The organism is Labilibaculum filiforme (assembly GCF_002843315.1).
Classification (GTDB): Bacteria; Bacteroidota; Bacteroidia; order Bacteroidales; family Marinifilaceae; genus Labilibaculum; species Labilibaculum filiforme.
Genome location: NZ_MVDD01000011.1, coordinates 57672 through 115342 on the forward strand (window position 1 = coordinate 57672; position 57671 = coordinate 115342).

The window sequence follows — 57671 nt, forward strand, 5'->3', positions numbered from 1 at the left end:
AATAGTAATCAATAATTTTATTTTGCAGTAACACATTGTATTTTGCTTGTGTTAGTTTGTTTTCTGCACTTACTAAATTGTTTTTTGAAGTCAGAAAGTCCACCGAATTAATCATGCCTTGTGTAAACATTTCATTGGAGAGCTGATAGGATTCGTTTTCTGCATCATACTGCTCTTGTAATGCTAAATAGTTACTACTTGCTATTTGAGCATCAGTACAAGCTTGCTCGATATATTTTCGCAGGTCGGTTTTTAAATCGATTAAAGTGAGCGCTTCATTATGAGTTTGTATGTTGGCAATTTTTACATTGGTTTTTACTTTTTTTCGTTGAAAAATTGGAACGGATAACGAAAGTCCGATGGATGGATTAATTTGATTGGAAAACTGATCGCTAAAATTAACAGGATCCAAATCAGAAGAGTATCCGGTTCCAATACTGCCGCCTAATGATAGTTGAGGCATTGCATCGGCTTGTGCAAGCTTTATATTCATTTGCGCACTTTTCAGGTTTAATTCGGCAACCTTAATGCTTGGTTGTATTCCTAAAGCAACATTGTAAATAAAATTGGCATCGGTTACTGATACCGTTTTTAGTAAAGCATCAATATTCGGCTCTTGTATGGTAAATGAATCGTTAATGGGCATGTTCATTAACTGCATTAAAGCAACCATATTTACTCGAAGTGTATTTTTAGCATCAACAAATACGGCTTTATCCGAAGCATATTGCGATTTTATATTTAAGAAATCGGTAGTGGAAATAATTCCAGCAGCTTTTCTTGCTTCGGCCAATTCAAATTGTTTTGCTGTTGATGCAAGTTGAACATCGGAGTTGTTAACATTCTTTATTGCCAGCAAAGTAGTTATGTAGGACGAAAGTATGTTTAAGCTAATTAATTCTTTTTCAGTTTGAATATCGGTATCAGATGCTGCTAGTTTCGTTTTGTTTTGAGCAATGGTATTTTTGAGTTTTGCTCCATTGTATAAAGTAATTTCAGAGTTTAAAGAGACAGAAAGCTTAGAGCTTGAGTTTTGTTTCCAACTTTCATCCGTATCGCTATACTCGTAATTTTTTGTGGAGCTTATTGTTTGGCTGCCATTTAGAAATAAATTGGGTCCTCGTTCTGCTTTCGATTGAGACAAATAGGCTTTTTGAATCGCAGTGCTGTTATTTGCTCTGCTTATTTCGGTGCTATTTTCCCATGCGTAATTGATACAATCATTTAACGAGAAGGCCTGCTCTTGTGCTTGTATCAATTTAGGAATAATACCTAGTACAATAATCTGTATTAAAATGAAGTGCTTTATCATATAACCTTTGTTTAAATTTCAAAACAAAGATTCTTCTAATTAGAATGCCTATCAATTCGTTTAGACTATTACAGGCTTATTTTAGAAGTTTGATGGGTTTTTATCGATAAGTGTTTTTGGGAAAATCACAAAAAGCGTTAAAATAGGGAAGGAGTGTAGCTTGTTTGGTTGCAGTAATTGAGCTAAAATCTCCCTTGGTTCTATGGTTAATCAAAGAATTGATTTCAATTTTTTATTAGCAGGTTTGGTAGAAGAAATAGGATATATTTCGGTTGAAGGCTGGTAGTTTTTTAATTGTTTCGCAGAATATAGGTAGTAGTAGCTTATGTTTTAGATGCTTGTAATTTGCTTCAAGAATTTGTTAAATAATTTTATCATGTTAACTATGGATTTGTAAATTAATAATTGTAATTTCAGTGCTCATTGTAAAAAAAAGAGAATGACATCTTTTATTATTTAAAAACCTAATGCAATTTTAGTATGAATATTTTTAAACAAATTTTACTTGCTTTTTTAACTGTAGTTTGTCTGGTATCGTGTGATAAGGAAGATACTGATGAAAAAAGTGAGATTTTAGATCGCGTAAGTATTAATGCGAAATGGGTGGTTGAAGGTACCAGCGAATTTAAATCATTCGAATTCAATGAAAGTGGCAATTATATTGTGATAAAAGAAAGCACAACGAAGTCGTCTGAAAACAATTCAATATTATTTGGAACTTATGAATACGACGATGATAAAACACTTATTCTTTCTGATTTGGGGACAATAATTATCTCTGATTTTGGAACAGATAATATCACTTTTGTTGTTAATGGTACAAGTGGTGATATTACTTTGAATGCAAATAAACAGAAGGAAATGGATCGTTCTGAACAGACTGATTTATTTTGTAGAACTTGGAAAATGTCTAGTTTAAATGGTGTTGATGTTGCAGGTACAGATCTTGAGATGACTGTTGTATTCTCTAGATCGGGCACATATTTCGTTAAGTATGTAAAGCCTGTTAATGGTATTATTGGAGGCTTGGCGAAATGGTCATGGCTAAATACTAAGAAAACAGAATTCGTGTATTCTTGGGAACTTTCTATTGGAAATGAGGACGAAGGAACTGTTGAGATTATTGAAGTAACTAGTGATATGTTGAAAGTACTGGAGGTGTTTGAAGACGGGGAGGAGGAACTTTCGATTCTTGTTCCTGTTGCTAATTAATAGAATAGATATTTAAGAAATCTATTTAGAGAGCTGGTTTTATTCAATAATTATCATTTTGAATAAAATCAGCTTTCTTTATTTACGCTTTCATGCTCGATAAAAAAGCATATGTGCAGATTTATGAATAGGAGCGATGTCTTAAAAATACAAATTATTAAGAGGAGGTGTTGATTCTAAATGATCTCTTGTTTTACTATTCTAGCTTCTCAGGTGAGTGGTGATGGCTTGATATGTGAAAAAGTGTATCGTTTTTGTGTAAATTAGGTTTAACTTTTCATTCTATCTTTAAACAATTGGAATACGAATATTTAATCCATTGAAAAGATGAAAACTTATTGGCTTTTGTTATTGTTGTGTATTGGGTTACCAGCTCATTCTCAGCAAAAAGAAGCAGGAAAACAAACTTATTCTGCTAATTGGGAATCTTTAAAACAACACCAAACTCCGGAATGGTTCCGCGATGCTAAATTTGGGATCTATTTTCACTGGGGTGTTTATTCGTATATGGGCGAGGGAGAATGGTATTCGCACCACATGTATGAAGACAAAGACGAGGGTTGGAATCATGATTTAAGAGAGCATCATGTGGAGACATATGGGGATTCAACGCAGTATTATGATTTTATTTCAAAATTTACCGCCAAATATTTCGACGCCAACGATTGGGCAAAGTTGTTTAAAGATGCTGGCGTTCGTTTTGTTGGACCTGTAGCCGAACATTGCGATAATTTCTCGAACTGGGACAGCAAAGTAAATAAATACAACAGTGTTAATTATGGACCTAAACGCGACATTGTTGGCGAATTGGAAAAAGCTATTAAAGGACAAGATTTGAAATTTGTGACCACTTTCCATCACAGTTGGGAGTGGGGTTGGTATAATCTTTGGAATGGTTTGGCCGACACTACCAATACTGAATTTAGAGAAATGCTTGGTGAAGTAACGTCTCCGGAGACCTTCTATCGTTTGGGTAAGGATGCAAGTGGACAATCAAACTATAAAGTTCTTGCTGAAGATCAACCGAGTAAGGAATTTGTAGACCTGTGGAAAGCCAAGGTTTACGAGGTGGTTGACAAATACAAACCCGATTTATTGTGGTTCGATAGTCGTGTGTTCTTGCTTCCCGAAAAGGTGAGAAAAGAAATGGTAGCTTATTACTACAACAAAGGTTTGGAATGGAACAAAGAAGTAACACTAACCTATAAAAATGAAGATTTAGCGAAAGGTGCAGGCGTAATTGATATGGAAAGAGGGCGCTTTGATGAAACGACTGATTTCCCTTGGTTGACCGACGATTCGTATGCATGGAACACCTGGAGTTGGAGTGACAAGCTTCAACTAAAAACACCAGATATTATTGTTGATGAATTAGCCGATATCTCAAGTAAGAATGGTTGTTTGATCTTAAACATCACACCTTCAGCCGATGGGTTCATTCCTCAGGAACAGCGCGATGGATTGTTGGAAATTGGACAATGGTTAAAAGTAAATGGGGAGGCAATTTACGATACTCGTCCGTTTGTTACTTATGGCGAAGGAGTTACCAAGCTGAATAAAAACCATTTCGGAGGGGTTCAAGGACGAGGAGTTCAGTACACTGCAGAAGATTTTAGATTCACTCAAAACGGGAAAAACCTATATATTATTCAACTGGGAACACCAGAACCAGCGAAAGAATTTCTATTAAAATCTTTTGCGGAGGATGGAAAAGCTGCAGGAATGAAAATATCTAAGATCCAAGTATTGGGTAGTAAGGAAAAAATTGTTTGGTCGTTAGCGAAAGGTGGTTTAACACTTACTTCTCCGGCAACAATACCAAACGATAAAGCTGTTGTTTATAAAGTTATTTTGAAATAAATAATACGATCGCATTCGACAAATAAAGAAGACAAGTTTTATTCGTAAAGTTTAATATATTTCATAACAATGAAAAAAATCATTCAAATAATTGTATTGGCAGTAGTTGCAATGAGTTGCTCCAATACTCAACAGCCCAATATCATTTATATCATGAGCGACGATCATGCAGCTCATGCAATTGGTGCTTATGGTGGTCGTTTGGCTACATTAGATCCGACTCCAAATTTGGATAAATTGGCTAGTGAAGGAATGCTGTTCGAGAATTGTTTTGCCACTAATTCAATTTGTACGCCAAGTAGGGCAACAATACTTACTGGCCAATACAGTCAAACAAACGGTGTTCTCGATCTTGACGGCGTGTTGGATACGAGCAAACAGTATTTACCCGTAGAAATGAAAAAGTTGGGTTATGAAACAGCAATTATCGGGAAATGGCACTTGAAAATTGAACCTTCGGCATTCGATTATTACAGTGTTTTGGAAGGACAGGGAAAGTATTTTAATCCTGAATTTTACGAAAAAGGGAAAGGGAAATATCCCAATAATATCGTGAAAACAGAAGGTCATTCGTCGGATGTAATTACCAATAAGGTGATTAGCTGGATTACGGGTAGAAAAGACAAGAAAAAACCGTTCTTTTTAATGTATCACTTTAAAGCTCCTCACGATTGGTTTGAAAATGCTCCTCGTTACGATAGCTATCTTGCTGATGTTAAAGTGCCTGAGCCTGAAAATCTATATTCGCAACCCAACTGGGGATCGGAAGGTACACGTGGACGAAATGACAGTTTGATTCATGAAATTGGCACTTCGGTTTCTCGCAGACACCAATTTAATGGCTATGTTGATCATTTTAAAATTGATAAGAACATACCTGACCACGAGGCCACTTCAATGGCTTACCAAATGTATTTGAAAAAATATCTGCGTTGTGTAAAAGGAGTTGATGATAATCTTGGGAATTTTTTTCAATTTTTAAAAGACAATGATTTATACAAAAATACAGTGATTGTTTATTCGGCCGATCAGGGGATGATGCTGGGAGAGCACGATATGGTAGACAAACGCTGGATGTACGAAGAGGCTACGCGCATGCCTTTTATCATTCATTATCCGGAATTGGTAAAAGCTGGGCAACGTAGCCAAAGTATCATCAATAATACCGATTTTGCGCCAACATTAATCGATTTGGCAGGAGGAAAAGTTCCGGATAAGATGCAGGGGAAAAGCATTATTCCTTTGTTGAATGGAGAGGAACCGGCCGATTGGAGAACAGGGACTTATTATCGTTACTGGATGCATTTAACGCATCACGATATACCTGCACATTTTGGGATCCGAACCAAAGACTATAAGCTTATTTTCTTTTATGGTCGTCACTGGGATTTGAAACAGGAAGGTGATTTGTCAAGAAATTGGTTGACTCCGGATCGTTCGTTTAAAGTGCGACCAACTCCTGTTTCGTGGGAATTGTACGATTTGAATAAAGACCCGCATGAAGTAAATAATGTGTATAATAATCCGGCTTATTCGGAAGTGATAAAAGAGTTAAAAGTTGAACTGAAACGCCAACGCGAAGCGTACAATGAAACTGACAAAGCTTATCCTCATATTCAAAAAAATGTGGATGAAAATTGGAACTAATCTAGTTGTTAATACAATTTTATAACAAGCATAAAAGAACCGGTTGAGCATCTGCTTCAACCGGTTTTTGCATTTATGTTTTATCGTCGTGTAATAGTCTTATTTTTAAATTCTTAAGCCAAAACCAAAATCCCAACACCAAATACCCAATTCAATGCTAATAATATAGAAACTACACACTTTTCGTGATGAAGGGAGAGAAATGCATGTGAGATTGATTTTCATGGATGAACTATTTATATAAGTGAATTTTGAAAAGGGAATGCAAGCAGTTCGTTGCATTCGCTCCTTTGCTATTATTCTGATTTCATATTTAACTTGTACCAGTTGATGTTACGGGTAAAGTACATGGTGATTCCTAGAATTAAAGCCAAACCAATACTTCCCATTAACAGAGCATAATCGGCTAATTGCAGAGTGACAAATAAAAAGCCGTAAATACCCAAAATAGTGGCGCTTAGAACTCCAGTAAATTTGTTCGATTTAAAAACGCTTTTGGCATAAATGATTATCATGAGCGAGGTGAGTCCTGCAGAAATTAAATAGGCAATATTGAAATTGGAATGTTCCGATATGGATATCAGTAATATGTAGAAAAGACAAAGTGCCAAACCAACAAGGGTGTACTGAAAAGGGTGAATTTTTCGGCCATTCATAATTTCTACTAAGAAGAAAACCAAGAATATTAAAGCGATCGTCATCACTGCATATTTGGAGGAGCGCATGGACTTTTGATAATCATCCAAAGGCATAATCAGATCAACTCCTAATATTGAATACTGCATTTCTTCGCGCATGTTTTTGTCGACCCAAGATTGTGGATAGTTACGATTGAGTTGTAGAATCTTCCAATCGGCCGTAAACCCATCATCAGTTACTTCTCGGTTGTCGGGAAGAAAATTACCGTTAAAACTAGGCGAAGACCAAGGGGAACTTAGGTTTACTTTTGTGGTACTACCTAGCGGTATAAAGGAAAGGTTCTGACTTCCTTGCAAATTTAAGTTGAATGAGAAATCGATATTTGAATTTATTTGTTCGCTCAAATCTGGCAAATCGATACTAATGCCCGAACTAATCATCTCGCTTAGTTTAGAACCTGGTTGAACCTCAAGCTTTTGTGCTCCCCAGTTCAGCGTTACCTGATCTTTTATTCCTCGAAGATCGGATATTCCAACGGTTAAGAATGCTTCGTTGTATTTAATTTCTTTTAAATGATCTTCATCTACTTTCACTTTTAGTTTGTAGTGTCCCGAAACTTGTAAAGCGCTTCGGTATACCACCACCTCATAAATTCCTCTTTTCAACTTTTCGGGTTCTATTTTACCTGTTACTTCTAGTTGCTCGGGAAGTAGGTACAGGTATTTTGTTTTAGTGATGGTTTTTTCATCCTCAAGTTCGTACTCATAAATTAATGGGATGGTGAGTATTGGGCCATTAATTTGTTGACTGCCAGCCCATTTTTGGCTTACTTCGTTTAATACCGATTGATTGAGCACTTCTCTTTCGCTGATGATGGATTTAATCATGCTAGCAGGAATCAATAATAGAAGCATTAAAATGGCAATGGTTCCTAATTTTAGTCCAACCGAATTCTTAATCCAGCTGTTTACTTTGTCGAATGGTGATTGGGTATCGTTCATTTTATTTTTGTTTTAAAAGTACTTTGGATTTCAAAGTAGATGATGAAAAAAAATTATTTAAGCAATTGCTCTATGGCCTTTATGTGTTTGATAAAGGCCAACTTGCCTTCATCCGAAGCAGAATATTTGGTGTTTGGTTTTCGATCGAGAAACTCCTTTTGTACACGAATGTATTCGCTTTTTTCAAGCGACTTTAAATGGCTGGCTAAATTACCATCGGTAACGCCCAATAGGTTTTTAAGAGCATTAAAATCGAGGTAATCGTTTACCACCAAAGCCGACATAATTCCTAGTCGAATTCGGTTTTCGAAAGCTTTATTTAAATCTTTAAGTAGTTCCTTCACGACTTGTATTTTATCTCCATAATTATTCCATAAACGATATGAAGTACACCGAATCCAATGCACCAAAAAATTAAACCATATCCGATGAAATAAGTTGCAATCAAACCTAGTAATATTTCAAGTATTCCCAAACTACGAATTTCGCTTATTGTGTATTTACTGGCATTTACCAAGGCCAAACCGTAAAATAGTAAGGTAAGTGGTGCAATTAATCCAATGTATCCTTTTAGGAGTAGAAGCAGGCAAAATACACCACCGCTAATTAATGGAATTAACAAATTAATTAGAAGTGTTTTGGTTTGAGAATCCCACACTTTCTGTTTTAATTTTTTCGTTTTTAATCGTGTGAAGAAAATTCCAAAACCTAAAGCAAGTAGCAGAGTTACAAAACCAATCGTCAGCAATTCTACTAGCTGATCAAAACTTAAAAGCGTGCGGTTAAAATCCTGATAGCCAGTGTGGGAATAAATGCTTATCCATGCAAAGTAAGCACCTATCAGTGCAATAAAACCTGCGCCTATTCCTGATAAGCCACTTAAAGAAATAAACTTGGATGATTTGTTCATCATCTCTTTAATGTTCTTTAAGTCTTCGATGTATTTTTGTTGATTCATGGAAAGTACTTTGTAATTCAAAGTAAAAGTAAGCTAAAAATTTAAATAATAATTAATTTCTTGAAAAAAAATCGATTTATTTTATTGTCGTATTGCTTTTAGTTAAGCTTTATGGGAAAAATTTAAGCTTATACGTATAAAAACCTATTTTTAGGAATACGTTCATACACTGTTTTCTCTCATTAGAATACAAACTTACTTTGTTTCTTATCAATTTAAACAGAGTAGTTTATGAAAATACATCAAATTACCATACAGGCAGGTATCGATAAGTTAGGAAATTCGGAGCGTTTGCCCGATTTACAAATTAAAAAAGGAGAAATATTTGGGATTGTTGGACCTACTGGTAGTGGTAAAAGTCAGTTGATTGCAGATATTGAACAATTAGCGCAAGGGGATACGGCAAGTAAGCGCAAAATTTTAATTAATGGCGAAATTCCTACTCATGAACTTCGTACCGACCCTCGGAAAAAAATGGTGGCACAATTGTCTCAGAATATGAATTTTTTCGCCGATATGCCGGTTGCCGATTTTTTAAGACTTCACGCCAAGTGCAGGGGAAAGAATAATGTGGATATAAAACACGTAATCTCTATTGCCAACACGCTTACAGGAGAACCCATAAATGAAAGCGATAATTTAACTATTCTGAGTGGCGGACAAACTAGGGCTCTTATGGTGGCCGATGTTGCTATTATCAGCGAATCGCCAATTGTATTAATCGATGAAATTGAAAATGCAGGGATTAAAAAACACGAAGCTTTACAATTATTATCGGGCGAAGGAAAAATAATTTTGGTAGTTACACACGATCCGGTGTTGGCTTTAAGCGCTCAAAAGAGAATTATTATGAGGAATGGTGGTATGCGCGATATTATAACAAGTACTTATCGTGAGCAACAAATAGCTCTGCAATTAAACAATATCGATCAGTATATTCTAAGCTTGAGAGAGGAGGTTCGGGCAGGTAAAAAAATAGAACAAGTCAATTTTGAGGTATTGCAACAGGAATGGAGTACGTGTAGTACTTGTCTTTAAGGCGTGTGCTGTTTTCGTTAAAATACTAGCGCAAAGAAACAGATTAAGTGATGTTTATATTTTTATATCAAGTTAATTGTTAGTTGTTTAAGCTTACCTAGAAAAGGAAATTATATGAAATTTATTATTGTAGCCGGAACTCCTGGTGCAGGGAAAACTGCCGTGCTAATTCATACCATAAAAGTGTTATTACATCAAAATATAAAACCAGCAGTTGTTAAAATAGATTGCTTGTATTCTGATGATCCTAAGAGGTTTGCAAGCTTGGGAGTGCCCGTTCAGTTGGGTTTGTCTATGGATATGTGTCCCGATCATTTTTCTATTTATAATACCGATGCCATTTTAGAATTTGCGAGAGTGCAAAATTCTGAATTTCTGATTATGGAGACAGCTGGTTTGTGTCATCGATGTGCGCCTTACACTACCAATAGTTTAGGTGTATGTGTGATTGATGCTACTAGCGGACCAAATAATCCAATGAAAGTGGGGCCTTTTTTAAGCTGTGCAGATATAGTGGTGATTACAAAAGGCGATATGATATCGCAAGCCGAGCGAGAGATATTTCGGCAGTGTATTTTAGAAACGAATCCCAATTGTTCAATTATTGAGGCGAACGGACTCAGCGGACAGGGTGCTTCGGAATTGGCGATGCAAATTAAAAGTACCGAAAAGAATGTGTCTGAAAAGGAAAGTTTACGTCATAATGCGCCTTTTGCGGTGTGTACTCTTTGTGCGGGTGAAAAAAGGATTGGTGCATCCTATCATCGTGGTTTGTTGCGGAAAATGAATGGCATGCAAGAATATGTTGGCGAATAAATTGTTGTAATTAGAAATAAGAAGATGCATAAAAAAATAATGGAATTTCTCCCTGGCTATAATTGCGGTCGTTGTGGTTTTGGCTCTTGTACCGACTTTGCGATGGCGATGGAAACCAGTTCGTTAAGTAGTGACCTGTGCCCTTTTTTAATACAGGAACGGTTTAAAGCTGGTAAAAAAGAAATAGAGAGCTTAGTAGCTAGTGGTTTACCTATTTGTCATGAAAAAATACAGGGAGTAATTGATGCTTACGAAGCTGATATTATTTTGGAACCATTGCAAGGCGAAATTTCGTGTAGAGAAGTGTTAATGCCAATGGCTTTGGTTCACTTGCAGATTGGCGAAGTGATTGAATATCGCCCTTTGGGTTGTCCGATAGTGCATTACGGCAAAGTAATAAAGTTAGATCATTTGTTGGTTACGGTGCACTTAATTGGTCCGTGTCGTCGCAAACAAAATGAAATAAAGTTCACTTCTGTAGGATGTTGCATGGTAATTGCTTTCGAGGGACAATTTCAAGGTAAAAGCATTAAAGTTGGCGAAACCGTGCGATTTTTACCAAAACACTGCATGATGCAGAAGGTGCATTCAGGGGTTATCGTTAATCTGCAAGATAATAATGTTTTAATCGAAGGAATTGATTTGAAAGTATGGCAACCTCCAGTTGTATGTTGTTCTATTTAAGGCAAGAAGGTTTTTTTTAAAATGAGCAAACAGATTTTTAGAGAATGAATTCTGGTAGTTGACACCCAGTGTGCTATGCGGGTTACTAGCAAATTGATTCTAAATTTACACTTCAAAAATTCGATTCTTTATCGCGAAAATTACCAAGGCAGCGGTGTTTTTCGATTGTGTTTTTAGTAGAATATTTTCGCGGTGTTTGTCAACAGTACGTTTGCTGATAAAAAGCATTTCGGCAATTTCCTGATTCGAGCATCCTTTGCAAATATTGTATAGTATTTCTATCTCTCTGCTTGTAAGGTCTGTTTTGGGAGGATGATTCTTTTTTCGATTCAAATTTTTAATAATACTTTCAAGTATTTCTGGCGAAAAGAAGTTTTTTCCTTCTAGAACGGCTACAATTGCTTGTTGTACTTCTTCGAAACTTGAATTTTTTAGCAGAAAAGCTTTGGCGCCAGCAACCATCATTTCCGAATAATAATTCTCGTTGGCATGCATCGAAAGTGCAATTATTTTCGTGTCCGGATATCTTTTCATTACTTCGCGAGTAGCTTCGATTCCATTCATTATTGGCATTTCAATATCCATTAGAATAATGTCGGCTTGCCAGGTCAATAGCAAATCCAATAATTCTTGTCCATTGCTGGCTTCTTTAATTTCTTGTTTATTATTCTGATTGTTGAACAGAAAACTTAAGCCTTCTCGAAACAGATCGTGATCATCAACTAATGCCAGTTTTAAAGCTTCATTCATGAGATGGGTATTTTAACTTTTAGGTAAAAACCTTGCTTATTTTTGTGATTCATTTCAATCGTTCCATCTAACGACTTTACTCTTGATCGGATATTTTCAAGTCCCATCCCTTTTATTAATTGTGTTTCTATGGCAAAACCAATTCCATTATCCCGATACAATAGTTCTAACTTATTAGGATAATGCAGAAGGGAAATATCAATATGAGAAGCTTCTGCGTGTTTTATGGTATTGTTGATTAATTCACCGATAATTCGATAAAGAATCAACTCCACGTTAAAGTCAAATCGCTTATTGTTTAAACGAACATCTAAACGAACCTGATATTGATTGTTTAGATGAATTCCTTCAATAAAGGTTTTGATTGCTTTTTCGAGTCCGTATCTTTCAAGCACATGTGGACTCAACTTATTAGATATCTCTTTAATGGTAATGATTGCTTCGTTAACAGCATGATCGGTTTTGCTTGCAATCTGTTTGTTTTTTTCGTTTTCAACCGCAGTATTTAAGGCCGAATTTGTCATTTTAATGCTCGAAAGGATAGGTCCTAAACCATCGTGTAACTCTTTGGCAAAACGATGACGTTCTCGTTCTTCTGTTTTAATTACAGCGCTTAAAACTTTTGCTTCATTTTCTATTCTCTCCTTATCGATCTTGTCTTGCAGCTGAAAAATACGACGAATATAGAAAGCGCCAAAAAACATTAGTAACGAAATAAGTACAGCTATCCAATGGGATGTAAGTGTATCGGAATTGCTAATGCTTTTAGTGAGTACAGCAATAAGTTCAATAACTCGGCGAAGAGCCATCAATAAAAAACCGATAGAAACCAAAATCCACGAGCTATTGAAGCGTGTTTTTGGAATCAGGCTAATGGTAATGAAAAAAGCGCCGAATTGTAATAAAACCGATGCTATTAGTGCAATTTGTAAAAGCATGAAACAAGAGTAAGAATTCTAATGGATAAATACCTACGCTTAAAGCCGTATTTTTTTAAAACCTCACATTATAATTTATTTATATCTGTAAAATATAATAGGTTGATTATTAGTGCTTTATTTTCCCAATAAGTGCAGTTGTTCGTTTTGTTTATTCTTAGCTAAGAATAAAAATAGAAGCACTAATGTATTAAAATATATTTCAAAATAGATAAGATTAGTACAAGTTTAATTTTGTCCTTATGTTTTTTTTTGACTAGAGAGTAATTTTTTTTTTTTGGTTAGTTTAACTGTTGCAAATTGAGATTATTCACATTTAAGTATCCACTTCTATATCTAAAGGTGAAGAATATTAGAAGGTATTTAAAGGTTCTGCAAAAAAGGTTCAATCGATATTTCCACAATTTTAAGTGTACGTTCTTAAAATAATCTACTGAATATAGATTTAACCTCGTGATTAGAGATATAGTTGTTCATAATTTTTTCAGAGGAAAGTATTGGTGGTTGGTACTATACAGTATGGCGAAGTTTATTTTTACAATCTTGCTTAATCTAATATATATGTACATATGTATAGTAGGCCAATATTTATTTAACTTATCTATTTGTTGTTTTGTGAGAGATAATAAAATGTGAAAACACTCACTTTTTATGTGTCAAGTGGTTAAAAACAATGATGAAAGTAGTGTTGGTTGGCATTAACAATTTGATCAAAACAAATTAATTTTACAGTATGTTTATATATCTTTAAATTATTAAGCTTATACTTGTATTTTGAAAAATAACATTAATGTTTACCGACTAAAATGTTAATGTTGTGCAATATGTTAATTTAATTTACAATTAATTTTCATTATGAAAAAAACACTACTTTTAAATTTAGTTATTATGTGCCTAATGTTGGGCACAAGTTGGGGGCAACACAATTATGGAGATGCACTCCAAAAATCAATGTTCTTTTATGAAGCGCAGCAAGCAGGGCAACTCAGTCCAAATAATCGGGTGTCATGGCGCGCAAATTCAACAATGAAAGATGGAAAAGACGTAGGTATTGATCTATCAAAGGGATGGTATGATGCCGGTGATCATGTCAAGTTTAATTTTCCAATGGCCTATTCTGTCACTACACTTTGTTGGGGATATCTAGAAAATAAGCATGCTTATGAAAAAGCGGATCAAGTAAACATCTTTAAGGAAAACATTAAGTATGTAACCGATTATTTTATTAATTGTCATCCATCGCCTAATGAATTATATGGACAGGTTGGAGATGGTAATGAAGATCATAAGTATTGGTTGTCTGCAGAGGTAATTGATATTAAGTCAACACGTAAATCGTACAAGATTGATGCTTCGAAACCTGGTTCTGATCTTGCAGGTGAAACCGCAGCAGCTCTTGCTGCTGCAAGTATCGTTTTTAAAGATTCTGATCCAACCTATAGTGAATTACTATTAAAACATGCAAAGGAGTTATACACTTTTGCAGATACTTATAGGGGTAAATACTCAGAGTCAATCTCTAATGTTAAGGCTTTTTATAATTCATGGAGCGGTTATCAAGATGAGCTTTGTTGGGGAGCAATTTGGTTGTACAAGGCAACTCAAAATGACAGCTATTTAACGAAGGCAAAAAGCGAATATGATAAGCTTGGTAATCAAGGTCAAGAGAGTGTGAAAAGTTATGGCTGGACATTGGCTTGGGATGATAAATCTTATGGATGTTATGTGTTAATGGCTGCATTAACAGGAGATAGTAAGTATTCTGCAGATGCAGAACGTCACTTAAATCAGTGGTTTACAGATAGAGTGAGTAGCGTAGGTCCTAAATTTACACAGACAGGATTTCCTGTTTTAGATATGTGGGGGTCATTTAGATATGCTGCAAATACAGCTTTTTTAATGCTTGAGCAGAGTGATAATATGAGCGATGCCACAAAACAGGCAAAATATAGAAAGCGTGCCAAGGAAATTATGGATTACTTGTTGGGCGATAATCCTCAAAAAACAAGTTATGTAATTGGCTATGGTGCTAAATATCCTTTAAATCCTCACCATCGTACAGCGCATGGTTCTTGGAGTGATAATATTAGTTCACCTGTAACAAGCAGACACATATTATATGGTGCTTTAGTTGGTGGACATGAGGAAGCAGACGATTATAATTGGGAAGATAACAGGTCGGATTATGAAAAAGCTGAAGTTGCATGTGATTACAATTCACTATTTACAGGAGTGGCCGCTAGATTATATGCTGATTATGGTGGTGATGCAGAAGTTAATTTTCCTTTAAAAGAAACTCCTAACGGTGAGTTTTTGGTAGAGGCAAAATTGAATGCAAGTGGTACCACTTTTTCGGAGTATGCAGTTTGGGTGTACAATAGAACAGCTTGGCCTGCACGAGTGCCATCTAGTTTCAAATTTAAAATTTATGTAGACATAAGTGAAGGCATAAGTGCGGGTTATTCAGCATCTGATTATGTGGTTTCTTCAAATAATGCAGACAAGGTTGATTTTTCTAATCTTGTTGCTTATGATGCTTCTAAAGGTATTTACTACACAGAGGTTTCGTTCAAAAGTGGCGAAGTGATCTATCCTGGAGGACAAAGTGAATCAAAAAGAGAAGCACAAGTTAGAATTAGATTGCCATACGAAGCTTCAGCATCAGCATGGGATGTTTCTAACGATTGGTCAGCAACAGGAGTTAATTCATCTTTAAAGGAAGTATCAAATATTCCTCTTTATGTTGATGGTGCATTGGTTTTTGGAAATGAACCAGGACCAGTTGTACCAGTAGATGTAACTGGCGTAGCCGTTTCTTCTAACACATTAACAATTAATAAAGGTAAAACAAGCAAGTTAGTTGCAACTGTTCAACCATCTAATGCAAGTAATAAAGAAGTTACATGGACATCGAGTAACGAAGCTATAGCTACAGTAAGTAACGAAGGTGTTGTTACTGCAATTAAAGAAGGTTCTGCAACTATTACAGTTACAACTAAAGATGGCAGTTTTAAAGCAGTTTGCGAAGTTACAGTAACAGATGTAGTTGTGCCAACTTACACATTAACAACAAGTGTGATAGGTAATGGAACAATAAGTGTATCTCCAGATAAATTAAAATATGATGAAGGTTCTGAAGTGGTACTAACAGCAATTCCGGAAAGTGGTTATGTATTTACGAAATGGAGTGGTGATGCATCAGGAAGTACAAAAAGCATTACTATAACAATAGGTAAGAATACATCGGTCGAGGCTACATTTGAGGAAAGTACAACCCCAGGTGATGTAACGATTATTTCTTTACCATTTAAATTTTCAGGTACTGGAGAATATTTCTGGGAAACAACAGAAGATATTGCTTCTATTAACTCTTGGAGTGATGATAAAGTGGAGGTTAATGGAGTTGACTATACCAATAGGTGGTCAAACCAACTTCCTGCTAAAGTTGATGGAAAATATAAAATTCATTTTGTATCCTCAGTAGATTGGGGTTCTGTTGTTATTGAAGCAGCCAGTAAAAATAGGTCTAATGTTAGCGCAGATGTTCAAAAACAAATGCATTTAGAAATTAAATTATTTCCTAATCCTACTTCTGTTAATCAACAAGTTCACATTAAAAACATAGAGAACTGTAAGACTATAAAAGTTTATTCAATGGCAGGACAAAAAATGCTTGAGAAATCTGTTCTTGGAGAAACGGAGACAGTTCTTTCATTAAGTCGATTTACTCCTGGATCTTACGTGGTAAAAGTTACTGATGTGGAGGGTTTATCGAGTTCCAAAATTCTAATAGTTAAATAAGGTATTTTTTTTTTACATATATACATTTAATTACTACTTAAAAAAAGACTAAAATGAGAAGACAAAAACTATTGATTTTACTGGTGTTAATGGTCACAATGTTGGCGCCAAAAATTAATGCCCAAAATGTTTATACGGAGCGATTTTTAGAGCTGCGTAAAAAAATGAATGATCCGAATAATGGATACTTTAGTAAGGATGGAGTTCCTTATCACTCCGTTGAAACGCTTATGGCCGAAGCTCCTGATCAAGGTCATGAAACTACAAGTGAAGCTTATTCTTATTGGATTTGGATGGAAGCAATGTATGGTGGAATTTCAGGAGACTGGTCGCCATTGAACAATGCTTGGGATAAATTAGAAAAATTTGCTATCCCTACAGCAGCAATGCAACCAACAAGTGGTGACTATAAGACATCTGATCCAGCAGATTACGCTGGAGAACATGCATTGCCATCTCTTTATCCAACACCAACAGATAGTAGTGTTCCTGTAGGAGAAGATCCTATTTCTGGTGAGTTGAAAAATACTTATGGAGACTGGAATGTTTATGCAATGCATTGGTTGTTCGATTGTGATAACTTTTATGGATACGGTAATATGGGCGATGGAAAAAGTACTCCAAGTTACATTAATACCTTTCAAAGAGGAGAACAAGAGTCTGTATGGGAAACAGTTCCACATCCATCATGGGAAGATTTTTCTTGGGGAGATCCTAATAATGGTGGTTTTATGGGTATTTCAATTAAAGATCCTAAATACACTAAGCAGTGGAGATATACAAATGCTCCTGATGCTGATGCTCGGGTTGTACAAGCAATGTACTGGGCTTCAGAATTTGCAAAACAAAATGGCGAAAATCCGGCTTCTGTTCTTCCATTAGATAAAGCTGTAAAAATGGGTGACTATGGTCGTTTGGCTATGTTCGACAAATATTTCAAAAAAATAGGATGTCAGAGCAAAAGTGATGCCGGAGGAAAAGGATACGAAAGTGCACATTACCTATTATCGTGGTATTTTGCGTGGGGAGGACCTATTCAGTCCAATAATTGGGCTTGGAGAATTGGAGCTAGTCATGCACATTTCGGATACCAAAATCCAATGGCTGCTTATGCTCTTTCGGAGGTTGGTGAACTTAAACCAAAATCGCCAAATGGAGCAAGTGATTGGGGAAAAAGTTTGAAACGTCAGTTAGAATTTTACACTTGGTTACAGTCTTCTGAAGGTGCTATTGCCGGAGGTGCTTCTAACTCGGTTGATGGTCAGTACAATGCTCATCCAGCAGGAGTTTCTACTTTTTACGATATGGTATATATTGAGCATCCTGTATACAAAGATCCAGGATCAAATCAATGGTTTGGAATGCAAGCATGGTCAATGGAAAGAATTGCAGAATTGTATTATGTGAAAAACGATCCAATGGCTAAAAAACTTTTAGACAAATGGGTAGCTTGGGTAAAATCAGAAGTAGAACTTAAATCTGATGGTACTTATGCCATTCCTGCTACTCTTGAGTGGTCAGGTCAACCAGATAGTTGGAGTGCGGGTAGTTCAACAACAAATGCAAATTTACATGTGTCTGTAAAAGATAAAAATCAAGATGTAGGGGTTGCAGCTTGTCTTGCAAAAGCGCTTACTTATTATGCTGCAGGAACAAAAAAACATGATGTTCTTGATGATGAGGCACGCGAGTTGGCCAAACAAATTCTAGACAGAGTGTGGGATAATTACTACGAGCCTGCAGGAAAAGGTGTTGCAGTTGAAGAAAAACGTGAAGATTACAAAAGATTCTTTGAGCAAGAGGTGTTTGTTCCAGAAGGATTCAATGGAAAAATGCCTAACGGAGATGTAGTTAAACCAGGTGTTAAATTTATTGATATTCGTTCTAATTATAAAAAAGATCCAGAGTTTGCTAAGTTAGAAGCTGCATATAATACAGGTGGAACTTATAAAGCTAAATATCATAGGTTTTGGGCACAAGCCGACATCGCTCTTGCTAATGCAGAATATGGACGTTTGTTTGGGGTTACAACAACAGCATCTGTAACAGGAGTTAATGTTACTCCCGCAACATTAGAACTAGAGGTTGGCGCAGCAAGCAAAATTTCTGCTACTGTAATGCCATTTAATGCGGCTAACAAGAATGTAAGCTGGTCGTCTAGTGATGTATTGGTAGCAAGTGTTGATAATGCTGGTTTAGTTACTGCAGTGTCAGCCGGAACTGCAACTATTACTGCTACAACAGAGGAAGGTAGTTTTACTGGAACTTGTGTGGTAACGATTAATGAGGCTGTCGTAATTACATGCCCTACTATAGCACTAGATTTTGACTATAGTGGAGTTGGTGATCAATGTTGGTTTACAACAGACGATATTGCTAATATTAATTCTTGGAGTTTAGAAGAACTTACAGTTAATGGAGTTGATTACACTAATAAGTGGTCAAATTCGATGCCTGCTAAAGTGAATGGTGGATATACAATAAGTTTTAAATCTAAAAACTCATGGGGTACTGTTCAAATTAAAGCTGCAGCTAGGGCTGTTACCGTTTCTAATGGAGTTTTAACAAATAATACTTTAAAATTATTCCCAAATCCATCCAATAAAAAAGTAACTGTTTCTGGAATTGAGAATGCTGAATTAGTTCAAGTTATTGCTTCTTCTGGTCAAATGGTATTTGAAAGAAATGTGAGAAGTCAATCGGAACTTACTATTTCAGTGGAAGGACTAATAAAAGGAATGTACTTAGTTAAAGTCGTAGGTATTGATGGAAAATCGGTAACTAAGAAATTAATAGTTCAGTAATGTTATAGGATTTGTAATTGTATTGTTTATTTAATGCAATGCAATAAAAATTACAGTTGTGTAGCCGGAATTATTGTTCTGGCTACACTTTTTTTAAAGGAAGTGTTTTGTTGAAATCTTCGATAAAAGCAGAGTTTGTTTTTGAATAATGCACTTTATAACTATCTATTGCACAATTCAATAATAATTTACATAATATAGTTGTGGATATTCAGATTGGATATGTTTAAATATCATTATTTCAATAAATCATTAGAGTAATATAGTGTGCTAATAAATTAAAAACATGAAAAGAATTTACCTAATATTAATAGGTCTACTGTGTTTTAGTTTAACATGGGGACAGGAAATAAAAATTGATGGCAATAAATTTACACTAGATAATAGTGAAATATGGTTTAATGGAATAAATACACCATGGCATTTATTTGGCGATTTTGGACGTACTGATTTTAATTCAGAATGGTGGACAAATGAATTTGCTAAGTACAAACAAAATAATATCAATTTAGCTAGAGTTTGGATACATATGTCTGGAGAATTTAGTCCTAATATTGATGCCACTGGACATGTTTCGGGAACTAATGATATTTTTTGGGATCACATGGATCATTTGATGAATGTGTCGGAGCAAAATGGAGTTTATTTAGTTCCAGCTTTATTTTCTTTTGATATTACAAAAAATGGATATAAGACTACTGAGCAATGGAGAAAGTGGATACAAAGTGAAGAAAATATTCAAAGCTATATCGATAATGTATTGATTCCAATGGTTAAACGTTACGATAATCGTAAGTTTATTTTAGCATGGGAAATTTGCAACGAACCTGAGTGGATGTTTGAAAATTCAGAACATGGTCCTCAATCATTTAATGACGTACAAAAAATGCATGCGATGCTAGCTACTGCAATTCACGAAAACTGTAGTAAGTTTGTTACAACAGGTTCAGCCGCACCTAAGTGGAATTCTCCTATATATGATAGTTGGGGTGATAAGGAAGGAAATATGTTTTCGGATGAAGCATTATCTAAATCAATCAACAATTCTAAAGCATTTTTAGATTTTTACCAATATCATTGGTACCCATGGCAATCGGAGTGGATGAAATCTCCATTTACGATGACTACGGTTGAATATGGTGTAGATGATAGACCTGTAATTGTGGGTGAATCAGAAGGTAATGATGTGTGCGATAAATATGTTTGTCAAACTGTTAGTCAAATGTATGAGAGTGCATATGTTAATGGATTTGATGGTGTTTGTGCATGGAAAACCCCACAGAATGATGGGCATGGAACATTTGAAAAAATTGCAGTTGCAACCAATGAATTTTATAATAATCATCCAAAATTAGTATATCCTGATGGTTCTGATCCAATTGCTGTAACAGGTGTAACTTTATCGGAATCATCAATTACAATAGAGGAAGGTAAAAGTTTTGTTTTAACTGCGGAAGTAATACCTGCCAATGCTAGCGATAAACGTACGAAATGGTCATCGGCTAATGTTGAAATTGCAAGTGTTGTTAACGGAACTGTGACTGCCAAAAAAGAGGGTGTTACCAAAATTATGGTAAGCTCATATGATGGTAGCTATGTAGCAGAATGTAATGTGATTGTAGAAAAACGTGATATTACAAGTTCTACAATAACATTGGATTTTAACTACAGTGGAGTTGGTGATCAATATTGGTTTACAACAGACGATATTGCTAATATTAATTCTTGGAGTTTAGAAGAACTTACAGTTAATGGAGTTGATTACACTAATAAGTGGTCAAATTCGATGCCTGCTAAAGTGAATGGTGGATATACAATAAGTTTTAAATCTAAAAACTCATGGGGTACTGTTCAAATTAAAGCTGCAGCTAGGGCTGTTACCGTTTCTAATGGAGTTTTAACAAATAATACTTTAAAATTATTCCCAAATCCATCCAATAAAAAAGTAACTGTTTCTGGAATTGAGAATGCTGAATTGGTTCAAATTATTGCTTCTTCTGGTCAAATGGTATTTGAAAGAAATGTGAAAAATCAATCTGAGCTTACCATTTCAGTGGAAGAATTAACAAAAGGAATTTACTTAGTTAAGCTTGTAGGTGTTGATGGGAAATCGGTAACTAAGAAATTAATAGTTCAGTAATATTATAAATTTGCAATAGTATTGCTTATTTCAATACAATAATAATTACAGTTGTGTAGCCAGGACAATAGTTCTGACTACACTTTTTTTTTTACCCTCACATTATAATTTATTATTAGCTGTAAATTATAATGCGAAGTATCTATGTTTTGGATAACAAATATGCTTAGTTGTATGTTCTATTAAACTTGCTCTTTTTTAATAATTCGCTTGTATCCAGTGTAAGGGTTAAGTTGCATGATTTTAAATTTGATCAATTTTTCTTTTACCAAAGGAAGTTCGTCTAAAATCTCTTTGGCGTGTTCCAAACTTTTGCATTCCATTATCAATACAGCATTATTGTCTTCATTAAAATAGATTTCACGCAAGTACTCCGACATATATAATTCGTGAACATGGCGAGCTTCTTGCTCTAAAATGTAACTTTTATTACTCCAGTCAACATCTTTTAATTCTTTTTCAATAGCTAATATCTTCATAATAAATATCTTAAGTATTTTTTATTTTTTTGTAAGTAGTTGGATTGAACTACCAGTTTTATTCCTATTTGTGTCCTAAACGATTAAGGAAACTTTGATGCTAATGTATTAAAATAAATTTCAATGAAAAAAGGAAAATTCTCACTTTTATTCGATTTTAAAATAACTCATTCAATTCATCGTATAGGTACACTTTACTGGCATCTGGAAGGTTGCCAATTGCCAGTTTCCCTCGCAGAGGTCGAACGGTATGAGATATAAGTTTTTTGCTTGAAGGGTGAACCTTATTTTGAATGTACTTTTTAGCGTTTAAATTATCAATTGGCAGCAACCATTCATCCGCCTTTTCATCGCTTAAGATAAGTGGCATTCGAGCCTCCGAAAGTTTTGGGTTATTATGAATTTTTGAAAGTAACAGATTTGCTTTGCAGGTAACAATGCAAAAAGTACGTTGTGTTTTTTCAGTTTCCTGATCAAACCAATCGCTGCATAAACCCGCAATTGTCATTGGGTTTCCATCTTTTTGCTGAATGTAGTAAGGAAAAGTTTTTTTCGCACGATGATGATGTTCATAAAATCCATTGACTGTAATTAAGCAATGTTTGTGTATAGCGGCATACCGAAATGATGCCTTGTCGAAGATGCTTTCTCCACGGGCATTAATTGTTTTTCGGCGTAATTTATTCGCTTGTTCCCGGTTTTTTGTCCATTCTCGAATTAATCCCCAAGTGGCAGGAGAGGGAAGCGTTGGTGTTTCATTGGTGTAAATTAACAAACTTGGGTGTTCAAAACCGGAAACGTGATACCATTGCGCAAGGTAAGGCTCTAATGTCGTTTCCAAGTCGCGAATCACTTCTTTTTGATTCATGCGACGTGCCCTTTTTAGTTGAGCTTCTAATTTGGTTTGTATGTCGTAACACATCTGTCCATTGTTTGAATAATCCAAATCTATTCTTAAATATAAGATTTTATTCTTCTAAATTCCAGAGGTAACTTTTACTATTTATTACAAATGGTATTACCGAATTTATATTTCTAGACTAGAAAATCGGATTGTTTTTAAGGACATTATTTATTTTGTATATTTGGGCGCAACCATTCGTAAATCCTCAAAATCATATTTTAAGAAGAACAATAAAAATATCTAATGATTCAATTACGAGTAAAAATTTTGGCCTTTAAAGAGGCTGAAGCAAAATACATTGAACTAGGCAAGAAAAGACTTGCAAGTATGCTTCCGGAATTTGTAAATCAATTCAAATTCGTTGAGGAGAATGCAAATGTTTTATTTGTTCTGAGTGGTGGGAGCGAGTATGCTACCACTCAAATGGTGGAAAAAGGTAAGTTTTATCTGATTTTATCAAACGAGTTAGATAATTCGAATGCAGCAGCTCTAGAAATTAAGGCATGGATGAATCGGGAAGGTGTTTCGTCGGTATTACTTTCGAATAATGAGGAAATGAAGGCTTATCTGTCCTCCTACCTAGAAGTTGCCGAAGCAATAGAATCATTAAAGGGAAAGCAGTTGGGTTTGATTGGAAATGTTTCCGATTGGCTGATTGCATCGAGTGTAGAGAAAAATTTGTTATTGAATAAATTGGGCATTCATCTGAAACAAATAGATTGGAAAAGTTTGTGCTCTTTCGAAAATGCAGAGGTGAATACCGAGTTCTTAAGCAAGTTTGAATATGCTGATGAACAAGAGAAGCTGAATGCTTCAAAAATTTATAACATTTTAAAAGATTGTATTGATAATGAGAAATTGGATGCTTTAACGGTAGAGTGTTTTCCATTAGTTCGTCAAAAATCGGTTACGGCTTGTTTGGCTTTATCTCTTTTCAACGATCAACAAATTCCGGCAGGCTGCGAAGGCGATTTGGCAAGTATTGTGGGGATGATGTTTGCTAAAGAAATTTCGGGTTCTATTCCTTGGATGGCAAACGTAGCTAAAATTTCCGAAGCAGCAACTTTATTTGCTCACTGTACTATTGGAACCAACTTATTATCAAATTATGAGGTAACTACGCATTTCGAAACTGGCTTAGGAACAGCTATTCAAGGAATGTATCGTTATAACGACATAACCGTTTTCCGCTTCAATAGTGATCTAAATAAGGCTTTTATTACAACGGGTGAGGTTTTAGATCGTCCGAGATATGCAACCGCTTGTCGTACGCAAATTGAGGTGAAATTGCCTAAGAATGCTATTGTTAACTTAAAGAAAAATCCATTAGGAAATCACCATCTAATTTTACAAGGAAATCAGACTGAAAAGTTACAATTAGCTTGTGGCTTGTTAGGAATTGAAGTGATATAAATGCCTACAGATAAAAAGGAGCATCACAATGTGATACTCCTTTTTTCTGAAATAGCCTGTTTTTTATTTGATAGTAGTAGTTTCTTTTTTAGTGATGATCGCTTAAAAGTTTAGTAACCTTTTCTTTAATGTTGACCAAGTCGGTAATGTCTTCTAATATTAAAATAATATATTTTTCCTTCTTGTATACAAACATTCGAGTGGAGAATTGTAAATGTTTATCAATTTTTTCTCCTTCAAAATTAAAGAATGGTTTTGTGACTTTTGAATTGAATATTGCTTCGTTATTCGCATAAGATTTAAGAACCGAAATTCTTAATTCACAGGTTCTGCACATGCTCGTATTTCCGCATAACTTTTGTTCTTCAATTTGATACGCACAACCAATTACTTCACCACATTTTCGATACAATAAATTTTCCCCTTTCTTGTTGGAAAAAATACTTAGTAAGGGATCGTTATATGCTCTTAGCATAAGATCTTTGTCCAGTAACATAATGCACGAGCTGATGTTATTTAGAATTAAATTCAGAAATTCACTTGATTCACTCAGTACACTAAATCGTTCATTTGTATGTGTTAAATCTGTATCCATTGTTATTTCTTTTTTTGTCACAGAAATATCTTGTTTGATAGTAAATTCTAATGATTTTATCTAAAGTACAAAAGTTTATGATAACAGCAAAATGTAATTGTCGAATACTAGTCATTGTGATTTATTTCACATAAGTGTTTTGGAGAGAAAAAGCTGTTTCAATAATTAAGAAGACTTTTTCGATATTTTCGCGTTATTGTTATGTATATAATTTGCCATTTTATTATGGCGGATAGCTTAATATCAGTGGTTTATCGACTTAGTAGGTGTATTTTTGTTCGTTTACTATTTGCATCTTAATTATAAATGGGTGAATGTTTGTTGAATACTTCTAGAGTTTAAAACTGTAATAAATAAAGGGAGGTAGTTCCAATGAAAATCCATAGTAAGATACCCATTATGAAAGCATTACTGCCAGTTTCTTTAATTTCAGAAACAGAAATACTGGAACCTATAAAAAGTAAAGCGATGATCATGCCTTTTTTGCCTAACCAATTTAAATATGTAAATCCTTCGTGCCATTGCGGAAGTAGGTGGGCAATTACAATTGCCAAAACAAAGACACCAATAAACCAAGGTATTTTTATTTTACCTGATTCAGCATTTTTTGTAAAAAGTGCAAATACAATAGAAACAGGAATAATCCAGAGTGCTCGCGTTAATTTAACAGTTGTGGCAATTTCTAAAGCTTTTTCGCCATATGCAGCCGAGGCTCCAACTACCGAACTGGTATCATGAATAGCAATTGCCGACCAAAAGCCAAATGTTTCCTGGCTCATTGCAAAAAAGTGACCAATAATAGGAAATAGTAGTAGCGCAAGAGAATTAAGGACAAAAACAACAGCCATTGCAAATAAAACCTGCTTGTTTTTTGCATTAATTACAGGTGCAACTGCGGCAATTGCACTACCACCACAAATGGCTGTTCCTGCAGCAATTAATATGGCTGTCCCTTTTTCTACCTTTAAAAGCTTACCCAAAAGTAATCCAATGCTAATGGTTGCGATTACCGACATTGCTGTAAATCCAAAACCAGATTTTGAGGCTTCTACCACCATGGATAAATTCATGCCGAAACCCATTAATACGATTGAGGCTTGCAAAACCGAAGAGGTGTGTTTGGTATAGGTTGTGGTTTTAATTCCAAACATAGAAAAGAAGAGTCCGGTTAGCAATGCAATGGCTGGTGAAAAACCCGGCACAAAGCAAAGTGCAATGCCGATAAGGAATAGGGAACTGGCTTTCGTAGATTGTAGTTTCATTTGTTTTGTTCTTTATTTTACCTCACAAAAGTACAAATGAATTATAGTTATTAGAAATTGTAAAATGTTATATGTAATAACTAAAAGTTATAGTGTAAAAAAGAAAGGAATGTTGAAATACTTTTTAAATTTTGGAGCTTAATACATTAGTTTCTGTATTTATAGATGAGTTAAGTGACTCTAATATAGGGAGTAAGTCTTTTCAGATAATTTATTTTTACTAATGCCTCTTAATATGCAACTTGGATTTAAACACCTTAGTTTTCAAATCCCCATCAGGTTTTGTCCTTTTTACCGCTCTTAAATTGAGATGGAAATACTTAGTATTGTTTGTTTAGTTAAAACCATTTGAATTGTTTTAAGTAGGTTCTAAATACTTTGCATTCCCAGTAGTTGTAAGGTTGATAAAATGCTTGTAAAATGCGAATGGATAAAATGTAAATTATACAAAGTATGAAGAAGTTTGAATTGTGGTTAGTGTTTTTTTTTATTGTTTTTAATGCTTTTACACAAGATTGGATAGATATAGCTGTGCCTGCGAGTCCTGAAAATGGGAAAGCATGGGAGTTACAGTTGGATGTATCGGATGATTTTAATTATCAGTTTGATGCAGCTTCGGTTCAAACTACTTTTGGAGATAAATGGACTAATTTTTATCACAATAGTTGGAATGGACCAGGAACTACTTATTGGCAATACGATCATGTAAGTGTGAATGGCAGTGAATTAGTAATTAAGGCATCAAGAAATTCAAGTACTTCTAAAATGGGTGTTCCCGGTGTAAATGCGGGATGTGTAACTTCCAGTAATAGAGTTAAATATCCGGTTTTTATTGAGTCGAAAGTTAGTGTTGCAGATATTGTTTTAGCTTCAGATTTTTGGTTGCTTAGTCCCGATGATACGCAGGAAATTGATATTATTGAATGTTATGGTGGTGCTGATCAGGGAAATGAATATTTTTCAAAATTCATTCATTTAAGTCATCATTCGTTTGTTCGGGATCCATTTCAAGATTATCAACCAAGAGATAAAAGTACTTGGTGGGAAAAAGCAGGTGTAACAAGTTGGGGGGAATACTGTTGGAACAAGGGAGATAGAAAATATGTGCGTGTTGGGGTGAATTGGATTAGTCCTGTACATTTCGAATACTATATTGATGGAGAATTAGTGCGTGTTTTATACGATAAGGCTTTTGCTTCCAAAATAGGCAACTTATGGTATTATACTTATCCAAGCATGACCAATGGGGAGCTAGATATGGAAAATGGATATCAGAAGGCAAATGCCTACTCATCGGATTCTGAATATTCCTTTGAAACATTAAAGAAAGCCAGTGATGTATCAAATACAAGTGCAATCGATCCATATAATTTTCAAGGAGGAGAGGGTTTCACAAAAGAGCTGGATATTATCATTAATATAGAATCTCAGGATTGGCATGTATCAGCAGGAAGAACGCCGAGTGATGCCGATTTAAATAATCCTGCAAAAAACTCCATGAAGGTGGATTGGGTTCGTGTTTATAAACCTGTAGAAATACCTACTGCTATTTACGATATGAAAAGTCAGGATATTAAGGTTTATCCTAATCCAACAAAAGGCGATTTTACACTTACTTTTCCTACTACTTTTAAGGATCAAAAAATGGAATTGTATAATTTACTAGGGCAGAAGTTAATGTCTGATAATGTGAGTGGAACAAGTCATACGGTGCAATTAAAAGATGTTCCGAAAGGAATGTATTTGTTGGTAATGGAAAAGGATGGAGTAAAATTTCAAGAGAAGATATTAGTTAATTAGTTGTTGTTGTTGTTGTTGTTGTTGTTGTTGTTGTTGTTGTTGTTGTTGTTGTTGTTGTTGTTGTTGTTGTTGTATTACGTTTTTTCAAGTATTTCCTGCTTGAAAAAACGTTTTTTTATCCAAATTTATACTGGCTCAAAAAGTCTATGAATAATTTGGCCGTTTGTATCTCTGGTCCCTGGCGAAGTGCTAATCTGAATGTTCTCTGAATAGTTAAATTTTTCACATTTAGTTTACAAAGACTTTTCAGCTGTAGTTCTTTTTCAATAGATTTTTCTGATATCAGTGCAATACCATCAAAATCACAAAGAAAATTTTTAATTGCCTCGGTACTACCTAAATGAATAAGTATATTTAATTTCTCGAAATTAATATTTTGTTTGGCAAGTGTTTTCTGAATAACCTGTAATGTTCCGGAACCTTTTTCTCGTAAAACTAATGGAATTTCCTGTATGTCGCTTATTTTAATGGTTTTGCGTTTTGCATAAACACTTTGCATTCCCGTAACGGCAACAATTTCATCCTCTAAAAAATCCATGTATTTAATGTTGGAATTGGAAGTTTCATTTTCTACTAAAGCCAAATCAATTTCATTGTCGAGCAGTTTTTCTTCCATTTCAAAGGAGTTTCCATTAAATAAATCTAATTTTATTTTTGGATATCGTTTATGAAAAGAAGCGATAACCGAAGGAATAAGATATTGAGAAATGGTAGAGCTGGCACCAATTCGTAACGAACCAATAAAGGCTTCATTTAGCTTACCCAATTCATATTCTAAATCGCGATACTGTTGTTTTATTTTTTTAAGGCTGCCATAAACCAATTTGCCAGATTTTGTTAAATATACCTTATTCCCTTTTCGTTCGAATAAGGCGGTATTTAATTTGCTTTCCAGCTCTTTAATGTGTTTTGTTACTGCAGGTTGACTAATGAATAGTTCTTCGGCAGCTTTCGAGAAATTGAGGTTTTCCGCTACAGCAATAAATACTTCGTCCCGATAATCCATACTTTAACGATTTAGTTTCATTTGCAGCCATTTCCATGGAAATAGCATGGATACATTTTTTTGGTAATTTTGGTATCCTTCACCATATTCTAAAACTAGTTTTTTTTCTTCTAAATAGCAGCCAATAACTAAATAGATACTTAAAATTATATTTATAATAAGTGTATTAACATTCCAATTTCTAGCCCATATTAGTAAGAAAGTTGCTGTATACCAGGGATGTCGTATAATGCCAAGAATACCAGTAGTACTAATCTTTCCATCGTTCGACATGCCTTTGCGATGTTCTTTTTGTTTTATCTGGCGAAAGCCTAAAAATGACTTTATATCGTAAGCGAGAGAGCCAGCAAAAAACAGGAAAAAGCAGACTAGCAGAAGTATAATATGTAGTATTTGGAAATATCCCGACCAGTTGAAAATAACCGCACTTTTTAAGGAGTACGAATACCATAATAGGGCTAAAAAAGTAATCAAGGAAAATAGATTGTAGAGAAGTCGGTAGGCTTTAAAATGTTTGCCTAGTTTGGGTTTTATATAGTGAATAAATTGATTGGAAATAAAACTGCTGTGAAAAAAACACCAGAGTACAAAAAATAGAAAGAGTAGAAGTTGTTGTATTGAAATCATGAGGTAAAAGTAAGAAATAGATTGAAGTAAAATCTATTTCCTACCTTCTGAGTGATGATATTGTTTTCTATTTACTCTATTCAACGGAAATATTGTACACTCCATTAATGATAACCTTAGCTAGATTTTGTGGGTCTAAAATTTCTGAGAAACCTTTTGATTCGCTGCCAATTTTTATTTTTTCCTTACGGAGATAATAGTTTTGCTCATCGTTTTTAGCAAGAACGAAAACGTAATGGTCGGTGCCCGATTTAATAATTGCTTGGCTAGGAAGAGCTTCTGCATTTTTCTCATTAGTAGTAATTTCGGCTTCAATAAAGGAGCCGTTGAATAGTTTACCTTTCGTGTTATCGTCAATTTTAGCAAGACAAAGAATAGATTTAGTTTGCGGGTCAATTCCTTTTCCAATAGCACTTAAATGTGCCGTAAAAGCTTCATTTGAATTGTTTTGTGTTTTAAATTGTAATTTTTGTCCGATTTTTAGTTGATGAATATCCTTTTCAAATACCGAAATTTGAATTTGTAATTGATTGGGGTCAACAATTTCGAATAGGGATTTTTGCTGTTCGGTAAATTGGCCAAGCATTAAATTGTACTTGGTTATGTAGCCACTTATTGGCGATGTGATAGCGAGAGAAGAATAAAATTGACCTTCTTTAATTTTGTTTGAATCGAGTTTTAATACTTGCAATTTTAATTTTAAACTTTCGAATTTTGCTTTTGTAGCTTTATAGATGCTTTCGGAAGAAATAAGATCTTTTTCGGCACCAATTTTTTCACTGTATAAAGCTTTGTTTCTTTCATAATCGGCTGTTAATCCATGCAATAATGCTGCGGTTTCGGAAAAATCTTGCTGAAGTGCAATGAAATCATTCGACTCAATTTCACACAAAACTTGGCCTTTTTTCACATAGTCGCCTGCTGTAACCTGAATGCTTTTCACAATTCCTGAAATAGGAGTACTGCTATTTGCAATTCCATTTGGTGGTGCGCTTACGTAGCCGTTGCAGGCAATTATATCAGCAAAAGAGTGCAGACTAAGTGTACCAATTTCCATTTCATTAGCGAGAAATTGTTTTTGAGAAATTTGAATAAATTGTTCCCCATCATTGATAGCAGGATTGGTGGAAGCCGTTTTTTGTTTGCAGGCAAAAAGGCTAATGCTTATGAATATATAGGCGAGAATGCTGTGTTTTTTCATGATGTTAAATTTATTTACTTAAATAGTTAGCCTCAAGAGCAAGATAATTGTATTGAGATAGATTGTCAAGATAGTTTAAGCTTAGTCCTAGTGCATTTTCGATACTTACTACAAATTGGAAGAAGTTCATTTCTCCCATCTGATAGGATTTTTCAGACATTCGAATAATTTCCGAACTTAATTGCTTGCCAGAGTCTTCGTAGTTTTGAAGCGATTCCTCATATTTCATCAATTCGATTCGTAATTCTTCTTGTTTTGCTTTCCGATGAATTAAAAAATCGGATCGCATATTTTGAGTGATGTCCAAGGTAATTTTATTTGCTTTAATTCGTGCTTTTTGCTCTCCGAAAAATAGTGGTATTGCTAAACCAATTTGAAAACCTTCGTAGGTTTGAGATGCTGCATAATTATTGCTTCCTCTGAAATATCCTAGGGATATATCAGGAAGGAGTTTGTTTCTCTCTAAACCAAGCAACGCATACTGTTGTTCGCATTGCAACTTCATTATTTGCAGGTCGGAACCCGATTCAATAGGAATGTTTTCGAGTGGAATTCTTTTTAATTCTTGCATAGGAACCATGTAGGTACTATCCTGTTGTATAATCGCATTCAATTTTTGATTTGCAATTTTTAAATTATGATTTATTTTCAACAGGTCTATTTCTACTTGTTGTTGTTTTGCTTTGGCATTAAGCAAATCAATTTGACTAATGTCTCCTTTTTCAAATCGAAGATTTGCATTCTTTTTGAAATTGGCATACAATGAATCTATTTTAAGAAATATATTCTTTTTGTTTTCTAAGTATAGAATATGGTAATATGCTTGAGAAACTTCCTTTGCTACCATTTGTTTTTTCTGATAATAACTGGTTTCTGCAATGGATATATTTCTTTTATTCACCTTTAGTTGTGAGGTGTAAACACTCGGAAAACTAAAGCTTTGTTCTACTCCAAAAATTTGTAGCGGATGCCCGTTTTCTGCAATATTATTTTGATCGTACTCATAGTATATCAATGTTTTATCAATAGAAAATGCAGTTGCTTTTAAGGCTTCGCTTTGTTTTACCGAAAGTGCAAAAGCCTGTAGTTGCTTGTTGTTATTCATGGCCATTTGAATCGCATCTTCAAGATAAACTTCTTTTGTTTGTCCGGTTGCTGTAAGCGATAAAAAGGCAATTAGAATTCCGGTAATTGCCGATTTAGATCGGATAAAACGAAGTGGTCTGAATTGGATTCCGGTAACATTATAAAAAATCTCGAAAAGTAAAGGTAAGGCGATCATGGTAAGCATGGTGGAGGTAATAAGACCTCCGATTACCACAGTAGCTAATGGACGTTGTACTTCGGCTCCGGCTCCTGTTGAGAGAGCCATTGGTAAAAATCCCATAGCTGCAGCGGCTGCGGTAAGCATCACTGGTCGAAGTCGATCTTTTGTTCCTGTGAGGATTAATTCTCGCATACTGGTGGTTCCTTTCTCCTGTAAATCTTTTAAATGTTCTATCAGCACAATACCATTTAAAACAGCGATTCCGAAAAGGGCAATAAACCCAATTCCTGCCGATACGCTAAATGGCATTCCTCTAATCCAGAGAAAAAGAACGCCTCCAACCGTAGATAAAGGTACTGCGGTAAATATCATAATAGCATCCTTGAACGAACCAAATGCAAAGTGTAAGAATACAAAAATGAGCAGTAAGGCTAGGGGAACTGCAAAAAGTAAGCGTTTGCTTGCATTCTGTAAATTTTCGAACTGTCCGCCATATACAATATAGTTCCCTGGTTCTAGTTTAATTGTGCCATCAATTCTGCTTTGTATGTCTTTTACTACCGATTGTAAATCGCGATTTCTCACATTTACACTTACCGACATCATTCGATGTGTGTTTTCGCGTGATATTTTTGCAGGACCTTCAGAAAAGGAAATATCGGCCAGTTCGCTCATTGGAATTTGACTTCCATTTGGTAATGGAATCATTAATTGTTGTATGTTTTCGATATCTATCCGATGCTCTTTCTGGAGTCGTACTACCAAATCGAATCGTTTTTCTCCCTCGAAAACACTTCCGCTTGATTCTCCTCCAAAAGCCATTGCTAAATAGGAATTTAGGGTGTGCATATCTAATCCGTAATGAGCAATTTTATTTCGTTTGTAAACTACGCTCATTTGCGGTAAGCCTTCTGTTTTTTCAATAATGATGTCGGCAGCTCCTGGAACATCTTCAATTAACCTTTTTACTTCGTTGGCTTTACTATTTAAGTAAGTCAAGTCTTCGCCAAATATCTTAATCGCAATATCCGCACGAACACCAGTAATTAACTCATTAAAACGCATTTCTATTGGCTGAGTAAATTCATATTCAATACCTGGAATTATCGAAAGAGCGTCTTTAAACAAGTCGGCAAGTTCTTCTTTGTTTTTAGCCACTTTCCATTCATTTCTAGGGTTTAATTTAATAATCATATCTATTTCTTCCATCGACATAGGGTCTGTTGGAACTTCTGCCGCACCAATTCGACAAACAATTTGGTCTACTTCCGAAAAACTATCGATGAGGATGTTTTCCATTTGTGTACATATTTCAACTGTTTTGGATAGAGAGGTTCCTGTTTTTAAAACTGGCTGAATAACAAAATCACCTTCGTCGAGGGTAGGAACAAATTCACCACCCATTCTAGAGAACAGAACACCTGTGAAAATAAGAGCTGCAAAAGAGGCTCCTAAAACAATTTTTTTGTGACCACAAGACCATTTCATAACCGGAGTATACGAGCGGTAGGTTAGGTTCATAATTTTATCAGACAAATTCCATTTGCCTTTCTTTTCGGGTTTTAAGAAAAGAGCAGAAGCAACAGGAAGCCACGTAAAACCAAGTATCATAGCTCCAATAATCGCAAAACTAAACGATAGAGCCATTGGTCTAAACATTTTACCTTCTACACCTTGTAGGGAAAGAATAGGGATAAAAACAATTAGAATAATGATTTGTCCAAAAATGGCAGAACTCATCATTTTAGAAGCTCCGCTAAAAGTGATTTTATCAATTAGAGTCTTCTTATCTTCTTTGTTTGACTGGTTAAATTCATCCGACTGCGCACTGATACGAATGGCTATGTATTCAACAATAATTACTGCTCCATCTATTATAATTCCAAAGTCGAGAGCGCCCAAACTCATTAAGTTGGCATCAATACCAAAAACATACATCATCGAAAGGGTGAAGAGTAGGGCAAGCGGAATCATAGAGGCAATCACCAAAGCCGATCTGATATTCCCTAGTAGAAGAACTACTATCAGCATTACTATTAAACAACCTAAAAGTAAATTTTCTACAACAGTAGTGGTGGTTTTTCCAATTAATTCACTTCGTTCTAGTATTGGGTTAATGAAAACGCCTTCGGGCAAATTTTTCTGTATTTCGGCAACCCTTTCTTTTACTTCATTAATTACTAGTTTCGAATTTGCATTCTTTAACATCATAATTTGACCCAGCACTTTTTCTCCTTGGCCGTTTGCAGTAATAGCGCCAAAACGATTGGCATATCCAAAATGAACGGTGGCAATATCTTTTATAACAATTGGAATATCTTGATTGCTTTTAATAACAATGTTTTCAATATCCTGAATGCTTTTTACTTGTCCGTCGCCACGGATAAAATACGATTGATTTGTTTTTTCGATGTATGCACCACCAGAAATACTGTTGTTGTTTTGCAAGGCTTCATAAACTTCCATGATGTTTAAGTTCATGTATTGCAATCGGGTTGGATCGATAGCTACTTCGTATTGTTTTAAAAATCCGCCCCAGCTGTTAACTTCAACTACTCCAGGAATTCCTGAAAGCTGTCTTTTTACGATCCAATCTTGTGTGGTTCGTAAATCCATTGCAGAATATCGATTTTCATATCCTGGTTTTACATCCAAAATATATTGGTAGATTTCTCCTAAACCCGTAGTGATTGGGCCCATTTCTGGAGAACCAAAACCTTCTGGTATGTTAGCTGATGCTGATTTAATTTTTTCAGCAATTAATTGTCGGGGAAGGTAAGTTCCAATTTCATCGTTAAATACAATGGTAACTACTGATAATCCAAATTTTGAAATGGATCTGATTTCCTCTACTCCAGGAAGATTTGCCATCTCTAATTCTACCGGTGCAGTAATAAATTGCTCTATTTCTTGTGTGGAAAGGTTTCCCGAAGTGGTAATTACCTGAACTTGGTTATTCGTAATGTCGGGTACGGCTCCAATTGGGATTTTTAATATTGCATACGAACCAAAAAGAGCAATGGATAGGGTAAATAGAATAATGATTAGCTTGTTGCGAATGCTGAAATTGATGATTTTTTCTAACATATGTGTGGGCTTAGAGATAGAAATTATTAGGCTGTTCGATAAAAAAATACTTCGTTATTGATTCACCATTTTGGACTTGAGGATTTTAGCTGTTTTGGCGAACAAGCTCACTTAAAAGCGAGCTTGTTAAAGATAATATATTTCGGGAAATAGTTTGCGGGGAGAACCAGACTTTATCGTTTAGTAATCGAATGTGAGTATGCGTCCTTTCGTGAAACTAAAGAATTTGTCTTTTTCGGCTAATTGAATTCCATCCATTAGGTCGTTTGGTTCGTATCCTGCTACTTTCAGACAAGTAGGACAGGCATAAATACCTACTTTTTTATCGATTAATTGCTTAAGGTAAGCTTGGTAAGATTCAAATTCCGAAAATCCCATGTCTTTTGCTCCTTTTACAAGTAGTTCTGTTGCATGAATATCCATATATACAAGAACATCCTTGTCTTCGGACATAAGTACCGCCATTTTAAGAGGCATTAATACCCGATGAGGATCGTTGTAACCTTCCGTAATGTGAATGAAAACACCATCTTTAATAATTTCGGTTGGTAACATTGCTTTGCTTTCTGTATTCTCTTTTTGAGTTGAATTCATGTTGCATGAAATCATCATTAGAAATAAAAAAAATAATGGAGTAAGCTTTTTCATGACTATAGTTGTTTTAGTATAAAGTAGGAATGATTATTTTGGAGTGTACTGATTAACCGTAATATAATGAGCTTTTAGAAATCGTGCCAACTGTTACTTCTAAAAGATTGCAAGGAGTGAATAAATTCACATTTGTAGGAGGAATGGAGTATGAATATAGTCTGTTTTTGGAGCGGTTTACTTACAATTTTGCCTTTGGTAATATCTTTTTCTTTTTTTAGTATCTTAAAAGCATGCGAAACTGTTAAAAAATGACTAATTGCAGCTCATTCTGCGATCTTAATTTTTATGCAATACAAAAACTAGTACTTTAGTGGATTATTATAAATGTAGCCAAAAATCGAATCATGAAGCTGGATCAATTGAAATTAAATGTTGATGATATACCATTTAAAAAATCGTTAAGTTTTCTTCCTTTAATTAATAAGTTGAAGCAAGAACAAAAAGAGGGAGTTGAGATTGATTTGTATTCAAAGATTATTTTGGATTTAGTAGAGAAGAATCCGGAATTAGCGAAAACCGATTTTAATATAAAAGACGTTGAAAAGTACGAAAAGGAGATTCATACAATGATGTCTTATATCTTTACTCCGGCTCAGTATAAAAAAGATATTGGCGTTGTTGCAAGTCCTTTCGATGATAAGAATTTCTATTTTACTCCTAATTACTTGGAGATTTATAATAATGAGAATATCGAAATTGAATTTGTTGAACAAAGAAAGCAGGATAGCTGTTATATGACTTTTACGAAGTTGATATATGCTTACTTAATGATTTTGCCTAAATTCTACAATTTTCAATTGGATATGGATTATCTGTTTTTGTACCGCATGACAGATAAATTAAATGGTTTGGTGAAATATTACAAATTGGAATTTAATGAGTCTTGCATTGAGCTTTCGCATAAAGGTGCATTGCCAATAGTATCTGAAGATCAAATTCGGGAAATGATAAACGATCCGATGAATATGGATTTTTGGTTACAGACTCTTCCTTTAGATAATTTCACATTTTCTGGTTTTATGTCGTTTAGATATGTTGATGTTACTCAAATTGAGGTAATTTCTTCTTTAAAATCTCAATTGCTAGAAAAGTCATCTATTATTAATAGGAATAATTTTAGCGCACTAGAACAAAATATTCGTTCCTTATTAGCATTGCCAAATTTAAATTTGGGTGTAATTTCTATGGGTGTTAGTCAGGGACATGTTGATAATCCATCCAATTTTTGGCATGGCTTTATTGATTCAAAAAAATACCAGTGCGACGCATATCGTGGAACGATTTACGAGGAGGCGGCATTAGTGGGTTCTTCGGTGTTGGTTGGTGATCTTTCGAAAAGAGAAAGTTTGCAGCCTGTGGAGCAAGAGTTGCTAAATCAAGGCATTAAGAATATAAGTATTACTCCACTTCATTACGATGGTGAGTTGGTGGGAATGTTGGAGTTAGGTTCTACCAAGGCTTTCGATATCAACTTTACTAAGCTTCGGGTGATAAAAGATATTATTCCAATATTCTCCATTGCCGTTCAACGAACAAGTGAGGAACTAAAAAATAGAATTGAGGCAACCATAAAGGAAGAGTGTACAGCAATACATCCTAGTGTAGAGTGGCGTTTTCAGGAAGCTGCAGGTAGATTGCTGGAAAATAAAGAGTCGGATGAGTTGGCAAAAATGGAAGAAATTGTATTTAAAGAGGTGCATCCTTTGTATGGTGCTATCGACGTGCGACATTCTTCGGTGATTCGTAATCAAACAATCCAGGATGATTTAGTGGAGCAGTTGCTGTTGGCTCGGATGGTGTTGAAAGAAGCCTTTTCGGATCGAAAAATGCCTATTTACGATCAATTAATTTATAAGATCGATTTTTTTATCGAGGGAATCCAAAAGGGACTGTCTTCGGGCGATGAAATAAATGTTCTTAGTTTTATTCGAAATGATGTAGAATCTCTTTTTCCACATTTTAATGAAAAAGGCCCTGCCTTAACAGCTGCAATAGCCGAATACGATAAAAATATAGATCCTGAATTAAATATTGTTTACAAACGAAGAAAAGATTTTGAGGATAGTTTGGGGATGATTAACGATTGTGTAACTTCTTACCTTGAAAAAGAGGAGGAAAAAGCACAGAAAATGTTTCCCCACTATTTTGAGAAATATCGGACCGATGGAGTAGAGCATAATATTTACATAGGACAAAGTATTGCTGCGAATAAAACATTTGATCGAATTTATCTAAAAAATCTGCGTTTGTGGCAATTAATTGTAAGTGTAGAACTGGCAAGGAAAACAAATGCTTTAAGAAGTTCGTTGCCGATTGATCTGGAAACCACGGGTTTAATTTTAGTACATAGCCAACCTTTGGCCATTCGATTCAGACAAGATGAGAAAAAATTTGATGTGGATGGGGCGTACAATATTCGTTACGAGATTGTAAAGAAAAGAATCGATAAGGCAGTAATAAAAGGAACCAGCGAACGATTAACTCAACCCGGAAAATTAGCGGTAATATTTAGTCAGGAGGCCGAAATGGCAGAGTACCAAAGATATTTGGAATATTTAATTGCAAAAGGTTATTTTGAGGACAATATTGAACATGTAGTACTGGAGGATTTACAAGGAGTGTACGGTTTACGGGCAATTCGAGTGCAAATTAAAGATGGAAAAGTTCGAGAAGAAGTGCTGGAAGTTGCCAAAAAATTAAAATTGAACGAATAATTTAGTTCGCCTATTGGGCTCTAGAAAAAAATATTATTTATGTGCTTAAAATCATTATTCCTTTGTTTGGTATTCTCTTCCATTAGTTTTTTAAATTATGCTCAGCCGGTTGCCGATAGTCTTTCTCATCAGCAACGTCCTAAAATTGGACTTGTTTTAAGTGGAGGCGGGGCGAAAGGTTTTGCGCACGTTGGAGTTCTTAAAGTTATTGATGAATTGGGGATTCCAATTGATTATATTGCAGGAACTAGTATGGGGAGTATCATTGGGGGATTTTATGCAATTGGATATTCTGCTGTTGATATTGAAAAAATTATTCTGGATCAAAATTGGGAAGATCTATTGTCCGATCATGTCTCCCGAGAATTTGTTCCTATCTATGAGAAAAAAGATTTTGAAAGGTATATTCTTTCTTTCCCTATTAAGCCAAAGGGGATTGAATTGCCCAGAGGTATTGTTGGCGGTCAAAATGTAATCAATTTATTTGAGCGGTTAACCATAAATTATCACAACCAAACGGATTTTAAAAAGTTGCCAATTCCATTTTTGTGTATTGCTACCGATTTAGAAACAGGTGAAGCTGTAGTTTTGGATAAAGGCTACCTGCCACAGGCCATGAGGGCAAGTATGGCAATTCCTACCTTTTTTGCACCAATTGAAATTGATGGCAAATTACTGGCCGATGGTGGAATGATTAATAACTTCCCGGTAAAAGAATTAATTAATATGGGCGCTGATATTGTTATTGGTGTTGATGTTCAGGCTGGAGCAAAATCTAAAAAGGAACTAAAGTCTCTTTTAGATATTATTAATCAAACAGCTTCTTTAATGGCGCTGAATAATTTCAAAGATAATTTGAAATATTGCGACATTTATATCAAACCAAAAATAGATGAATATACGGTGGGTAGTTTTCAGGATGCCGATTCGTTAATTCGTAGAGGGGAAGTTGTTGCGGAATCATTTATACCAACTTTATTGGAGTTAAAGGATAAATATAAACTCGAAAAATCAGTTGTTAAAGCCTATGTTCCACCTTGCGATTCAACAACATTTTTTCTGAAAGATATTGAGGTAGAGGGATTAAATGAGGTGAGTTATTCGTTATTGGCAGGAAAGTTAAATTTAGCAACGAATTCGAGGTTTAGTTTAACGCAGTTACAGGATGGAATTAAACGGGTTTATGGCAGTCGTTATTTCGATCATGTCGATTTTAAGATGAGAGGAGAAGAAGAAAAGTCACTTTTAGTAAATGTTACGGAACGAACTACAAAGCGATTTAATGTTGGTCTTCACTACGATAGTGATAATAATGCTGCGGTAATACTAAATACAACATTTCGCAATAAATTAAGAAGTGGATCGCGTTTGTCTTTCGATTTAAAATTATCCGAAAACCCTAGATTTAAAACAACTTATACCATTGATAATGGCTTAAAGCCAGGATTGAATGTAGAAGCTGAATTCAATGATTCTGAAGTTTATGTTTTTGAAAATGGTAAGAAACTTGCTAGTTACGACTTTAATTATTTAAAATTTGATGTAAATACCCATTCAATTTTTAAAGAATCCTATTTGTTTGGCTTAGGAGGAAAAATAGAATATTATAATATTAATTCTGAGTTTTCAATTCCAGATATATTGGATGCAAGAGATGATGACTACTTTTTCAGCTATTATGCATTCCTTAATTTAGATTCTCATGACAAAGCTTATTATCCTAAAACAGGAATGAGTCTTTATGGTGAATATAAGCTAGTTACGAATAATGGGATAAGTGTAGATGGTATGGAAAGACCGGCTTCTGTTGCTTATGTTAAGTTTCAAAAGGCAATAAGTGTGAGTCCAACATTTACCATATATCCAAAATTTTACGGAAGAGTTGTGTGGGGGAAAAATATTCCTAATTTTTATATGTCGTATACTGGTGGTGTTGATCAAACAGATTACTTTGATATTCAAATACCATTTGTAGGTTTGGAACGAATGGAGGTTGCATCTACAAACTCTTTTGTTTTTCGTGCCGATTTTCAATATGAATTATTTCGGAATAATTATTTAATTCTGAAAGCTAATGCCGGAAAGTTGAATGATGATGTTGATGAAGCGTTAAGGCATGGGGAGTGGATAAAAGGAGTAGGACTAACCTATTCCTATAATAGTATAATTGGACCAATAGAGTTTACATTAATGTATTCTGATAGAAAATCAGGAATTTCAAACTATGTTAATTTAGGTTTTTGGTTTTAACTGAATAATTAAGCTTGCTCTCAGAGTTATTTAGTTTCAGTGATGACTCAAAATCGAATCAGTAATTATGATTTTATGAATAAATACATTTTCTTTTTAAATCTTCTTTTTTGTAGCTCTATAGCTAGCGTTTTTGGTCAAGATACACTGAATAGCTTAAAGTACGATTGGAATCCTGGAATTGAAGGAACAGGCCCGGTTCGTGGATTAGAAGTGTCCTGTCATGTAAATACAAATTACAAGGTAAATTCAAATTCGGATTTATATGGAAAAGGAAAAGGTGAAATTGATAATAATCGTGTTTTCGAAACAAAATTGCGCTTTCCCATATTTTTAAATCAAAAGTTGAAAATTGCTGGTAGTTTTGATTATAGTGATGAAGAATTTCATTTTGATGATATATCTGATAATAATTACCCCTTATATAAAAGCCTGAATGAAAAGAATCTAAAGAGTATTGGGGGGAGTATTTATCTCATGACTCAGTTAAAAAGAAATATGTTCTTCCTATTTCGATTTAATGCAAAGTTAAAAGGCGATTACTGGAAAGAGCATATTGGTGATGTGAATAAGTATACTTTTTTGAAAATGGAGATGTCGCCAGTAATTGGCTGGAAAGTGAATTCAAAAAAATCATGGGGTATTGGTATGGCTTACTCCTATACGTTTGGCGATCCGTTACTGTTTCCCATTTTTGTGTACAATCATTCTTTTGCCGATAAATGGGGAGTTGAGGCATTTTTGCCTGCAAGAATTAAATTGAGATATCAAGCTTCAAAACTTTGTTTTATTAATGCCAAAGCCCGACTGCAAGGTGGTAGTTATAGCATCCATTTCGACGATCCAGAATTAAATGATTTTAAAACACTTGAGTTAAGAAGAGCAGATGTGAATTTTTCAGTAGAAATAGAAAAGGGAATAACAGATTGGTTATGGGCTTCCTTTGAATCTGGCTACCGTACCAATATTAATTTCGATGTTACTAACAAGAATCATGCATTCAGTTTATCGGGGAGCGAATTAATCAACAAAAATAGTATTATTGATTCTTCGGTAAAAGGGGGAGTCTTCTATAATATATCGGTGTTTCTGGTACCCTCAAAAACAATTTTGAAAAAAATAGGATTAAAATAAGCTATTTAAAAAAAAGAAAGGGCAATATTTCATTCATTCGCTATCGCATGAGTGAAATATTGCCTTTTTTTAATTAGTCAATTTCATTCGAAAATATCGAAGGAGCAATATCTCTTAAATTGTATCTCGAAGCCATGGCTTCTCCATATGCTCCTGTACTGCGAATAGCAATTATATCGTTTCTTTTTGTAGCTGGTAAAAGAACCGATTTTCCAAAGCAATCGGATGATTCGCAGATTGGTCCAACCACATCATAATTTTCTTTTTCAGCGGTAGAACTTAAATTTTCTATTTTATGATAAGCCTGATATAGCGCCGGGCGTAGCAGTTCAGTCATACCAGCATCTAATATCGCAAACTTGGTTTTCACCCCATTTTTAACGTATAGAACTTTTGAAATTAAGCTGCCACACTGAGCTACCATCGATCTACCTAGTTCGAAATGAAGTTGTTGATTAGGATCTAATTCCAGGAATTCATCGAAAATGCTAAAAAATGTAACAAAATCAGGTATTGGATTTTGATCTGGATGCTTGTAATCTACGCCATAACCGCCACCAACATTAATATGATCAACAAAAATTTGGCGATCGGCAAACCACTGCTTAATTTCATTTATTCGAAGGCATAAGCCTTTAAATACACTCAAATCGGTAATTTGAGATCCAATATGAAAGTGTAATCCAATTAGTTCGATATTTTTGAAAGAAGCGAGGCCTTCCAGAACATGATCAAACTCCCAACGACTAATTCCAAATTTATTTTCCTCAACTCCCGTGGTGATGTAATGATGCGTATTCGCATTTACATTTGGATTGATACGAATTGCAATTTTCGCAGTTTTATTACTCTTTTTTGCAAGCTCGTTAATTAATTCCATTTCTGGAATCGATTCGCAATTGAAACAGAAAATTTCGGAATCTAATGCGGTTTGAATTTCCTGATCGGATTTTCCTACTCCTGCATATACAATCTTATTCGACGGATATCCTGATTCCAAAGATCGTTTAATTTCATTTCCACTAACGCAATCGGCACCAAATCCGTACGACTGAATTTTAGTCATTATTTTCGGATTGGCATTTGCTTTTACTGCATAGTGAACATGATATCCATATTTGGAGGATTCCTTTTTAACAATCTCCAAAGTATTTTGAAGAATCTCCATATCGTAATAGTAGAATGGAGTAGGTATATTTGAGAATTCGTTGATTCTTGGGCTGTTAAACATGATAAAAAAAAATTGTGGAAACAAGAATTAAAATAAATGACTACTTAATGCCCTTAGGGCTGTTACTTTATCTTTTTGATCTACCAATACGGAAATGTTGTGCTTACTTCCTCCGTAGGAAATCATTCGTAATGGGGTAGTTTCTAGTGCTTCCAGTACTTTTTTAGCACTACCAGCCGATTCGGAAATAAAATCACCAACAATACATATTATCGATTGATTTTCATCGATCTCTACAACACCAAATTTTACTAATTCCGATTCAATCTCAGCAAGGTGAGTAGCATCGTCAATGGTAAGAGAAATGGCTACTTCCGAAGTGGTAATCATATCGATAGGCGTTTTGTAGATCTCAAAAATTTCAAAAACCTTACGAAGAAAACCGTAAGCCAAAAGCATTCGTCCCGATTTAATTTTTACGGCTGTAATTCCATCTTTTGCTGCAATGGCTTTAATACCTTTGCCAAGCATGTCATCGGTAATTAGTGTTCCTTCATCCGAAGGACTAAGTGTATTTTTTAAGCGAACAGGAATATGAAATTGCTTGCAAGGCATTATGCTCGAAGGGTGCATAATTTTTGCTCCAAAATAGGCTAACTCTGCCGCTTCGTCAAATGATAATTGTTTTAGAGTTTGAGTATTCTCAACAAAACGAGGATCGTTATTATGAAATCCATCAATGTCGGTCCAAATTTGAACTTCGTCCGATTGCAAGGCTGCACCAATTAAGGAAGCTGAATAATCACTTCCTCCGCGTTTTAAATTGTCAACTTCACCATAAGCATTTCTACATATAAATCCTTGAGTGATAAATAGTTTTTGGTTTGGATGTTGAGAAATTTCTCGCTCCAGATTTTCTTTAATATAGTAAGAGTCTGGTTCCCCATCTTTATCAATTCGCATGAAATTAAGTGCAGGAAGAAATACAGATTCAACACCAATTTCAGTCAAATAATAATGAAAAAATGCTGTTGAGATTAATTCACCTTGTGCAAGAATTGCTTTTTCCTGTAATGTGGTAAAACTTCGGTACACAAAATTGCGAATGTAATTAAAATGAGATGTGATTAACTCATTGCCTTTACTTTTTCCATTTTCACTTGTAAATAATTCGTTAATTCGTTCCCTATATTTTGTTTCTAATTCCGTGATTTTCTCATCGGCTTGTCCCATTTCTTTCTTGTACAAAAGATCGGTAATCTCAACAAGAGAATTTGTTGTTCCGGCCATGGCCGATAGAACTATGATTCTGGATTCATCACTTTGAACTAGTTGTGCAAGATTTCTAATTCTTTCAGGCGATCCAACTGATGTACCACCAAATTTTAAAACTTTCATTGATTAATTATTTTAGTTTTGCCATTTCGACCCGAAATGGAAGTTTTTAAAGCAAATGGAACTCCCTATTTGCTTGTGGTTTATTTTCTTTTTCAAAAAAAGCCTGCAGAATTTCTGCAGGCTTATATCTTATTTATAGCTTCACATCAATTCCAATCCCTAAACGTCACGAACGTTTATTGCGTTTATAATGTTTCTTATATTTTAAGGCTGTAATTATCATTTATTTCTTTTTTTATTTGACGGGGTAAAGTTGTGTAAAATTATTTATTATTCCAATCGGAATTATTCAAATTGTTAAAATATTAACTATTTAATTATTAATTACACTAAAATAAGATTCCGTTCCAACCCCAAAAGCCTCTTGGAACATCCATAAACTCAATAAAAATTCTATCTTTTGCAATGTCTAACCTCTCAGCAGCCAAACAGGCAAATTTATTCGATAAATCTTTTGTTTTTGTATCCGGTAAACCAATGCTTTTTAATTGTAGGAATAGAGAAGGTTCTTCGCTTCCGCCTAAAGTCATTTCTACTTTTGGCGCAAAGGCAGTCATTACATACTTTTCGGGTTTGCCCAATTCCATAGATATTAGGGTGGAGCACTCTTTTAAAAAATCTTGTTGTTCTTTGCTGGAAAAGCTCTTGTTTGCTTGAACTTTTAAATAAGGCATAGCTAAAATTTTTAAGATTAGATACTACTTAGAAATACTCGTTTGTAGGTTTTTGGTATTCGGAAAATAGTAAGTTTAGTCACTCAAGGTATTACTTAATGAGAGAATTACAAAATTATAGGAAATACTTCTTTATTGTAAATGAAGTTTTTTTGCAGCACTTTCGACCACTTTTTTTGAGTTGCCAACAAAAATTTCGTTGTCGATAAGGAGTACAGGCCTTTTTAAAAAAGTGTACTCGTTCAAAATGTAATTTTTATATTCTTCTTCGCTTAAATTTTTATCTTTTAAGTGGAGTTCTTTGTATTTAATTGCTCGTCGACTAAATAAGCTTTCATAGCTTCCCGATAATGTGGCCATCTCATTTAGTTGAGCTTCTGTTATTTTCACCGTTTTAATATCCTGTTTTTCAAAATCTGCACTTAGCTTAAGTTCTTTAATAATTCGCTTGCAAGTAGAACAAGTTTCCAAATGATATATTTTTCTCATAGTTCTTTTTTTTTTATGGTTTTATTTATTGGTGTTTTGTGTAATGATTTCAATTATTTCTTCTGCCTGTTTTAGGTTTTTACTCTGCATTTGTATGGCAAAGTATTTTGCAGAATAAGTTGTTTTTACACCTTGCCACACTTCTTTAATTTCTTTTGCATCCAGTAATTCTTTACACATACTATATGGCAATAAGCACAATCCATGGTTGTGCTGAATGGCGGTTAGAATGGCATTCATATTTGGAATCACATACCTAGGTTTAAAATAGGGATGTTTTTTAAAATTATCAGTCCAAAACGATTTTATGGTTTCCATTTTAAAGGAGTACGAGTACCAATCTTGTTCGGAGAGCCACTTTTCGGCAGTATCCATTTTCTTCTCATAAATAAATTGGTTGAAAGGGATAGTATCTAATTCTTTACTACTAATAAGCAATAACTCTTCCCTACAAAATGGGGTGTATTTTATATCCTTATAGCTACTCTGATCTGTTGTAATCAGCAAATCAAGTTGCTTTCGGAATAATTTATCTTGCAATTCTTCCGTTTCACCAAAGGTAAACTCCACATCCATATCAAGTTGATTTAGAATTGGTGCAAAGGCATAGTGGAAGACTTCCAAATACATTCCAATTTTTATTCTTGGCCTGTTTAGTAGGGTTTTTCGTTTAAAATTCTCTTCGGTTTTTTCCAGCTGAATAATTGCTTCTTCAATTTGATTATATAGCTGCATACCATTGGGAGTAGGAAGCATCCTTCGTGGTTTTCGCTCAAATAGCTTCACACCCATATATGCTTCTAAGGAGGATAGTTGCTGACTAACACCAGGTTGTGTAATTAGTAAGCTCTCTGCAGCACCGGTTAATGTGCCACGTTCGTAAATTGCTTTAAAAGTTCGATACCATTCTAAATTCAACATTCTGCCATAAATTATTTTATATAAATGTATAAAAAGAATAACTTTTTTTATAGAAAAACAGACATTAACTTTGTTTTAAATTACAATTAAGAAGCATGAGTAAAGTTTTATTTGCAGTAACCAGTCATTTTAAAGATGATTCCGGATGGGAATCTGGTTGTTACGTTTTGGAAGTTGCTGTACCGTATTTCCACCTGATTAAAAATGATATAGAAATTGATTTTGTATCTCCCAAAGGAGGACCGGTACCTGTAAAGAAGCTTGATTTGGATGATCCGAAAGTAAAGAGTTTTTTGAAGAATAAGGAAGCCAATGAAAAATTTCATGCTTCGAAATTGCCTACTGAGGTGAATGCTGCTGATTATGATGCTATTTATTTTCCGGGAGGACACGGGGTTGCTTTCGACTTGCCATATTGCGAGGGAATTGCAAAAATAGCCGGAAAAATTTACGATAAAGGTGGTGTTGTTTGTGCCGTTTGTCATGGAGGAGCAGGATTGCTTAATGTGAAATTAGCGGATGGTTCTTTTTTGATTGAAGGAAAGAATTTAACCGCTTTTAGTAATAAAGAGGAGGAGGCCATTGGGACAGAGAAAAAGGTGCCGTTTTTGTTAGAAACAGCATTAATTGAAAAAGGAGCAAAATATTCTTGTGTTGCAAATTGGCAGGAGTACGTGGTAGTTGATGGTCGCTTAATAACGGGACAAAATCCGTCTTCGGATTTGGAGATGGCCAAAGAATTAGTGAAAGTATTAAAAGAAAAATAGAATTAGATAATTAACACAACTAGAATAAAATGGAAAATTTTAATTTTTACAATCCAGTAAGTATACTTTTTGGAAAAGGGAAAATTGCAGAACTGAATAAGCACATTGCAAAAGGTGCTAAAATTTTAATGACTTATGGTGGTGGTAGCATTAAGAAAAATGGTGTTTACGATCAGGTAATGGATGCTTTAAAAGGTTATGAAATTATTGAATTTGGTGGAATTGAGCCAAATCCACACTTTGAGACTTTAATGAAAGCTGTTGAAGTGGTTAAATCGGAAAAGATTGATTTCCTTTTGGCAGTAGGTGGTGGTTCCGTAGTAGATGGAACAAAATTTATTGCTGCAGCAACCTATTTTGAAGGGGATGCTTGGGATATTTTAGCCAAACGAGCTCCAATAAATAAAGCTGTTGATTTGGGTGCTGTTTTAACATTAGCAGCAACAGGTTCCGAAATGAATAATGGTGGTGTTGTTACAAAGGCAGCAACTAAAGAAAAAATGGCTTTTGGTAACCCATTATTGTTTCCAAAATTCTCTGTTTTAGATCCAGAAACAACTTATTCATTACCAAAAAGACAAATTATTAATGGTATTGTTGATGCTTATGTGCATGTAATGGAACAATACTTAACTTATCCGGTTAATTCTCCGGTTCAGGATCGTTTTGCAGAGGGAATACTTCTTACTTTAATGGAAGAAGGACCTAAAGCAATTGCTTCGGATGTTCCCGATTATGAGAACAGAGCAAACCTTATGTGGGCGGCTACAATGGCTTTGAATGGTTTGATTGGAATGGGTGTGAAAAGCGATTGGGCTACACACATGATTGGTCATGAACTTACAGCTTTTCATGGTATCGATCATGCAGTGACTTTGGCAATTGTTTTGCCAGGATTATTAACTCAATTGAAAGAGAAGAGAAGCGAAAAATTGCTTCAGTATGCCGAGAGAATTTTTAACATCACCGAAGGTACTGATGACGAGAAAAAGACTTTGGCTATCGAAAAAACCGAAGCTTTCTTTAAACAAGTAGGTATTCAAACACGTTTAAGCGATGTTAATGTTGGTCAGGATAGTATCAACACCATTGCGAAACGTTTCGAAGGAAAAGGCTATGTAGGTATGCTTCCTGATGTGGAAGTGAAAGATGTTGCTGAAATTTTAGAAGCACGTTTGTAAGCTGAAATTTGAATCATAATAAAGGCTGTACCGAAATTGGTGCGGCCTTTTGTCATTTATAGACAACTTACCGAAAAGGAGGAACATTAGTCGGCAACAACAAAGGGAATGGTAAAATAAAACTTAGATCCCATGTTAAGTTCCGAATAAACGCCCATTGTTCCACCCATTAATTCAACCAGTGATTTAGAGATTGCTAATCCTAAACCACTTCCTTCTTCGGCATGAAAGGCGGTGTGACTGGCTTGTCTGAATCGTTCAAAGATTATTTCCTGCATGTCGTCGGGAATTCCTGGTCCGGAGTCGGTTACCGTAAAGTACAGCTCCTTATCGCGTTTTTCAAGGGCAAGTTTTATTTCGCCCTGCTTTGTAAATTTAATAGCATTGGTTAGCAGATTAAAAAGGACTTGTTCTAAGCGGTTTTGATCTGTTAGAATGAAAAGTGATTGCTCCTGAATTTGCGATTCGTAAGTAAATTTTAGTTTCTTTTTTTCGGTGAATGGAATGAAAAATTCGTAAGTATTATTCATTATTTTTTGTAGATCGACCGCATCCTGTGAACAATGAATTTGTCCGGTTTCTAATTTGGATATATCTACTAAATTATTAATGAGTTCGAGCATTCGCTGACTACTTGATTTTATGAGGCTTAAATATTTTTGTTGTTTTTCAATTGTCACACTTTTATGATCTAAAAGTTCTGTAAACCCAATAATTCCATTCATTGGGGTTCTAATTTCATGACTCAAATTAGCCAAAAAACTGGTTTTAAGTTGGTCGCTTTCTTCGGCTCTTGCTTTTGCTAGCTCAAGATTTTCGTTGGTTTTTATCAGTATTTTTTTTGTGATGTTTATTTTTTGTATCAAGTGCATTAAAGCCAATACAATAATTATTAGAATCGCTATAATAAAGGAGAGTATTCCGATTAATTTCCGGTATTTTTTAAAAAGGGAAAATGGTTCGTTTAGTACAATACTATTTATTGGAAGCTCGCTTTTGGGGATGTTAAATTGTTGTAGTAGCTTGTAGTCAAACTTATAGGATAATGGACTTCCCGTTACCGGGATATAATTTGGATTCGCACCATTTAGAATACGAACAATTAGTTCTGCCGCAGCTTCGCCTTGAAAAACAGGACTTGTAATTTTTCCTCCAACTACACCTTGTCCAACTACATCCCAAATACAATAAATTGGGAGCTTAGTAAATGTACTGGTTAATTGAATACTTTCTTCGCTGGTAAGAGTAATGCCATTTGGTGTGCGCAAATATATCCCCCAAATTACGGCAGCATCGGTAGGTAGTTTTGCTAATTCAGCATGCAAATTGTCTATGCTAAGGTCCGATAAATATTCAAAATTTAGAGAGTCCTTTAGTTCCTCTTCAATACGGTTCACCCTGTTTAAAAAGGCATTTCCCGATACGCTGGCATCATTAATAACGGCAATGGTTTTTATTCCGGGATGAAATTTTTGAATTAAACGAACCGTTCCTAAAACGTCGTAACTTTCGTAGATGCCGGTATAATTTGTTTCTCCTTCGATTCGTTTTTTTTGAAAATCGTTAATTCCACAAAATACAACAGGAACATCAGGAAAAAGGTCTTTTCCAAATTTTAAAAGGAAATTAAGCGCGTTATCATCAGTCGAAAGAATGGCGTCGAATTGGAATTTGGCATATTTTTTTTTGTAAATATCTCGCAATTGTAGCAAATAGTCTTCATCTGCACATCTTTTTGTATCCATATAGTTAATAAAGAGCTCAACATCTTCGTTGCCTAAAATGGAATTTACTCCTTTCATAATTCTATCGGTCCAAGGGAAACCTTCGTGATAGGAGTGAAGGATTAGTACGTTCTTTAATTTGGAGGATTTGTGGGTTGTTAGCAGAGTGCTTTTGTCTGTTTCTTGATTTGTGATCTGATTTGTTTGCTCCGATTGAAGTACAGGCATGAAGGAAGCAGAAACGCTGGCAACTATAACAAGAAGTAAAAAACAAATAGATAAAATGAAGTAGCTTCGTAGTTTTAGTTTCTTTTTTCTTGAATTCATCATGGCTATGCTTTTCAAATTAGACTTAGTTTAAGATAGTTTAAAATTCAAATATTCTAGTCATTTTTTCACATTAATAAATTGCTTATGTGTATATACCAACGAATTAAGATTTATTTACGTAAAGTAGGATTAAAAAGATTCATCTATTTTAACCAATTTAAGAAGAGGTGAAACTGGTGAAGTGTTTAGGAAGCCGAATTCAAAATTCTTATTTACAAAGCAAGGAATTTTATTTCCTTCTGCTTCATCATCATTATTCCTTATATTTGGAATACAAAAAGAATTAATATGATTAAACCCGGATTGAAAATCGGTATTCTTCTTACACTTATTGTTGTTTTGCCGTCCTTATTTTTCTCGGCCTACGAAATAAGCAACTTAAATAAGAACGAGGTGGTAATTGATTCTATTTATTCCAGTCAGTTAGAGTCCATTCTTTTTTCTGTGAATCAATATTCCGATGATGTGGTTAATGGATGGGCGAATCAGCTCGACAAAGGAAAATATGGACTTGAAAAGGAAATGGAATTATTGGTGACTAAGAATTATGCTATCGATGCATTCTATCTTATCGATTCAGTTAAACAAATACTCCTCCCCAAAGAAAAAATTACAGCCGATAGCATCTCCAAATTAAGCCACCAGCTCGAAAATGCACTTGCCAATAACAAAGGTAGTATTGAACGATTACAACAATACATTAAAAGTGGTTATCAGAAAATTGGAGTATTGGATTTCGAGATGAAAGGGAAGAGTTTGTTTGCATTTGCCAGAGCTGTTGATACTTTATCTGTAGAAACCGTTTTTTTGCTTGTGGACACACAGAAATTTATTCGGGAGAATCTGGGTCCCAAAATCCAAGGAATTGCGCAGGATCAGTTTTTTATATCAGTAATTGATAAAAAATTAAACACCGAAATTTATTCCAATGTGCCTTATGATGATGTGGAAAAGAATATTCAGCAACGACGGGAGATATGGCTGTTTCCAGATTTTGATTTAGGTATTCAGATGAAGGGAAATACCATAGAGGATTTGGTGCGGGAAAGAACTAAAACCAATATTATTATGCTGATAGTGATGGATTTAATTCTTCTGTTAGGAGCTTGGTTTGTGTACCGAAATATTCGCCAGCAGATGAAACTTACGCAATTAAAATCAGATTTTGTATCGAATGTATCGCACGAAATAAGAACGCCTTTAGCGCTAATAAATATGTATTCGGAGACCCTGGAAATGGGTCGCTTGTCATCCGAAGAAAAAAAACAAGAATATTATCGGGTGATTAATACCGAAGCAAATCGTTTATCGAACATGGTAAATAATATTCTTAATTTTAGCAAGATGGAAAGCGGAAAACGGGAATATCATTTTAAAGAGTCGGATTTGAATCAAAATATGCTAACAATTTTCGAAAATTACCGACAACATCTGTATAAAAAAGGTTTCGAAATTAATTTTAAAGCCTGTGCCGATTTACCTCTAATTATTATTGACAAAGAAGCTGTTTCTGAGGCTCTCATCAACTTGATTGACAATGCGGTAAAATATAGTGGCGATACGAAAAGGATCGATATTGTTTGTGATAAAAATTCCGATTTTGCATTTATTCAGGTCATCGATTTTGGCATTGGAATAGCTACAAAAGATCAGCCGTTGATATTTGATAAGTTTTATCGGGTGACTTCTGGCGATTTGGCCAATAAGGTGAAAGGTTCGGGAATTGGCTTGAGCATTGTGAAGCACATTATGGAGGCTCACAAAGGCCAAATAACGGTTGAAAGTTCGAAGGAGAAAGGAACTTGTTTTACCATGAGTTTTCCGCTACAATAAAAATAAATAATAATCGTATGAATCCAATACTAATTGTAGAAGATGAGCCCAGCATGTTAATGGGACTAAAAGATAATTTGGAGTTTGAGGGATACTTGGTTGATGTTGCCGATGATGGGGAGATTGGACTGGATAAAATCTCAACAAATGAATATAGTTTGGTGCTTTTGGATGTTATGCTTCCAAAAATATCAGGATTCGATATTTGTAAACAAGTGCGCAAAAAGGGAATTTTAACACCAATAATTTTACTGACTGCAAGAGGAGAGGAGATCGATAAGGTATTGGGATTGGAATTTGGTGCCGACGATTATATTACTAAACCATTTAGTTTGCGTGAACTATTGGCACGAATTCGGGCGGTTTTGCGACGTACCGAAAATAGTTCACAAACTAAAACTACTCAAGTCATCGAGATTGGAAAATTGTCGGTGAATTTTTCTTCTTTCGAAGGATATGTGGAGCAACAAGAAGTAAAAATGTCGCACAAAGAGGTCGAAATATTGAACTATCTGTGGGACAATAAAAATACGATTGTTAGTCGAGATGACCTTTTGGATCATATCTGGGGAACCGAATATCAACCAACTTCGCGAACCATTGATAATTTTATTCTGAAACTACGGCATAAAATAGAGCAGGATCCTAATCATGCTAAAATTATTTTAACAGTACATGGAGTTGGGTATCGTTTGGTGGTGTAGAAAGTCGAAAAGTCGAAAAGTCGAAAAGTCAAAAAGTCAAAAAGTCAAAAAGTCGAAAGTATCAAGAACAAAGTATCAAGTATAAAATTCTCCCTTTTCAGGGGAGATGCCGACAGGCAGAGGGGTGTGCAAAGCAAGAAGGAACAAGTACAGAGTAGAAATTATGTATTGGCCCGTGCTTTAGCTCGGGGATTTTAAAGTCAAGCAACATGGTTCAAGTATCAAGAACAAAGTAGCAAGTATAAAATTCTCCCTTTTCAGGGGAGATGCCGACAGGCAGAGGGGTGTGCAAAGCAAGAAGAAACAAGTACAGAGTAGAAATTATGTATTGGCCCGTGCTTTAGCTCGGGGATTTTAAAGTCAAGCAACATGGTTCAAGTATCAAGTACAAAGTAGCAAGTATAAAATTCTCCCTTTTCAAGGGAGATGCCGACAGGTAGAGGGGTGTGCAAAGCAAGAAGAAACAAGTACAGAGTAGAAATTATGTATTGGCCCGTGCTTTAGCTCGGGGATTTTAAAGTCAAGCAACATGTTTCAAGTATCAAGAACAAAGTAGCAAGTATCAAGTAACAAGTGAAAATATTTATTGTCCTGTGCTTTAGCTCGGGGATTTTAAAGTCAAGCAACATGTTTCAAGAACAAAGTAGCAAGTATAAAATTCTCCCTTTTCAGGGGAGATGCCGACAGGCAGAGGGGTGTTTGAGAAGTTATATTCATTTAATAAACAAATCTGTTATCCTTGTTACTTTGAACTTTTTTTTAGTCTGTGACAATTGATGACAACTGATAACTTTGGGGTGACATAAATGTTTTTTTAAGGGCCTAATTTTACCAATAGAAAGTTAAGATAGAAGAAAGGAATGGTGGGCGTACGACTCCATTCTCTTTTTAAAATCGAAAATGGATTGGTAACTTAAAAATTGGGGCGATGAAAACGATAAAAATTGCATTTTTTGCATTGGCATGTTTATTTTTAACTGCAAACCTGGGAATGGCAACAACTCCCATAAAATCGAAAATAGAGAAGGAGAAAATCCTGTTGATGAATAAAATTCGCAAAGCGGTAGCTAAAACAAACTTTGTGGAATTTATGGAAATTGGAAAGTCGGAATTAATTGTTTTACGTTGTACTATAAATGAAAATAATCAGGTGGTAGTAAGTAAAGTAATTGGTTTTGATGATGAGTTGAAAGAGGCTGTTCGCAAAACTATGAAGCACAGTAGTATTATGGCAAGTTCTAATTTGGTGGGAGAAGAATTGGCGCTTCAGGTGAAATTTAAAGTGGAAAAGCAATAACTAGTAGGTTTAAAATTAGAAGAGAAAAAGTATGAATGCGAAGAGCTATAAAAACCAAACTTTAAAAGGATATCTGCTCCTTTTCTTCCTGATTTTTTCGGGAGTCGCAGGGCAGACTGAAAACCTGAAAAGTTTGGTAAACCTTGAAGGAAACTGGAAATTTTCAATTGGGGATGAGCCTGCAAGGAGCCTCCCCAATTACGATGATTCTAATTGGCAGATTGTTTTTGTTCCTAATTCCTGGGAGGAGAATGGTTTTGAGGATTACAATGGTTTTGCCTGGTATCGTAAAAGTTTTCGGATAGTCCAGCCTTACAATCGAGAATATCTTTATTTGTATATGGGCTATATTGATGATGTGGATGAGGTGTATTTAAATGGGAAATTGGTAGGAGCATCGGGGAATTTTCCACCACATACGGTAACCGCTTATGATATTCCGAGAATGTATCCAATTCCTGCGAATTTGTTGAATAAAGAGGGCGAGAACGTAATTGCTGTTCGGGTTTTCGATCAAATAGATTATGGTGGAATCACAGCAGGACCAGTTGGTATTTTTGTGGATAGGGATCAGGAAAGAATGGATGTCGACTTAACGGGTTATTGGGATTTTGAATGTGGACAATCGGTGGATGAAGGGAATTTGAACTGCATTACCTATCGAAAAGGAAAAATATTTGTTCCTGGATTTTGGGAAGCCAGAGGATTTAATGGATTGGATGGAAAAGTAAAATATAGCAAAGAATTCACTTATTCTTCTAAGCTGAGTGCTTCGGGAAAAGCCTTAATTTTGGGAGTTATTGATGATAATGATGAGGTGTATTTAAATGGCGAAAGACTCAAGTGGATGGGGCCAAAACGAGGTAGAAGTTGGTCTGGAGACTTAAATCATTTGTCTTTTCGTGCTTATACCATTCCAAGTGGTGTACTAAATACTAGGGGAGCCAATATTTTGGAGGTAATGGTTATAGACCATACAGGACCTGGTGGAATTTATAAGGGACCAATTGGAATTGCAAGTGTCGAATTAGCCGAAGAAATGGGGAAACGAGAGTATCAAGACAATCGATCGAGTTTTGAAAAATTTATCGATTATTGGTTTGATTAATCTTTCCGAAAGGAAAATAGAAAAGAGTATGAAGAGAATGAGTGAGCAGATAGGGAAATGGATGAAGTTTCTTTTTGTAATGTTCTTGCTTTGTGGATTTACGACAGAATCCAGAGCACAGAACTATCAGAAAGTGGTGGATTTAAATGGTCGTTGGAAATTTTCAATTGGCGATAATGCGAAGTGGGCCAATCCGAACTTTAATGATTCGAATTGGGAGCGGGTAGATGTTCCCTCAGCCTGGGAAAATCAGGGTTTTCATGGTTACGATGGTTATGCTTGGTACCGAACGAATTTTAATAATCCAAATGTTTCCAAAACACAAAGTTTGTATTTAAAGTTGGGAAATATCGACGATGTGGATGAGGTTTTCATTAATGGGAAAAAGATTGGTCAAACGGGAAGTTTTCCTCCTCATTTTTCTACTGCTTATACTTCTAATCGTGTTTACAATATTCCTGCTAATATTCTGCTGGAAAAAAATGTGATCGCTGTTCGTGTGTATGATGACGTGGGCGAAGGGGGAATTGTTTATGGGGATGTCTCTATTGTGCTTGATCGCGATGCGATTCCTGTTGATATCGACTTACAGGGAGAATGGCGTTTTAAAACAGGGCGTTATGCACATGAGAATTTGCAGGCCATAGACAGTTGGGATCGTATTATTGTTCCCGGACATTGGGAGAATCAAGGCTATAAAAATTACGATGGTTATGCCTGTTATGCACTCGATTTTAAGGCAGATGAAAAGCTAATAGTCGAAAGAATGGTTCTGGTTTTAGGCAAAATTGACGATATCGATCAGGTAATTGTAAATGGAGTGTTGGTAGGACAATCTGGCGAATTTGATCCTTCAACCGTGCGACAATATTCCGATAGCTATCAGCAAGTTAGAGGCTATTATTTACCTCCAAATCTGATTAAAAAAGGACAGAAAAATAGAATTGTTGTGCGCGTGTTTGATGCCATGGAAGGAGGAGGAATTTATACCGGTTCCATTGGACTGATTTCTCAGGATCATTACATTAAGTATTGGAACAAACGACGAAGGAGATAGTGGATTTTTAGCTGTGGGATTTGAGATTTACTCCAAGAATCCAGACGCTGACAGGTTACAAAAAACGCTGTCGGGTCTTGTAGCTTGATGCATGACTTTAAAATCCCCGAGCTAAAGCTCGGGGCAACGCATAATTTCTAATTTGTACTTGTTACTTGGATCTTGATATTTGTTACTTCTTTTAGCCTTTCTTTTTACCATTCACCTTTTTTAATAATAGTTTAAAATAGCTCTCCAAATAGTATTTGTTGTATCTGTTCAGTTTTTGTCTAGTCATAAAATGTGAAAGCTTAGTAAAGGAACTGTACTTTCATTTGTTCAATCGAAAATCAATTGAAGAATTTATATTTTATTTCACTTTTATCGATACAAATGATGCATAAACCAAGCTTTACTCACAAATACTTGTTGCTTATTATATCATTATCTCTATGTTTAAATGCTTGTGGATCTGATTCTGACTCGGATAAGGAAACAGCAGGGGCAAATGATACACCAATTGCTACGAATGATAACTTAACGGTGCTTGAAGATAGTTTTTCAGGCAAGTCTAATCAACTTACTGTTTCGGACAATGACGAAATAGGCAAAGATGGTGGTGATGGTGAAGATTATAGTTTATTGGCAAATGCTATAAATGGTGAAGTGAGGGAGATTAGCGATGGTGTATTTGAATATGTTCCCGATGCTGATTTTAATGGTACGGATAGCTTTAAATATACAATTACCGATGTTGATGGAGATACAGATGAGGCAAGTGTAAGTGTTACTGTTACTGTAAACGCAGTGGTTTCTGCTCCAACACTAGCCGATTTCAATAATATCGATCCCAATAATCCATCATTTGTATCCATAAACAATACAACACCCGAAGGAAAAAAATGGGTGAAAATGGAAAGTATGTCCGATGAGTTTTCTACTTGGGATACCAACAAATGGTTTAAGTCTACTTGGAATTACGGAGTGCCAGTATTCATGTCGCAATCGGATGATAATTCAGGGGTAAGCGATGGTAATTTATGGATTA

At 35.0% G+C, this 57671-nt stretch carries 43 protein-coding genes (2 of these 43 cut by a window edge); 22 read left to right on the plus strand and 21 right to left on the minus strand.

The annotated features are described in order from the left end of the window. Positions 1-1312: the 5' portion of a TolC family protein gene (locus BZG02_RS14580; RefSeq protein ID WP_101262179.1), read on the minus strand. Its footprint begins 23 nt before the window's first position; 1312 of the gene's 1335 nt are visible here — the first part of the coding sequence; its start codon is at positions 1310-1312; the stop codon falls past the left edge of the window. Positions 1313-1792: 480 nt separating this feature from the next. Between BZG02_RS14580 and BZG02_RS14585 the strand changes: the two genes are divergently transcribed. The 3 genes from BZG02_RS14585 to BZG02_RS14595 all read left to right on the plus strand — a co-directional run bounded on the left by BZG02_RS14585 (position 1793) and on the right by BZG02_RS14595 (position 6031). Beyond that, a complete protein-coding gene (locus BZG02_RS14585) occupies positions 1793-2524 on the plus strand; it encodes a hypothetical protein (RefSeq protein WP_101262180.1) in 732 nt (243 codons plus the stop codon). A gap of 327 nt (positions 2525-2851) precedes the next feature. Beyond that, positions 2852-4384, plus strand: a complete 1533-nt coding sequence (locus tag BZG02_RS14590; RefSeq protein ID WP_101262181.1) for an alpha-L-fucosidase — start codon at positions 2852-2854, stop codon at positions 4382-4384. A 69-nt stretch (positions 4385-4453) separates the two neighbouring features. After that, complete coding sequence (locus tag BZG02_RS14595) at positions 4454-6031, plus strand: sulfatase family protein (RefSeq protein ID WP_101262182.1); 1578 nt, start codon at positions 4454-4456, stop codon at positions 6029-6031. Between the two features lie 296 nt (positions 6032-6327). Here the strand turns inward: BZG02_RS14595 and creD are convergent, their stop codons facing one another. The 3 genes from creD to BZG02_RS14610 are packed head-to-tail and all read right to left on the minus strand — an operon-like array spanning position 6328 to position 8629. Beyond that, on the minus strand, positions 6328-7671 hold the full coding sequence (gene creD / locus BZG02_RS14600; RefSeq protein WP_101262183.1) for a cell envelope integrity protein CreD: 1344 nt from the start codon (positions 7669-7671) through the stop codon (positions 6328-6330). 53 nt (positions 7672-7724) lie between these two features. Beyond that, complete coding sequence (locus BZG02_RS14605; protein ID WP_096431231.1) at positions 7725-8015, minus strand: winged helix-turn-helix domain-containing protein; 291 nt, start codon at positions 8013-8015, stop codon at positions 7725-7727. Continuing rightward, on the minus strand, positions 8012-8629 hold the full coding sequence (locus BZG02_RS14610; protein ID WP_101262184.1) for a hypothetical protein: 618 nt from the start codon (positions 8627-8629) through the stop codon (positions 8012-8014). Before BZG02_RS14610 ends, BZG02_RS14605 begins: the two co-directional genes overlap by 4 nt. A gap of 231 nt (positions 8630-8860) precedes the next feature. Here BZG02_RS14610 and BZG02_RS14615 point away from each other — a divergent pair, with 231 nt between their 5' ends. The 3 genes from BZG02_RS14615 (at position 8861) to BZG02_RS14625 (ending at position 11167) form a co-directional block, all read left to right on the plus strand. Further along, the gene (locus BZG02_RS14615; RefSeq protein WP_101262185.1) at positions 8861-9667 is read left to right on the plus strand and encodes an ATP-binding cassette domain-containing protein; all 807 of its coding nucleotides are present in this window, start codon (positions 8861-8863) and stop codon (positions 9665-9667) included. Between the two features lie 114 nt (positions 9668-9781). Further along, on the plus strand, positions 9782-10483 hold the full coding sequence (locus BZG02_RS14620; protein WP_101262186.1) for a GTP-binding protein: 702 nt from the start codon (positions 9782-9784) through the stop codon (positions 10481-10483). Positions 10484-10507: 24 nt separating this feature from the next. Then, positions 10508-11167, plus strand: coding sequence for a (Fe-S)-binding protein (locus tag BZG02_RS14625; protein ID WP_101262187.1), 660 nt, complete (start codon positions 10508-10510; stop codon positions 11165-11167). A gap of 105 nt (positions 11168-11272) precedes the next feature. Here BZG02_RS14625 and BZG02_RS14630 read toward each other — a convergent pair whose 3' ends face one another. Both BZG02_RS14630 and BZG02_RS14635 read right to left on the minus strand, forming a co-directional pair. Next, the gene (locus tag BZG02_RS14630) at positions 11273-11917 is read right to left on the minus strand and encodes a response regulator transcription factor (protein ID WP_101262188.1); all 645 of its coding nucleotides are present in this window, start codon (positions 11915-11917) and stop codon (positions 11273-11275) included. Continuing rightward, positions 11914-12855, minus strand: a complete 942-nt coding sequence (locus tag BZG02_RS14635) for a sensor histidine kinase (RefSeq protein ID WP_101262189.1) — start codon at positions 12853-12855, stop codon at positions 11914-11916. Before BZG02_RS14635 ends, BZG02_RS14630 begins: the two co-directional genes overlap by 4 nt. 855 nt (positions 12856-13710) lie before the next feature. Here BZG02_RS14635 and BZG02_RS14640 point away from each other — a divergent pair. The 3 genes from BZG02_RS14640 to BZG02_RS14650 all read left to right on the plus strand — a co-directional run bounded on the left by BZG02_RS14640 (position 13711) and on the right by BZG02_RS14650 (position 21600). Next, positions 13711-16656, plus strand: coding sequence for a glycoside hydrolase family 9 protein (locus BZG02_RS14640; protein WP_101262190.1), 2946 nt, complete (start codon positions 13711-13713; stop codon positions 16654-16656). A gap of 53 nt (positions 16657-16709) precedes the next feature. Further along, on the plus strand, positions 16710-19460 hold the full coding sequence (locus BZG02_RS14645; protein WP_101262191.1) for a glycoside hydrolase family 48 protein: 2751 nt from the start codon (positions 16710-16712) through the stop codon (positions 19458-19460). A 286-nt stretch (positions 19461-19746) separates the two neighbouring features. Next, positions 19747-21600, plus strand: a complete 1854-nt coding sequence (locus BZG02_RS14650) for an Ig-like domain-containing protein (RefSeq protein ID WP_101262192.1) — start codon at positions 19747-19749, stop codon at positions 21598-21600. A gap of 182 nt (positions 21601-21782) precedes the next feature. Here BZG02_RS14650 and BZG02_RS14655 read toward each other — a convergent pair whose 3' ends face one another. Together BZG02_RS14655 and BZG02_RS14660 are read right to left on the minus strand one after the other, a co-directional pair. Further along, the gene (locus BZG02_RS14655; protein ID WP_101262193.1) at positions 21783-22079 is read right to left on the minus strand and encodes a superoxide dismutase; all 297 of its coding nucleotides are present in this window, start codon (positions 22077-22079) and stop codon (positions 21783-21785) included. A 157-nt stretch (positions 22080-22236) separates the two neighbouring features. Then, positions 22237-23001, minus strand: a complete 765-nt coding sequence (locus tag BZG02_RS14660; protein ID WP_101262194.1) for an SOS response-associated peptidase — start codon at positions 22999-23001, stop codon at positions 22237-22239. Positions 23002-23226: 225 nt separating this feature from the next. On the opposite strand from BZG02_RS14660, the gene BZG02_RS14665 reads away from it, so the two are divergent. Then, a complete protein-coding gene (locus BZG02_RS14665; RefSeq protein ID WP_101262195.1) occupies positions 23227-24396 on the plus strand; it encodes a hypothetical protein in 1170 nt (389 codons plus the stop codon). 88 nt (positions 24397-24484) lie between these two features. Here BZG02_RS14665 and BZG02_RS14670 read toward each other — a convergent pair whose 3' ends face one another. Then, positions 24485-24991 (minus strand): nitrogen regulation protein NR(II), encoded by a 507-nt coding sequence (locus BZG02_RS14670; RefSeq protein ID WP_143470485.1) that lies wholly within the window; start codon positions 24989-24991, stop codon positions 24485-24487. Between the two features lie 338 nt (positions 24992-25329). Next, positions 25330-26253 (minus strand): YeiH family protein, encoded by a 924-nt coding sequence (locus BZG02_RS14675; RefSeq protein ID WP_101262197.1) that lies wholly within the window; start codon positions 26251-26253, stop codon positions 25330-25332. 453 nt (positions 26254-26706) lie between these two features. On the opposite strand from BZG02_RS14675, the gene BZG02_RS20855 reads away from it, so the two are divergent. Further along, a complete protein-coding gene (locus tag BZG02_RS20855) occupies positions 26707-28053 on the plus strand; it encodes a T9SS type A sorting domain-containing protein (protein WP_180335738.1) in 1347 nt (448 codons plus the stop codon). Between the two features lie 115 nt (positions 28054-28168). Here BZG02_RS20855 and BZG02_RS14685 read toward each other — a convergent pair whose 3' ends face one another. From BZG02_RS14685 to BZG02_RS14705, 5 genes are all read right to left on the minus strand, one after another. After that, positions 28169-29059, minus strand: coding sequence for a LysR family transcriptional regulator (locus BZG02_RS14685; protein ID WP_101262198.1), 891 nt, complete (start codon positions 29057-29059; stop codon positions 28169-28171). A 3-nt stretch (positions 29060-29062) separates the two neighbouring features. Then, positions 29063-29686, minus strand: a complete 624-nt coding sequence (locus tag BZG02_RS21365) for a methyltransferase family protein (RefSeq protein ID WP_101262199.1) — start codon at positions 29684-29686, stop codon at positions 29063-29065. Positions 29687-29762: 76 nt separating this feature from the next. After that, positions 29763-30887: an efflux RND transporter periplasmic adaptor subunit gene (locus BZG02_RS14695; RefSeq protein WP_101262200.1), complete on the minus strand. Its 1125-nt coding sequence runs from the start codon at positions 30885-30887 to the stop codon at positions 29763-29765. Positions 30888-30897: 10 nt separating this feature from the next. Further along, positions 30898-35241 (minus strand): CusA/CzcA family heavy metal efflux RND transporter, encoded by a 4344-nt coding sequence (locus BZG02_RS14700; RefSeq protein ID WP_101262201.1) that lies wholly within the window; start codon positions 35239-35241, stop codon positions 30898-30900. A gap of 180 nt (positions 35242-35421) precedes the next feature. Further along, complete coding sequence (locus BZG02_RS14705; protein WP_143470486.1) at positions 35422-35889, minus strand: DsrE family protein; 468 nt, start codon at positions 35887-35889, stop codon at positions 35422-35424. Positions 35890-36236: 347 nt separating this feature from the next. Between BZG02_RS14705 and BZG02_RS14710 the strand changes: the two genes are divergently transcribed. From BZG02_RS14710 to BZG02_RS14720, 3 genes are all read left to right on the plus strand, one after another. After that, positions 36237-38606 carry a GAF domain-containing protein gene (locus BZG02_RS14710; RefSeq protein ID WP_101262202.1) on the plus strand — a complete coding sequence of 790 codons (2370 nt, stop codon included), beginning with the start codon at positions 36237-36239 and terminating at the stop codon, positions 38604-38606. 39 nt (positions 38607-38645) lie between these two features. Next, on the plus strand, positions 38646-40856 hold the full coding sequence (locus tag BZG02_RS14715; RefSeq protein WP_101262203.1) for a patatin-like phospholipase family protein: 2211 nt from the start codon (positions 38646-38648) through the stop codon (positions 40854-40856). A gap of 75 nt (positions 40857-40931) precedes the next feature. Next, the gene (locus tag BZG02_RS14720; protein WP_101262204.1) at positions 40932-41990 is read left to right on the plus strand and encodes a DUF6268 family outer membrane beta-barrel protein; all 1059 of its coding nucleotides are present in this window, start codon (positions 40932-40934) and stop codon (positions 41988-41990) included. Between the two features lie 73 nt (positions 41991-42063). Here the strand turns inward: BZG02_RS14720 and lysA are convergent, their stop codons facing one another. The 5 genes from lysA to BZG02_RS14745 form a co-directional block, all read right to left on the minus strand. After that, a complete protein-coding gene (gene lysA / locus BZG02_RS14725; protein ID WP_101262205.1) occupies positions 42064-43221 on the minus strand; it encodes a diaminopimelate decarboxylase in 1158 nt (385 codons plus the stop codon). A gap of 27 nt (positions 43222-43248) precedes the next feature. Then, complete coding sequence (locus tag BZG02_RS14730) at positions 43249-44559, minus strand: aspartate kinase (RefSeq protein WP_101262206.1); 1311 nt, start codon at positions 44557-44559, stop codon at positions 43249-43251. 329 nt (positions 44560-44888) lie between these two features. Beyond that, entirely contained in the window at positions 44889-45233 is a 345-nt protein-coding gene (locus BZG02_RS14735; protein WP_101262207.1) for a phenylpyruvate tautomerase MIF-related protein, read from the minus strand. A 132-nt stretch (positions 45234-45365) separates the two neighbouring features. Next, positions 45366-45722, minus strand: coding sequence for an arsenate reductase family protein (locus BZG02_RS14740; RefSeq protein WP_101262208.1), 357 nt, complete (start codon positions 45720-45722; stop codon positions 45366-45368). Between the two features lie 21 nt (positions 45723-45743). Beyond that, on the minus strand, positions 45744-46643 hold the full coding sequence (locus tag BZG02_RS14745; protein WP_101262209.1) for a LysR family transcriptional regulator: 900 nt from the start codon (positions 46641-46643) through the stop codon (positions 45744-45746). A 95-nt stretch (positions 46644-46738) separates the two neighbouring features. Here BZG02_RS14745 and BZG02_RS14750 point away from each other — a divergent pair, with 95 nt between their 5' ends. Both BZG02_RS14750 and BZG02_RS14755 read left to right on the plus strand, forming a co-directional pair. Then, positions 46739-47410 carry a type 1 glutamine amidotransferase domain-containing protein gene (locus BZG02_RS14750; protein ID WP_101262210.1) on the plus strand — a complete coding sequence of 224 codons (672 nt, stop codon included), beginning with the start codon at positions 46739-46741 and terminating at the stop codon, positions 47408-47410. 29 nt (positions 47411-47439) lie between these two features. Further along, positions 47440-48591, plus strand: coding sequence for an iron-containing alcohol dehydrogenase (locus BZG02_RS14755; RefSeq protein WP_101262211.1), 1152 nt, complete (start codon positions 47440-47442; stop codon positions 48589-48591). Between the two features lie 86 nt (positions 48592-48677). On the opposite strand, the gene BZG02_RS14760 is transcribed toward BZG02_RS14755, so the two are convergent. Beyond that, on the minus strand, positions 48678-50645 hold the full coding sequence (locus tag BZG02_RS14760) for a sensor histidine kinase (protein ID WP_101262212.1): 1968 nt from the start codon (positions 50643-50645) through the stop codon (positions 48678-48680). A gap of 288 nt (positions 50646-50933) precedes the next feature. On the opposite strand from BZG02_RS14760, the gene BZG02_RS14765 reads away from it, so the two are divergent. The 6 genes from BZG02_RS14765 to BZG02_RS20860 form a co-directional block, all read left to right on the plus strand. After that, entirely contained in the window at positions 50934-52478 is a 1545-nt protein-coding gene (locus BZG02_RS14765) for a sensor histidine kinase (protein WP_101262213.1), read from the plus strand. A gap of 17 nt (positions 52479-52495) precedes the next feature. Continuing rightward, a complete protein-coding gene (locus BZG02_RS14770; protein WP_101262214.1) occupies positions 52496-53182 on the plus strand; it encodes a response regulator transcription factor in 687 nt (228 codons plus the stop codon). Between the two features lie 928 nt (positions 53183-54110). After that, positions 54111-54479: a hypothetical protein gene (locus tag BZG02_RS14775; protein WP_101262215.1), complete on the plus strand. Its 369-nt coding sequence runs from the start codon at positions 54111-54113 to the stop codon at positions 54477-54479. A gap of 31 nt (positions 54480-54510) precedes the next feature. Further along, positions 54511-55587 (plus strand): beta galactosidase jelly roll domain-containing protein, encoded by a 1077-nt coding sequence (locus BZG02_RS14780; protein WP_101262216.1) that lies wholly within the window; start codon positions 54511-54513, stop codon positions 55585-55587. Positions 55588-55615: 28 nt separating this feature from the next. Beyond that, positions 55616-56644: a beta galactosidase jelly roll domain-containing protein gene (locus BZG02_RS14785; protein ID WP_143470487.1), complete on the plus strand. Its 1029-nt coding sequence runs from the start codon at positions 55616-55618 to the stop codon at positions 56642-56644. A 333-nt stretch (positions 56645-56977) separates the two neighbouring features. Beyond that, positions 56978-57671, plus strand: partial view of an Ig-like domain-containing protein gene (locus BZG02_RS20860; protein WP_180335739.1) — the 5' portion only. It continues 635 nt past the right edge of the window; the window shows 694 of its 1329 coding nt (coding positions 1-694); its start codon is at positions 56978-56980; its stop codon lies beyond the right edge, outside the window.

Bases quoted from the DNA above. Each gene is read 5' to 3' on its own strand.
- BZG02_RS14620 (WP_101262186.1), top strand. From the start codon at position 9,782: ATGAAATTTATTATTGTAGCCGGAACTCCTGGTGCAGGGAAAACTGCC.
- lysA (WP_101262205.1), bottom strand. From the start codon at position 43,221: ATGTTTAACAGCCCAAGAATCAACGAATTCTCAAATATACCTACTCCA.
- BZG02_RS14665 (WP_101262195.1), top strand. From the start codon at position 23,227: ATGATTCAATTACGAGTAAAAATTTTGGCCTTTAAAGAGGCTGAAGCA.
- BZG02_RS14685 (WP_101262198.1), bottom strand. From the start codon at position 29,059: ATGGATTATCGGGACGAAGTATTTATTGCTGTAGCGGAAAACCTCAAT.
- BZG02_RS14645 (WP_101262191.1), top strand. From the start codon at position 16,710: ATGAGAAGACAAAAACTATTGATTTTACTGGTGTTAATGGTCACAATG.
- BZG02_RS14735 (WP_101262207.1), bottom strand. From the start codon at position 45,233: ATGCCTTATTTAAAAGTTCAAGCAAACAAGAGCTTTTCCAGCAAAGAA.
- BZG02_RS14640 (WP_101262190.1), top strand. From the start codon at position 13,711: ATGAAAAAAACACTACTTTTAAATTTAGTTATTATGTGCCTAATGTTG.
- BZG02_RS14770 (WP_101262214.1), top strand. From the start codon at position 52,496: ATGAATCCAATACTAATTGTAGAAGATGAGCCCAGCATGTTAATGGGA.
- creD (WP_101262183.1), bottom strand. From the start codon at position 7,671: ATGAACGATACCCAATCACCATTCGACAAAGTAAACAGCTGGATTAAG.
- BZG02_RS14630 (WP_101262188.1), bottom strand. From the start codon at position 11,917: ATGAATGAAGCTTTAAAACTGGCATTAGTTGATGATCACGATCTGTTT.
- BZG02_RS14740 (WP_101262208.1), bottom strand. From the start codon at position 45,722: ATGAGAAAAATATATCATTTGGAAACTTGTTCTACTTGCAAGCGAATT.
- BZG02_RS14625 (WP_101262187.1), top strand. From the start codon at position 10,508: ATGCATAAAAAAATAATGGAATTTCTCCCTGGCTATAATTGCGGTCGT.
- BZG02_RS14695 (WP_101262200.1), bottom strand. From the start codon at position 30,887: ATGAAAAAACACAGCATTCTCGCCTATATATTCATAAGCATTAGCCTT.
- BZG02_RS14660 (WP_101262194.1), bottom strand. From the start codon at position 23,001: ATGTGTTACGACATACAAACCAAATTAGAAGCTCAACTAAAAAGGGCA.
- BZG02_RS14650 (WP_101262192.1), top strand. From the start codon at position 19,747: ATGAAAAGAATTTACCTAATATTAATAGGTCTACTGTGTTTTAGTTTA.
- BZG02_RS14675 (WP_101262197.1), bottom strand. From the start codon at position 26,253: ATGAAACTACAATCTACGAAAGCCAGTTCCCTATTCCTTATCGGCATT.
- BZG02_RS14710 (WP_101262202.1), top strand. From the start codon at position 36,237: ATGAAGCTGGATCAATTGAAATTAAATGTTGATGATATACCATTTAAA.
- BZG02_RS14635 (WP_101262189.1), bottom strand. From the start codon at position 12,855: ATGCTTTTACAAATTGCACTAATAGCATCGGTTTTATTACAATTCGGC.
- BZG02_RS14705 (WP_143470486.1), bottom strand. From the start codon at position 35,889: ATGAAAAAGCTTACTCCATTATTTTTTTTATTTCTAATGATGATTTCA.
- BZG02_RS14775 (WP_101262215.1), top strand. From the start codon at position 54,111: ATGAAAACGATAAAAATTGCATTTTTTGCATTGGCATGTTTATTTTTA.
- BZG02_RS14590 (WP_101262181.1), top strand. From the start codon at position 2,852: ATGAAAACTTATTGGCTTTTGTTATTGTTGTGTATTGGGTTACCAGCT.
- BZG02_RS14610 (WP_101262184.1), bottom strand. From the start codon at position 8,629: ATGAATCAACAAAAATACATCGAAGACTTAAAGAACATTAAAGAGATG.
- BZG02_RS20855 (WP_180335738.1), top strand. From the start codon at position 26,707: ATGAAGAAGTTTGAATTGTGGTTAGTGTTTTTTTTTATTGTTTTTAAT.
- BZG02_RS14655 (WP_101262193.1), bottom strand. From the start codon at position 22,079: ATGAAGATATTAGCTATTGAAAAAGAATTAAAAGATGTTGACTGGAGT.
- BZG02_RS14670 (WP_143470485.1), bottom strand. From the start codon at position 24,991: ATGGATACAGATTTAACACATACAAATGAACGATTTAGTGTACTGAGT.
- BZG02_RS14760 (WP_101262212.1), bottom strand. From the start codon at position 50,645: ATGATGAATTCAAGAAAAAAGAAACTAAAACTACGAAGCTACTTCATT.
- BZG02_RS14595 (WP_101262182.1), top strand. From the start codon at position 4,454: ATGAAAAAAATCATTCAAATAATTGTATTGGCAGTAGTTGCAATGAGT.
- BZG02_RS14720 (WP_101262204.1), top strand. From the start codon at position 40,932: ATGAATAAATACATTTTCTTTTTAAATCTTCTTTTTTGTAGCTCTATA.
- BZG02_RS14700 (WP_101262201.1), bottom strand. From the start codon at position 35,241: ATGTTAGAAAAAATCATCAATTTCAGCATTCGCAACAAGCTAATCATT.
- BZG02_RS14585 (WP_101262180.1), top strand. From the start codon at position 1,793: ATGAATATTTTTAAACAAATTTTACTTGCTTTTTTAACTGTAGTTTGT.
- BZG02_RS14750 (WP_101262210.1), top strand. From the start codon at position 46,739: ATGAGTAAAGTTTTATTTGCAGTAACCAGTCATTTTAAAGATGATTCC.
- BZG02_RS21365 (WP_101262199.1), bottom strand. From the start codon at position 29,686: ATGATTTCAATACAACAACTTCTACTCTTTCTATTTTTTGTACTCTGG.
- BZG02_RS14765 (WP_101262213.1), top strand. From the start codon at position 50,934: ATGATTAAACCCGGATTGAAAATCGGTATTCTTCTTACACTTATTGTT.
- BZG02_RS14745 (WP_101262209.1), bottom strand. From the start codon at position 46,643: ATGTTGAATTTAGAATGGTATCGAACTTTTAAAGCAATTTACGAACGT.
- BZG02_RS14755 (WP_101262211.1), top strand. From the start codon at position 47,440: ATGGAAAATTTTAATTTTTACAATCCAGTAAGTATACTTTTTGGAAAA.
- BZG02_RS14615 (WP_101262185.1), top strand. From the start codon at position 8,861: ATGAAAATACATCAAATTACCATACAGGCAGGTATCGATAAGTTAGGA.
- BZG02_RS14785 (WP_143470487.1), top strand. From the start codon at position 55,616: ATGAAGAGAATGAGTGAGCAGATAGGGAAATGGATGAAGTTTCTTTTT.
- BZG02_RS14730 (WP_101262206.1), bottom strand. From the start codon at position 44,559: ATGAAAGTTTTAAAATTTGGTGGTACATCAGTTGGATCGCCTGAAAGA.
- BZG02_RS14715 (WP_101262203.1), top strand. From the start codon at position 38,646: ATGTGCTTAAAATCATTATTCCTTTGTTTGGTATTCTCTTCCATTAGT.
- BZG02_RS14780 (WP_101262216.1), top strand. From the start codon at position 54,511: ATGAATGCGAAGAGCTATAAAAACCAAACTTTAAAAGGATATCTGCTC.